We start from the raw sequence: 57,671 nt of genomic DNA, 5'->3' as shown, positions 1-57,671 counted from the left end.
TTCAGGAAGAAGGCATTGTGTGCGTATTGCACTATGATCCCATAGTAACTAACGACCCCAATCTTGATGATTTGCATAACTGGATTGCACGGCGCGTGCGCTCTATTGATCCACGTCTTACCATTCATGACCTGCGCTGCGTCCCTGGTCCCACGCACACCAACATTATTTTTGACTGTGTGCGCCCCCTTAATTTGCCTATGACCGATGAAGAGCTCAAACAGGCAATTGCCCAGATGGTCATGAAGCGCTATCCACAAGCCATGTGCAAAATTACTATCGATCAAAACTTCTTGAGCATCGAAGTATAGAACCTAAAAACGCAGGAAGGATTGGGATGTCTTACCGCTCTACCACGCAGCTTGACAAAGCTGTTGTGCGCCGTACGCTCTGGCGTTTTTGGTGCGTGACTAAACTTAAACCAGGTGCTGCCGCCTTAGCAGTCTTTACTTCTATTGCGTATGTAGTGCTTCTTACCTACATAAATACTTGGGTCATGAGCCTTATTGTAGACCGCGTCCAGGCATCTTTTGTTCCCGCCAACCGCGTGTGGCAAGTATTTGGTGGCTACATACTAGCCCTACTTGCCGTTAATGCTGTAGGGCAGATTTGTTCCAAACTGCAAGATTACTCGGTATACAAACTGGAAATTAACGGAGACTACCAGCTCTCCCGCCTGTGTTTTGACACACTTTCCAACCAATCCATGACCTTTCATACCATCCGTTTTGGTGGCTCACTTGTATCGCAAACCACACGGTTTATGGGCGGCTATTCCGCCCTGGTTGATGTGGTGGTGTACTCACTTATTCCTACGCTTGCCTCAGTTGTTTGCACGGTTGTTATGCTAGCTCCTGTGGTCCCCTCTTTTGTAGTGTTACTAGCCATCATGCTCGTGCTTTATGTGATTGTTGCCACCCGTATGTACCAGCGCATTGTCCCTCTATCTGTGGAGACCTCCGCAGCGCAAAACAAACTTTCTGGCGTCCTTTCTGATGCAGTAACCAACATTTTGGCTGTTAAAACATGTGGCCGAGAAGACTTTGAAAAACAGCTCTTTAACGACGCAGATACCCAGGCTATGACCGCTGCCAATCGCTCCATGCGCGCCATGATGCAACGCGGCTTTACCACGAGTGGTCTTATTACCATCATCATGCTTGTTACATCTATTTTTGTAGCCGGCGGCAACGCATGGTTTGGCATTTCCGCTGGTACACTGGTTATGATTTTTACCTACACCTACCAGTTGTCCATGCGTTTTAACTACATCAATTCCATGATGCAACGAATTAACCGCGCCATCGGTGACGCCGCAGAAATGACCAAAATCTTGGATGAGCCTCGCTTAGTGGAAGACGATCCTGACGCACAACCTCTTGTTGTTACCAACGGCACCATTGATTTTGATCATCTGGGCTTTGCCTACATAGATGCCGCTCAAAACGATAAGGTCTTTGAAGATTTAAACCTACACATTCCTGCTGGTCAACGCGTTGGTTTAGTTGGCCACTCTGGCTCTGGCAAAACCACGCTTACCAAGCTTTTGCTGCGCTTGTCTGATGTCCAAGATGGACACATCTACATTGATGGTCAGGATATTAGCCATGCCACACAGCAAAGTTTGCGCAGACAAGTGGCATACGTACCGCAAGAGGCGTTGCTGTTTCATCGCTCCATTAAAGAGAATATTGCCTATGGCCGTCCCGACGCGTCTGACGAGCAAATCTATGAGGCCGCACGTCAGGCAAATGCACTCGAGTTTATTAACCATCTTCCTGCGGGTATGGAAACCATGGTTGGTGAACGTGGGGTTAAATTGTCTGGCGGTCAGCGCCAGCGCATTGCCATTGCGCGCGCCATTTTAACTGATGCCCCCATCTTAGTGTTGGATGAGGCAACCTCTGCTCTTGACTCAGAAAGTGAAGCCTTGGTACAGAGCGCGCTGGTAAACCTCATGAAAGGCCGTACTGCCATTGTGGTTGCCCACCGTCTGTCTACCGTTGCGTCTTTAGACCGCATTGTGGTTTTATCTGACGGCAAGATTGTTGAAGATGGCACGCATGCACAGCTTGCAGAGGCTGGCGGCGAATATTCCAAGCTGTGGAACCGCCAAACCGGCGCATTTTTGGATAGTGCCGAGGGTTAATTGCGATTAATCAGTAACAAGCACTTGCCTAAAACCAATACCGCAATTCTCCAGCACGCGGCGCGCAATCAAATTATCGGTTGTACCGTTGTATTTATCGGATGAGTACACGACCTCGCCAATACCTGCCTGAGCCAACATCTTGGCGCACTCATGACAAGGGAACAGCGTTACGTACACCGTAGCGCCCTGCATGTCCTTAAGGTTGCCACGATAATTCAAGATGGCATTTGCCTCAGCATGAATCACATAGCTATGTTTATCGTCCAAAGGATCGCTCGAATCACCCCAAGGAAACTCATCATCAGAGATTGCAGAAGGGGTGCCGTTGTAGCCCACCGACAAAATGCGATGATGCTTGTCAGCAATGCAAGCACCAACCTGCGTGCGCGGATCTTTGGAGCGCATGGCCGCTGCCAGAGCAACCCTCATAAAGAACTCGTCCCAGCTAATAACATCATTGCGCTTATCTGGCATATGACTCCCCTATACTCTTCCAGCTAGCCTTTGCAAACCCGCCTTGTCTACAATCCTAATCCCACTTTGACCCACGCGCTCAACCAGCCCAAGATCACACAATTCACCAACCTTGCGGCTTGCCGTCTCACGACGCATACCGCACGCAGCACCCAAATCATCCACCGTTAGCTCAATGGACTCTGATTGTAAACGCGCCGACCGCTCCAACAAAAACGCTGCCAATCGTACCAGCGGATTCTTTTGAGCAAGCATAGCATTTCGCTCGTTTGCCTGACGCAACTTTACACTCATCGCCTGCAAAATCGCCAACGCTACAAAAGGCTGATGCTCCACCAAATCCAGCACCTGTTGTCGAGAAACCCGTCTATACTCCACGTCATCCAGCGCTTGCGCAGTATAGGGATATGCTGCCCCATCTACCAGCAACGCCATACCAATGGTTTCTCCAGCGCTCACCACATCACGCACCAACTCGCGTCCGTCGGGCAGCACAGACACCAAGCGCAAGCGCCCCGAGTCTACCAGCCACAACGTGTCGCAAGCCTCTCCGACATGAAACAGATTTTGTCCACGTTCCAGAGTGCCTGCCGTTGCCTGAGCAAACAACAGCTGACGGGCTGCATTCCTCTCTACCCTTGACGCACTTGATACGCTTGATACGCTTGGTTTTTCCATCTTGCAGCTCCACGTTCATAGCATCTCTGCACGTTTGCCATACTCATCCCTATACCCATCCTCACGTGTAAATCTATACATAAAGCTATGCGCAAATCCCGTGTGATTGGGCATAGTTCTGCATTTGGGTATAAACTACCTGCAACGTTATGCGATTAGCATAAGAAGAGCTTAAAAAAAATTATTGACATCTCTTCTCATTGTCCTAGTATGAAATTGGTTTTCGATTTCATATTGAAAACGAGAAAGGTTCCTGCTATGCCTCAGCGCGGCTCTTATAAAACTCGTCAGCGAGAAGACATTCTCGCTTGCCTGAGCAATAACACTCAGCGCTACCTCACGGTAGACGGTGTGCATGAGGCCCTCCGTGCGGCTGGCAGCGAAATTGGTCGTACCACGGTGTATCGCAATTTGGAGCATCTGGTTGCCAAGCACGAGCTCCTTAAGGCCATCTCTCCTCGAGGTGAAGCACTCTATCGCCTCTCCCCCGAGCAAAATGCAGCTCAGCTCGTTTGTTTGGAGTGCGGCAAGGCATTTCCCCTTGCTTGCAACATGGTGGATGACTTTACCTCGCACATCAAGGCTCACCATGGCTTTGAGGTAGATTCGCACAAAACCGTTTTATATGGTACTTGTCCTGATTGCCTTTCTCACCACACCAATCACTAGGATTTGGAGAAGAGCATGCACAAGAACATGACGCGCGCTGATTTTTTGCGTTTGAGCGGAGCTACGGCATTGGTAGTTGCCCCTGCCTTACTAGGACTTTCGGGCTGCAATAAGCCTACTGCCACCAATGGTGCTGCCAGCGGCTCTAAGCTGCAGGTACTTGCAAGCTTTTATCCCATGGCAGACTTTGCTCAAAAAATTGGTGGCGATAAAATCGAGGTTAAGACACTCGTCCCCACTGGTACCGAGCCCCATGATTGGGAACCTTCCACTTCTGACATGGTTCGCTTTACCGATGCCAAACTGCTCGTGTATAACGGAGCTGGTATGGAGCACTGGGTAGATGACACCCTCAAGAGCCTAGGCAGTAACGCTCCAGAAGCGCTGGCTGCATCCGATGGCATTACTCTGCTCGAAGCCGCCAAAACAGACCCCGAACATGAGCATGAAAAAGAGCATGATCATAAGGAAGAAGAACATGATCATGACCATGGCGCCTATGACCCTCATGTTTGGCTTGACCCGCAAAACGCCAAGGCAGAGATGAAAAACATCATGAATAGCCTGGTTAAACTTGACTCCGCCAACAAGGATACTTACACTGCCAACTTTGCTAAATGGGAAGCTGAATGTGACAAGCTAGATGCCGAGTTTGCTGAGCAGCTTAAAACCACTTCTCAGAAAACTGTTGTGGTTTCTCATGCCGCTTTTGGGTACCTTTGTAACAGGTACGGTCTGACCCAGTACTCCATTGGAGATATTGATGCTGAAGCTGAGCCCGATGCAAAGCGCATGGCAGAGATTGCGGATTACGTTAAAAAGAACAAGGTAACCACTATCTTTAGTGAAGAACTGGTAAGCCCCAAAGTAGCTAAGGCAATTGCCGAGGAAGCTGGCGCAAAAATGGAGGAATTCAACCCACTCGAGGGCTTGAGTGATGATGAAATTGCTGCTGGCGAAGATTACTTCTCGGTCATGCGCTCTAATCTCAAGAAGCTGGTAGGTGCTCTTTCGTGATAAACGACCCGCGCGGTGAATATAGTACTCTTGCCGCGCCGCCCTTATCGCTTACTCAGGTAAGTGTGCGTTTGGGCAAAAAACAAATAGTGTCCAACGTATCTCTCACGCTCAACTGGGGAGATACGTTGGTTTTGCTTGGAGCCAATGGCGCAGGTAAATCTACGCTCATAAAAACTGCCATTGGTGAGCTTATTCCTCAAAAAGGAACCGCAGAGCTTTTTGGCATTGATGCTTCACGCTTTGAAAACTGGGGACGCGTTGGCTATGTTCAACAACTACCACCCACCAGTGCCCTTCGCTTTCCTGCTACTTCTTTAGAGCTTGTGCAAGCAAGTTGTACAAAAATACGCGGCAGTAAGGCTCGTCGTACCCGTGCGTATGAGGCGTTGGAACAGGTAGGTATGCAGGACTTTGCCCATCAAATCATTGGTAGTCTCTCGGGAGGGCAATTGCAGCGTGTACGACTGGCAGCATCTATGGCCTCTTTGCCTGATCTTCTTATTTTAGACGAGCCAACTACCGGCATTGACCAGCAAAGTACCCATGACTTCTTTGAACTCATTGACAGCATTAAACAGCAGCGTGCGCTGTCAATCTTGCTGGTAACGCATGATCAAGATGCCATTAACCTTGCTGGTGGCAGTTGCATGATGCTAGAAGGCGGTTGTCTGCATGCGTCCACGTCTTCTTGTAGTAAGCAGGAGGTCTAAATGTTAGCGTACGCATTTATGCAGCGTAGCCTTATCATTGGCCTGCTGCTGGGCATTGCGCTACCACTTATTGGCGTAACGGTAGTACTGCGCAGACTTTCCATGGTAGGTGACGCACTGTCTCATACTTCCCTTGCGGGTGTAGCCGCTGGCCTTATTGGTGGCGTTAATCCCGTATTTGGTGCGGCAGCCGCCTGTTTAGCTGGTGCGTTTTGCGTTGAAGCTATTCGCAGCCGCTTTAAGGAGCAATCCGAACTTGCTGTTGCTGTGGTACTTGCTGCTGGCATTGGTTTGGCTGGCGTGCTATCTGGCTTTGTCCCGAATGCTGCAAACTTTAGTGCTTTCTTATTTGGCAGCATTCTCACGGTATCTAACGAAGAAACCTTGTTTGTGCTTGGCATTACGGTAGTTGCAGTAGTCTTTTGTATTACTGCACGTCGCTCACTGTTTTTGCTTGCCTATGATGAAACTCAAGCACGCATTTCTGGCGTCAACTTACCCGTCATGAATGCTGCCTTTGTAGCGGTAACTGCACTAGTAGTTGCCGTAGCTTCACGCACGGTTGGCTCACTCATGGTCTCATCAATGATGGTAATTCCTGTTGCCTGCGCACTCCAATTAGCAAAAAGCTGGAAGATTACCTGCATAGTTGCTTGTAGCGTAGGAGTTGTTTCCACCCTTGTTGGCCTTACCATTTCTTTCTACCTTGGCCTTAAACCAGGCGGCACCATTGTGCTGCTTTCTGTAGCACTTCTCGTTATTATTTTTGCACTTCGCTCACTGGCTCAGAGGGTTTCCTGCCAAGACTAATGCCTTGACTTACCTACATTTCCACGTAGCCCTTTTGCACCAGCACGGGCTATACGCCAGTACGATTTACATGCCTAAGCGGGCTACACGCCTGCACAGATTACGCAATGCTAGTTACCGTATAACCCGCTTGCTCAACAGCCTTAATAAGCTTATCGTCAGATACCAACAAGCCTGCATCAAGCGTTGCAGTTTTGCTATCAAGTGAAACAACAACGTTCTTTACGCCACGCACGCCCTCAAGCGCCTCGGTAACGTGAGCAGCACAGTGTTGGCACATCATGCCGTCAATAGAAAGTGTCTTACGCGCCATAGGAGTGTTTCCTTTCTCTTGTGCCTCATACGAGGCAATAGTACTAACTTCATTGATTGGACGTGCAGAAGCTGCGTCTCCTGCATCGGCTTCAGGCGCTGTGGTTTCTGTCTGAGCTACATCCGTCGCGCTACTGGGCTTCCAACCAAACAAGCGTAAGGCATTAGATACCACAAACACGGACGAGAAACCCATGGCCAAAGCGCCAATCATGGGATTAAGCGTAATGCCAAAGGGGACCAAGACGCCCATAGCCACTGGAATACAAATAACGTTATAAAACAGCGCCCAGAATAGATTCTGATGAATGTCAGCTACCGTGGCACGTGATAGCTCAATGGCCGTTGCCACATCTGCAGGGTTGGAATGCATGAGCACTACATCAGCAGAACTTATCGCAATATCTGTACCAGCACCAAGAGCAATGCCCACATCTGCGCGCGCTAAAGCTGGAGCATCATTGATTCCGTCGCCCACCATAGCAACTGTTTTACCAGATGCCTGAAGTTCTCGAATCGTATGTTCCTTTTGATCAGGAAGTACGCCCGCAATAACTTCGTCTATGCCAACTGCCCGTGCTACCACACGCGCCGTCTTTTCTTGATCGCCCGTAAGCATAATCGTGCGAAGTCCTAATGCATGCAGCTGATCCACAGCCTGAACAGACTGCGGCTTTAGAGCATCGCTCACAACAATCATGCCCAAAGCACGATTCTCTACGCCAAAGAACAAAGGCGTAGCGCCCTGCTCCATGCTTGCATCGGCATAAGCAAGCAGCTCTGTAATAGCAATGTTATGTGCTTGCATATGACCTGCATTGCCTGCAAATACGCTCTTGCCTCCTATAGAAGCACTCAGACCTGCACCCGCTACTTGAGTAAAATCTTCCACGGCATCCATATGCTGTACGCTGGTGCTCATGTTTGTATCGCTGGCAAGCTCAGCGAGTTTCTCGGTAGCATATGTAACAAGGGCTTTTGCCAAAGGATGTTCAGATTTAGACTCAATGGCCAGCGCATAGCTTAAAAGCTCAGACTCATCCACTCCCTGAGCAGGAATGACAGAGACAACACTGGGCTTGCCTTCCGTAATCGTGCCTGTTTTATCAAACACAACGGTATCTAACGTGCCTGCAGTTTCTAGCACTTCTGCACCCTTAATAAGGATGCCAAACTTGGCGCCACGACCCGTGCCCACCATAACCGCAGTTGGTGTAGCTAACCCCAACGCACACGGACAAGAGATTACAAGCACCGACACAGCATGGTTAAGCGCCACCGCCCCTTCTCCAGGAGCAAAGATAAACAGCCATGCTACAAAGGTAAGTGCTGCTATAGCCATAACTGTAGGCACAAACACGCCGGCAATACTGTCTGCTACCCGTTGAATAGGCGCCTTGGTGTTGGTTGCCTCATCTACCAAACGGATAATACCTGCAAGAGCAGTGTTTTCTCCAACTGCATCGGCACGCATAGTAAACCAACCAGTCTGAGAAACCGTAGCACCAACCACATGCTCGCCCACTTGCTTGCTTACCGGAAGAGGCTCACCCGTAATGGCAGACTCATCCAACACGCCCGAGCCCTCAAGAATAGTGCCATCTACCGGCACAGACTCTCCTGCACGCACAACAACTACATCGCCCACAACTACCTGGTTGGTAGGCACAACAACCTCTGCACCATCACGCACAACCGTTGCAGTCTTGGGCGCCAAATCCATAAGAGAAGACAGAGCGTTTGTAGTCTTGCCTTTAGCGCGTGCCTCAAAAAACTTTCCCAAGGTAATGAGTGTCAAAATCATAGCTGCAGAATCAAAGTACAACTCATGTGCCACATGAGCCACCAGATGAGTCTGGCCAAATCCATACGCCCACATAATTTGGAACAAGCCTGCCAAGCTATAGCCATATGACGCAGCGGAACCCAACGCAATCAGTGCATCCATATTGGGAGCTAAGTAAAACAAAGACTTAAAGCCCGTTACAAAGTATTCGCGATTAACAAAAAGTATGGGCGTAGCAAGCACAAGCTCTAACAACGCACGAACTCCCATGCCTTGCATAGTGTCTAAAGCAAACGGTAACGGCCAACCAAACATAGGGCCCATAGCCACATAAAACAAAGGTATCGAGAAAACCATTGACCAGATAAGCTGTGTGCGCTTATGGTCAATAGCCTTTTGTGCATTTACAGCAGGATCAACCGTTGCAGCTGCTGCCGTGCTTGTACCAACCCCGAAGCCAGCATCGGCTCCCAGATCCTGGCGCACAGTGCGAGGCGTTGCACCATACCCGGCCTTATCGATAGCTTGTACAATGTTGTGAATTGTTTGAGCGCTGCCGTCATAGCTGACTTCCATCGAGTTTTTGAGCAGGTTAACCTGCGCGCTAAGCACACCGTCAACCGCCTGAGCAACACGTTGCACACGCGCCTGACATGCAGCGCAAGTCATACCCTCAATATCAAATACCTCAACTGCCGCTTGGGCCTGAAGCTCATTTTGCTTACCCATAGTACGTCCTTACGAGAACTTCTTAAGCAGGTCCACCACTTCAGAGACAACTTCCGTGTTACCTTGCTGAATTTCCTCAACCACACAGCTTTGCAGATGGTCCTCTAACAACATGCGCGACACCGCTTTGACGGCACTTTGCGCTGCCGCCAACTGCACGAGGACATCACCACAATAACGACCTTCATCAATCATCTGCTTAACACCATTAAGCTGGCCAATCGCACGATTAAGACGCGTTGTTGCATCCTTTACCAGCTGCTCTGAACGCGGCGTATGTTTTAAGTGACGCGTGGGGCATTCTGCCATGTCTGTTCCTTCCATATACCCCTTGGGGGTTTATTAGCTTGACACTACTATACCCCATGGTGGTATGTCTAAACAAGAAAGTACGCGGATACTGTGTGCACCAATATGTGCACCGATACATATAAATTAACGAGGAAACCGCACCTCAAACACCGTGCCTTGAGGAACGTTATCTTCCACACGGATTTCTGCACCATGCAGCTGAGCAATATGCTTAACAATTGCCAAACCAAGGCCAGTACCGCCTGTATCGCGAGAAGAACTTGTATCCACACGATAAAAGCGCTCAAACACTTTTTCGCGCAATGCACAAGGTATGCCCACACCCGTATCTGACACAACCAGACAAGCGTGCTGGTCATCATTGGTATGTGCGCGTACCACTACCCTTCCGCCATCAACGTTATAGCGCACAGCATTCTCTATAAGATTGAGGACAAGTTCGGAAATCAGTCGTGCATTGCCGGTAATAACCACGTCCTCAGTAAGCACAGCTTCATCAGATATGTCTACCACAAGCGTGACATTACGACGCTCTGCCTCGACTTTTACGCGCTGAGCAGTCTCGTTAGCAATACGCGCAAGTGAAACCGATTCAGAAAAATCAATAGCCATAACACTTGAATCTTCCAAATGTGAAAGCGCCAACAAATCATCAACAATCTCACGCATATGAACAGCTTCTGCATGAATCAAGCGAGCAAATTGCGGAACATCTTCTGGAAGTGCCAATCCACCTGCAATGAGCTCGGCATACCCCGAAATAACGGTAAGAGGTGTTTTAAGCTCATGAGAAGCATTTGAGGTAAAGCGACGGCGATCCGCGTCCTTCTCGGAAAGACGAATTTGCTGGTCTTCTATACGACCCAAAAGAGGACGGAGTTCTTTTGGTACCTGCGCTGTGTTGGGATGATCAAGATCAATAGCATCAAGTTTGTGTACAAAACCACGTGCCACCATGCGCCCCGCAATAACCGAGACGATGCTTGCACCTACCAAAACAGCCACCAAAAACGGAAGTATGGTAAAAAACACACCCCAAATATTGGATTGTGCAATACCCACGCGCAATACCATGCCATTATCCAAAAGCACAGCTCGATAGATGCTCTCCTCACTAAGCGTATCTGAGCGGCGAGCGCTGGAACCCTGCCCCGTTACCATGGCATGTTTTACTTCTGGTCTATCTGCATGGTTCTTAAGCGTAGACGCGTTAGCAAAGTTGTCGTAGACAACGGCTCCATCATGTTCAATAAGCGTTACGCGTACATACGCAGGTGCAATCTTGAGTTGGTTTTTAATAACGGTAACATCATCACCGTCAGAACCATTCACTGCTGATGCCAGCGCCTCTGTGCGCATGAGTACTTCTGCATCGGTCTGAGAATCAATAAAAGAATATGCCGTATACGACAGTATGACAGCAGCTAAGAGCACAATAACAGTCACAACAACCGCAATGCTTAAGGCAATGGTGCGAGCAATGCTTTTCTCTTGAGACACACCCACAAACATTACCGTCCCTGCACCCTATAGCCAACGCCATGGACAGTCTCTATGCACTCAGCAGCCGCCTGATCAATATCAGCAATCTTTTTGCGAAGCGTCAAAATATGAGCATCAACCGTGCGCGTCTCATACCCATCACGATACCCCCACACATGCTCAAGCATCTGCGTGCGCGTCAGTACAAACCCACGTTTTTCCAAAAGATAGCGTAAAAGCTCAAACTCCTTATGGGTAAGACGTACTTCTTTGCCCGCAACACAAACTTTATACCGACCTGGATCAAGTGTGATGCTGCCCACCTCTAACAGCTGAGCTTCATGCTGTTCTTGCGCTGGCACAGGCTCGTCTGTTATTAGCGTCGCACTTGGCTGCACCTGGATATCTTTGCGTGTTTGTGCATGACGACGCGCGCGCTCGTCTCGGCGCAATAACGCACCCACACGGGAAACAAGCTCCATCATGCCAAAAGGCTTCGTAAGATAATCATCTGCACCAGCATCAAGCCCTTTGACCTTATCGTACTCAGTGCTTTTTGCCGTAAGCATCATCACGGGAATATCTTGAGTAGCTTGATTTGCGCGCAACTGGGTAAGAACATGCACGCCATCCTCTTCAGGAAGCATGACATCTAACAGAATAAGATCGGGAACGGTAGTTTTAAGCGCTGCATAGAGCTCTGCCGCGCGAGAAAACCCACGAGCCTCATACCCAGTACGCTCAAGCGCATAGAGCGCGAGGTCACGAATGTGTGAGTCATCTTCAAGATAGAAAATCATGAGGTATGTTCCTATCAGATGCGTTCCGTCTTATAAATCCCTTCTAATTTATATTCTAGCCAGTTACAAATATTTTTTGAATGGTCACCAATGCGTTCAAAATATTTTGCAATCATGAGTGCGTCAACAAGCATGGGAACAGGCCCTTCTTGATGACGGATTTCTGCAACAATCTTCTCGCGAACGCTGTTAAAAGAGGTGTTAACGTCTTTATCGCGCTCTATAACCAAACGAGCCTGTGCCCCATCATTTTTGGAATATGCTTCCATTGCTGCATGCACCATATGCTGAGCACGACGACCAAGCGCCACCATACTGTCTTGTAAGCCCTGTTTAGGAGCCCATGAACCCGCCATGAGTATCTCGGCAATATTAGCAGCCTGATCTCCAATGCGTTCCATATCACCAGCAATTTTAAGAACAGCAGAAACGTGGCGCAAATCCGTTGCAACAGGTTGTTGCATCAAAAGCAGCTTAAGACACAACGACTCAATCTCACGCTCTTGATGATCTATGTCATCATCACCTTCAATAACGCACTCAAGGATTGCTTCATGGGGATTTTCCAGCATATCAACACTTTGCGTAACAGCATCTTCAATAGAAGTTCCCATGACAAGCGTTTGTGCATCAAGCATCTGAAGTTGCGCATTAAACCTATTTCTCATGTCTTATCCAAACCTTCCAGAAATGTAATCTTCGGTACGTGTATCTTGCGGATGACTAAACAACGTATGCGTGCCAGAAAACTCAACCATAGTGCCCAGCAGGAAAAACGCACATATATCTGAAATGCGTGCTGCTTGTTGCATGTTGTGGGTAACCATCACAACGGTATAGTCGCGCTTAAGCTCTTGGCTCAAATCCTCAATCTTGCCCGTAGAAATTGGGTCCAAAGCGCTTGTTGCCTCATCTAAAAGTAACACTTCAGGCTCAACAGCCAGTGCACGCGCAATGCATAAACGCTGTTGTTGTCCACCAGAAAGACCAAGGGCACTCTTGTGTAAACGATCTTTAAGCTCATCCCAAATAGCCGCTTTCTTGAGGGATTTCTCGACAATTTCTTCGAGCTGTGGGCGATTGCGAATACCATGGGTTCGAGGACCATACGCAACGTTATCAAAGACACTCATGGGAAACGGATTGGGCTTTTGGAAAACCATGCCTACGCGCCGACGAAGCAGATTCACATCACAGCTACGTGCGTATATATCTGTATTGTCAAGCATAACAGTGCCTTCAATGCGACACCCCTCAACCAGATCATTCATGCGGTTGAACGTCCTGAGCAACGTTGATTTACCACAGCCCGAAGGCCCAATAAAGGCCGTAATCTTATGAGCAGGAATGGACAGAGAAATGTCATGCAGCGCATGAAACGTCCCGTAGTACAAATTGAGATTCTGAACACCAATTTTTTGAGTCAGCCCCAATGAAGGAGCTTTTTCTTGCTGAGTTATGACTTGCATTGTTGTTATGCTGTCGTGCAGCAGATATACCTGGTACACCCGCTTAAAGCACGACTCCTCCTTCTCTTAAAAGCTGTATACCATGTATGTCTTACTTGTTGTTCTGTGCCATTTTCTGAGCTACAAAAGATGCCAAGCCATTTACCAAAAGTGCAAGTACCAGCAAAATTACTGCCGTTGCATACGCTGCATCAAGGTGCATGCCTTCGCTTGACGTGACATACATATGAACCGCCATCGTGCGCGCAGACCCAAACACATCCAAAGGAACCTGCGCAATTGTGCCTGCTGTAAAAATCAATGCTGCAGACTCACCAATAATGCGGCCAATAGAGAGGATGACGCCTCCCAAAATACCTGCCATAGCACTGGGCAACACGACCGAGAAAACCGTGCGAAGACGCCCAGCACCAAGTCCAAAACTGCCCTCACGATACGAATCATCAACGGCAAGCAAGGCTTCTTCTGTTGTACGCATAATGGTTGGTAGAACCATGATAGAAAGCGTCATACAACCAGAAAGCAATGAAAGACCCCACCGTAAGAAGGTAACAAAAAACAGCATGCCAAACAGCCCATATACAATCGAAGGGATGCCGGTAAGCGTTTGCGCTGCAATACGTACCACACGAACAAAGGTATTGCCGCGAGCGGTGTACTCAACCAAAAAGATTGCAGCCATAATGCCTAAGGGAACCGCAATGGCAAGCGTGAGCAACACCGCGAGTAACGTATTAATAAGCGCGGGAACCATCGAGGTATTCTCGGAGGTATATGTCCACGCAAACATACCCGCGTTAATGCTGGGAATGCCCTTAAGAAGGATGTATCCCACAATAGTTACAATGGTAAGCCCACAAAAAAGTGCTGCCATCCGAACAAGAACTCCAAGCACTCGTGAAGAGATTTTTCGGCGCGGCGCGGTGCCGCTATAGATCCCACTCATGCAGCACTCCTTGTCTTAAGGGCAGTAACAACCAAATTGATAAGCAAGACAAAAACAAACAAAACAACGGCAGTGGCGATAAGTGCATCGCGATGCACATCTGCCGCATAGCCCATTTCTAAAACAACATTTGCAGTAAGCGTGCGAACACCGCGCACCATGCTTGTTGGAATAACAGGCTGATTACCTGCAACCATTACGACTGCCATGGTCTCACCAATAACGCGACCTATGCCAAGCGTAATGGCAGCCAACACACCTGAAGAAGCGGCGGGCATAATAGTGCAAAACACTGCGTGCTCATGATCTGCGCCCAGCGCGCGTGCTCCCTCGTAGTAACTGTTTGGGACCGAGTCCATGGCAGTCTTTGAAACCGAAACGATTGTGGGCAAAATCATGATTCCCAAAACAATACTGGCAGTAAGAAGACTCATTCCCTGAACATGGAAACTTGCGCGAATAAGAGGAACAAGCACCATCAAGCCAAAAAATCCAAAGACAACAGAAGGAATCCCTGCAAGCAAATCAATGCCGTGCGCAAGTACTTTGGACATACGAGGCTTTGCAAATCTAGAAAGATATGCGGCGGTAAGAATGCCTAAAGGCACACCAATAAGCAGCGCGCCAAACGTTACATACACACTTCCCAAAACCATAGGAAAGATACCGTAGAGCTCTGATGAAGGTCTCCAAATCCTGCCAAGTAAAAACTTGGCAGGACCAATGGTGCTCAAAGCAGGTGCGCCACCCGCAAAGAGAAACACGCAGATTAAAATGACCGCACAGATTGAAACGGCTGCAGCTAGGGCAAACAATGCTTTTGCAATACGTTCCCAAGCCGTGTTTGCTTTTGAAAGGTGGCGCATACTTGTTATGCCACCTCCGACCAATCAGATACTTCACCCAAATAGATGGAGCGAATCTGATTGGAGGTAAGTTTGGTATGAGCATTATCTTTGTTGATAATTATTGCAATGCCATCTATAGCAATACTGGTTGCAGAAACACCCTTTGCTTTCTCGGAATCCTTAAGCTCACGAGAAGCCATACCAAGGTCGCATACGCCATCAAGCGCACCCTGAATACCCGTAGACGAATCGGATTGCTGGACTTCAACAGATACTTGAGGATTGAGTTTTTGATATGCCTCTGCAAGTTTTTCCATAACGGGAGTCACAGAAGAGGAGCCCGCCACAACAATCTTGCCGCTGGCCTGTGTTGCGGTATATGCCTGGGGCTTGTCTACAGCGCACACATACCCGTTATTCTCAACAATCTTTTGTCCATCAGAAGAAAGAATAAAGGCAAGAAAATCTTTTGCATTGTCACTTAGCTGAGCACCAGTAACAACATTGAAGGGACGTGCCACTTTATAGGAGCCATCTTTAACGGTGGCGGCAGAAGGCTCTACTCCATCAACCGTAACAGCCTTGACGGTATCATTCAAAGCACCAAGAGAAATGTAACCAATAGAGGCCTTATCGCCAGCAACGGTAGTCATAACCGTTGCTGTAGAGTTACTGACCACAGCACTTGCGGTAGTGGCGTCATTGCCCTGCTTATCCTCAATGTTAAGCAGCTCGGTAAAGGCACCACGAGTACCAGAACCATCCTCGCGAGAAATAACAGAAATTGCACCAGATACCCCTGATGAAGCACTACTAGAAGGCGCCTGAGAAGAACAAGCACTTAACCCAACAAGAGCTACCACACAACTAATGACGGTCACAACACAGAACAATCCACGTAACCTTGCAGCGCCTTGCATGAGCTTTTTTACCATATGCGAACCACTCCTTTTGTTGGTATGTTGAACGATACGAACGCTCAACTAAAACAATAGAAGTAGCATGTCAAACGCAAGTTTTTAAAATGTCAAATATTTGTAAAGCTCAGCACAACAAGAAAAACAAACAGCGTATTAGTGAGGAAAAATAGCAAGGACACAGTTTATAAGGCCAAGAACCACAAAGATAACTGAGGTCAGCTTACTGCTCTTTTTGGGGTTGATTATAAGCTCCGTTACACCAAACGTAATAAAACACATGCCCAGCGTCATTTGCTGCATGCGGTAGTTATACATCTTCAAACCTATGGAAGCTATGTTGTAGCCAATCAAAATAAGAAGGCATGACAGCTCAATTGCCGTACCTACAGGATGCGCATAAAAACGAGCCTTTAGTTTATTCATACCGACACCACCACAGAGAATATCGCTTGCCCTATTACCAGAACGCCCAACACAATGCCCAAGATGCACTTCAGTTTGCCCAAAGTATCCAACTGTGCAAAAGCAAAGCGTATATCGTTTACGCTATAGGCAATAAAGAATGTTCCTACAAGCATTTGCAGTACCTGCGCAGGCAAGCCCTTAAATTGATAACGAGCCAAACACCAAGCAAGCACAAGCACCACACCAATCCCTATGGTTATGCGCTTGTAGCTCAGTTTTCGCGCATACTCCTCGCGAAACCTTTGATCTTGAACAGCCTTCTTCATGCCCCATCCTCTATGCCTTACAAAACCACACCAAATCGTGCATCTAACCAGTGGTTCTAATCATAAAGGATTGACTTGCTTTACACATCACCCATCGCCTCTCGAGAAGCCCAGCGGAGGCAGCACTGGATTATCGGCACAAAAAACCGAGGTGACACGTATTGTGCAACCTCGGCACCAGCATCCCAACGCTCACAAGCGGCTGGTTATAAGAGAAACGTATTGGTTGATAAGCCCTTAACGAACCACTCGTACGCGAGTGCCGTCATCTGCGGGTTTATCATCAGGAGCAGCAGCAATGCCACCAAATACCATTTGTGCAACAAGCGTAAAATCCTCAGGGACATCAAACATCTCTGCAAGCGTACTATCAATAACAGGGTTGTAATGCTGAAGATTGGCTCCAATGCCCTTCTCGGCAAAAGCAGACCAAACGTTAGACTGCAGCATACCGTTTGCTTGGTTGGCCCAGATGGGGAAATTTGCTGCATACGAAACAAACTGCTCTTGGAGCGCATGTACCTTGTTTTGGTTAATGTAAAACAATACGGTGCCAGCACCGGCTTTAAAACCATCGATTTTCTCGCGAGAAACCTTGCCGCCAAATGCGTCATATATGGCATCCCACAGCTCATCGTGCTTCTTGCCCATAACAACAATGGCGTGGGCGCTCTTCATATTAAAGGCGTCGGGAGTAAGTTCAGTCGCACGCTTAACAATGTCCACTACTTCCTCATCAGAAAGAGGAAGATGCTTGTTGAGTGCATAAACAGAACGGCGTTTCTCAAGAGCATCAAACAAAGACATACTCAAATCCTTCCTTGTATGGCCGGGAGTTCTTCACTCTCGACAGGTGCCTTTTACACTTGGTTTTCTTATCCCCGTCAAAATTGGTTGTATACAATCTTTTTATGGAGTACAAAAAATCCCGTTTTGAAATACCTGTTGTGGGAAGAACAGTTGTAGCTTACGTTTGCACAACGCGCACTCCGCGCGTTTTATAAGAAAGAAGGTTTGTCATGAGCTTTAAGAAAGTAACAGTGGCAGGCGGCGGTGTTCTAGGCAGCCAGATTGCATTCCAGACCGCATTTAAGGGCTTTGATACCACGGTATGGCTCCGCTCTGAGGACTCCATTACGCGTGCTCGCCCCAAGTTTGATCGTCTTCGTGACATCTATCTGGGCATCCTTGAAGACGCAAAAACAAACATCCACGCTGCTTGGCCTGCAAGCTGGGGAGAAAAGCCCGATGCAGCAGGCATTGATGCTCTTAAGGAACAGGTGCTCACGGCATACAACAACCTTACACTCACTACCAGCTATGAAGAAGCAGCAGATGTAGACTTTGTTATTGAATCCATTGCAGAAGATCCCGCACAAAAAACTGCTTTTTACCAAGAGCTTGCAAAGCATCTTCCCGAGCGTACGGTTGTAGCAACCAACTCCTCCACCATGCTCCCCAGCACTTTTGCCAAGGCTACGGGCCGTCCTGAGAAATACCTCGCCTTGCACTTTGCTAATGAGATTTGGGCTCATAACACCGCTGAGGTTATGGGTCATGCCGGCACTGACCAAACGTATTACGACCTGGTCGTAGAGTTTGCTCAGCAAATTGGTATGGTTCCCCTACTTCTTCATAAGGAACAGCCTGGCTATATCCTCAATTCCATGCTTGTCCCCTTTATTAACTCCAGTCTTGCACTTTGGGCCAATGACGTCTCTGACCCCGAAACTATCGATAAAACCTGGATGCTTGGCACAGGTGCCCCGGCAGGCCCCTTCCGCATTCTTGACATTGTTGGCCTCACTACGGCATACAACATCAATGCCATGCAACCCGATGCTTCTAACCCTAACTCAATACATGCAAAGATTGCCGCAAAGCTTAAGGCTAAGATTGACGCTGGCGAGCTGGGCATTAACGCAGGCAAAGGCTTTTACGACTACAGTAAGTAAGTAGCAAAACCATGCAGTGGGTAACTGCAGCAGGTAGCATAAGAGAGTCTTTCTAAACAAGGCTCAAAAATTGGACTGGAAACTTGTGTTTCCAGTCCATTGTGTTTTTAGGCTTATGTCTAGACTTATGCTTAAGCTTATGGGTAATTTGGTTGCCAGCGCAGGCGTATTATCTATGCCCTTTAACCCTTTTTACCTGCAGCAACACTATACATCCAGCATAATACAAACGTTACAATCGAAGGTATAAGCCATGCAAGGCTTACATCCGCAAGAGGCAGCACATCAAATGGAATCCAAACTTTTGGAGCAAATCCATTTCTTATTGCAATGGATGTACTGATAACAATACATACTGCCACAGTCAACCGCCAAGCAAATGCTGTTGAAGGCTTACTACCACCAGCAAGCCCCAACACCATCAAAATAATGGTTACGGGATATAAGGCAGAAAGGACAGGTACGGAATACGCCAGAATTGCGGTAAGCCCAAAATTTGCAAACACCACAGAACTTAAAACGATGCAAAGCGCAATCTGTTTATAGTTCAGGTGCGCCCCAAGCTCTGTTGTAACAAAATACTCAGAAATAGAACTGACTAAGCCAACACATACATTAAGGCAAGCAATCAAGAAAATTGCAGCAACAAGCGCTGATCCCGCAACACCATACTGAATATTAGCAGCCAAAGCAATGATAGATGCACCGTTTACGGTAGCTCCAACCAAAGGGCCAACCGTCACGCCAATATAGCTCATGCCAAGATACACTACTGCCATGACTGCACCAGCAATCACACCAGAACGAATTACCTGACCAGAAATATCCCGAGGATTTTCCAGCCCTAATGACTGAATATTCATGGCAACAACTACGCCAAAGGCAAGCGTTGCCAACATATCCATCGTTTCATAACCACGAATAAAACCAGTGACTGCAGGATTTGAACTATAGGCAGCTATCTGGGTTGCTTCTGGAGCGGCAGGCGGAAACATAAGTGTTTTGCCAACCAGCATAGTAATGAGGATGATAAGTGCTGGACCAGAAAACATACCCATGAGCTTATTAAGCTTAGTTGGATGCAATGCCAACACAAAAGCTGTGGTAAAAAAGACAAGCGTAAAGAGCAGCTGAACAAGTGCTACCCTCTCCTGCGAGATGCCCAGCAAAGGCAGAAGCATCTGAAACGATGTAGAAGCTGTACGAGGAATTGCTAAAAAAGGGCCAATGGCTAGGTAGACAAGCGCCATGAATACCTTTGAGAACAGCGGATGAATCAAGTTGCCCAACTCTGTGGCAGTACCAATCTTTGCGACGGCTGCAATGGTCAAAATAGGTAGTCCGACCGCAGAGACAATAAAACCAACCATGGCAGGCGCCACTGCGGTACCAGCCTGGGCGCCAACCATGGGAGCAAGAATAAGATTGCCAGCGCCAAAAAGCATCGAGAAAAGTGTAATGCCCACGATAATAGAATGTTTTGCACTCAGACGCGTGGCGGTTTGTTCTTGCATAAGCATCCCTTGTTCGCTGAATAATAATTATCCTACGTTAGCAAAAAACAGCGTATATAGTGGCGACATATGCGATTTTTTGAGTACGGTTTTTGTAACGCATTTCGTAACGTACGTACTCAGCGGCAAAAAATGGCAAGTAAGCTAGCTGGATTTATGTAAGCCATCCCGATGTTCCTGCACCATCTGCCTAAGCTGCAGGATAGAAAAAGAGACCCAGCACACACGCTGAGTCTCTCGCAACAAACTGTAATATGAGCGCTACACGCTACTGCGCTCGTAGGGCAGCCTTATGGCACATCAAGGCATGAGGCATTACACACAACGTGGGCAGCACTCACAGACGTTAGTCAACAACCTTGTTGCCATTCTTAACATACTGGCTGCGTTTAAAGAGCAAGAACAGCAGACCACCAACAACGGTACCAGCAAGGATTGCTACTACCCACATCAGACCGCCTTCAACAACAGGCAGTACCAAGAAGCCACCATGAGGCGCTGGATCGTGTACGCCAAAGAAGATGGTAAGAATAGCACCAATGGAAGAACCAAGCATCATGATGGGCATAACAGGCCAAATATTCTTGGTCATAAAGGGAATTGCGCCCTCGGTAATATGAGTACAACCCAAGATGAAGTTAACCAGACCAGCGTCATGATCCTCCTGAGTAAAGTACTTCTTACCAAGAAGTACCGCAAAGGTGGTAATCAGTGGAGGAACAATGCAAGCAGCAGAAACTGCAGCCATAAAGTTGGTACCAAAATTGTAGGTAGAAGTGCCTACACCAGCAGCCAATGCCTCAGTAAGCATTGCGGTACCAGTTACGTAAGCAGCCTTGTTAACAGGGCCACCCATATCAAATGCGCACATGCAGCCAATAGCAAGACCCAATACGATAGGACCAGAAGCAGAAAGACCCTTAAGGAAGTCCATCATTGCAGTGTTAATTGCTGCCATAGGGCCAGAAATGCCAAGCATTACCAAACCAACAATGAATGCAGAGCACAAAGGATACAAGAACATTGCCTTAAGACCATTGAGGTTCTCGGGAAGCTTAGCAAAGACCTTCTCCAAAAGAAGAATGGTATAGCCAGCCAAGAAACCACCAATGATGCCACCCAAGAAACCAAAGCCTACACCAGCGCCGCCAGCGTCAATAAGGCCAGTCTCGGGTGATACGGGAAGGCCCTGAATTGCAATCATACCGGCAAGAAAACCAGGTACAAGAGCAGGGCGCTTACCAATGGACTCTGCAATATACGCAGAAAGCACAGGAACCATAAGGCCCATGCAAATGCCGCCAATGGTTTTGAGCAATGCAGCAAAGGCATTGTAATCCGTAGCGGTAGAGCTAAACGAAGTAATGCCCCAGAGGAATGAAATTGCGGTCAAAACACCACCAGCAACAACAAATACCAACATGTGGCTTACACCATTCATGAGGTGCTTATAAATCTGGTGACCTAGCGACTCCTTTGCAGGAGCAGCAGTTTTGGAATCAGAGTTTGCAACCTCATCGGTCATCTCGCCAGAAGCCTGGGCGGACAAAGCTTGCTCGATAAGTGCCTCGGCGTCCTCTTTCTTGATTGCCTTGCTAACGCCTACGGAAACCAGAGGCTTACCCGCAAAACGCTCAGCATTGACGTCCTTATCGGCAGCGATAACAACAGCCTTGGCAGCCTTAATCTCGGCTGGAGTGACCTCGTTCTCGATACCTACCTGACCGTGAGTCTCTACCTTAATGGTAAGGCCCTTAGCAGCTGCAGCATCCTCCAGCGCCTTCTTGGCCATAAAGGTGTGTGCAATGCCTGTTGGACAACCGGTAGCTGCGATAATGTCGTAGACCTGTGTGTCTTCAGCCATGTGCAACCCCCTCCCTTCTTGTGTGCCTTTTAGCACATCCCCCTTGCGCTTACGCGCGATTACCCTGCTTTATCTGTGAAACCTCAATGCAGGCGGACAACTTGTCCACCAAAGCAAAGTCTCCCAAACCTGCACTCATGGCAACATTAGCACCCGTTGCCATAGCACGGGATAAAGCGCTCTTAACCTTACTACGGTTTTCCATCCAAACTGATAAGAAACTTGCAAGAGTTGCATCACCCGCACAAGCCGTAGAAAGCACAGAAACCTTGGCAGCGGTAGCGTGATACACCTGCTGCCCATCGTAAAAATACGCACCGTTGCCGCCGAGCGTGAGCAAAATGTTTTGCGCGCCACGCTCATGCAGCATCTGCAATGCCGCAATACTATCCTGCTCGGAATGCACATCCACGCCAAAAATATCAGCCACTTCTTCATCATTGGGTTTAATGAGCAGCGGATTACGCTCTAGTAAATGGGCCAAGCACGGATGAGAAATATCCAACACAAACTGCGCACCCTTAGCCTGAACCACATCAATAAGCTCGTCGTAATAGCCGGGATCCATCTGAGGAGACAGACTGCCAGAAATAACAAGACAGTCCAAATCTTCCAAACTATCGATAAGATCAAGCATCTGTAGCTGTGCCTCACGACTTACTGGTGCACCAGCATTTACCTGCTTGTATTCCTTATCGCCTACGGTAAGGAATACATTAAGACGCGTAATGCCGTCAATCCAAATGGGTTTGACAGGACAAATCTTGGAAGCGCCTTCCACAATATAGTTGCCGGTAAAGCCTCCAAAAAATCCCAAAATGTGGGATTTCACGCCATAGTGCGCCAGCGTAAAAGACACGTTCAGGCCTTTGCCATTAGGCGTATACACGGCATCGCGCGTGCGATTGACCTTATCAGGGCTCAAATCATCGCTGGTAATGTTCATGTCTACTGCAGGATTGGTTGTAAGGGTGTAAATCATTACCTACTCCCCATGCTGCTTATGCGCGATTAGTAGAACCAAGGTTGTCCATATGGTCTTCAACAACCTTTTGAATGTTTGCCATGCCAAGCGTTGCAGGCTTCTTGGGATCAAAACAATCTGGATGAGCAGCCATATATTCCATAAAGCCAGCCATGAATGCCTGACGTAGCTCCGTTGCATAATTAACCTTGCAGATACCATTTTGAATAGCTTCTGCTACCTGATCATCTGGCACGCCGGAGGTTCCGTGCAAAACCAGAGGAATATCCAAGCGAGAACGAATCTCCTTAAGAACACTTTGTTCAATGTGAGGAGTGCCCTTGTAAACACCATGAGCCGTACCTACACCGACCGCCAAAGACGTACAGGCGGTACGGTCTACAAACTCCACTGCCTCATCTGGATCTGTATAGGGATTCTCTCCTTCTACCGCAGGGCCGTCATCCTCCTTACCGCCAACCTTGCCCAACTCTGCCTCTACTGGTAAACCGATTGCCTGTGCAACCTTAGTCACTGAAACAGTAAGCGCAATGTTGTCCTCAAAGCTAACGTGAGAACCGTCAATCATGACGGAGGTATAACCTGCACGGATTGCTTGCATGCAACGATCAAACCCATCACCATGATCAAGATGCAAAGCTACTGGTACGCTTGCATTTTGAGCAGCCGTACAAACCATAGAAGCAAAATAATCCAAGCCCGCATACTTAAGCGTACCAGGCGTGGTTTGCATAATTACTGGTGACTTTTTAGCCTCAGCAGCACGAATGACGGCCAGTACAAACTCGAGGTTCTCTACATTAAAAGCGCCAACTGCATAGTGATGTGTTTGCGCATCCAACAACATTTCTTTTGTGCTTACAAGCATTACAAAATGTCCTTTCCCTCTGTTTCTGCTGGTTTTGCCAACCCGGTACTTAAAGGGCGCTCAGATAAGCACCTCTTCACAAATGAGCTTCAAATCACGCAACCAAGCAGAATTTGCTTTACGACAAAAACTTGCTTTTAAAGCTTGTCTTTAGTCATAAAGCAACGTCTTGTTAGGTGTATTCTACGCGCCTGTTGCCTGTAATGTTTTTTGTGTCGCTATTTTGTTTATCTGCAAGAACTATAAGACGCAGTCCTTTTTATGATGCTTATCTTGCTTTCTGTTTATGTTTTGTTTTGATTACCCTTCTATTGCAATAAAAGCAAGAAAAAACAAGTCAAACTGTTATCATTAATGTGCGATGATGCTTCACAGTTCCCACACATTTTGCACACATATGTGCATCACGCAACTTCGGAGATGCTTATGACAACCAAAAACATCACAGTTATGGACTCCACCCCTGCCACGCAATCTGAGGATGCAATTGCAGGCTTTGTAGAAGCGCGCCGTGCACGCATCATGAGCCTACTTAACCGTGAAGGCTCAGTTCAGGTAAACCAGCTTGCAGAGCTATTTGGTGTTTCCCGCGTAACCATACGTACTGACTTAGATGCTTTAGGCAGAAATGGTCGTCTACGCCGCACCCATGGCGGCGCGCTTGCTCTTACTCATACCGTTACCGTTTCTCTGCAAGACCAGCGCGTCAACCTTAACGCAGAAGGAAAGCGCGCTCTTGCTGTAGCTGCATCTCAATTAGTTCCCAACAATACTTCTATTTTGGTAGATTCTGGCACCACGGCAGTAGAATTTGTAAAAGCATTAGCCGAGAAAACAGGTATTACGCTTATTACAAATGACTTTACGATTGCAGATTTGGTAGATCGTTCCATACCCTCCATAGATGTTATTGTTTTAGGTGGCAAATTACGCAAAGGTCACCGTTACTCTAGTGGCTGGCTCTCCTTGCAAATGCTTGAGTCGCTCCACCCCGACATGGCATTTGTATGTCCCACAGCTTACGCACCCCAGCATGGACTTACGACCAACAATCAAGAAATGGCAGAACTGAAACGTGCTTTCATGCATTGTGCCGAGAAAACCTGCGTTCTTATGGACTCAAGTAAACTTGGAGCGCAGGGTCTTATCAAGTTTGCCAACCTAAACGACGCGGATCTTGTTGTATGCGAAGCAGACTCAAAGACATTGCTTACAGAAGCACTGGAGGGCAGCACTACACAGCTTATTGTTGTACCAAGGTAAAAAGTTTTGACACGCATTTAGCAATTTGGCAGTCATAATCCCTTGCTTGTCAAAGCCTTTTGATAGAAACAACGCAAGTCTCAAGATAACGTGATAGACGAAAGGAGGTCGTTGTGGAAGTAGGAAAGAATATCAAGCACTATAGAAATGCCTTGTCACTATCACAGGATGATTTAGCCGACAAAGTATATGTTTCCCGGCAAACCATTTCCAATTGGGAAAACGATAAAAGCTATCCAGATATTCATAGCTTAATGCTTCTATGCACTATTTTCGGTATATCACTCGATCAACTTATTAAAGGGGACTTGACTGCCATGAAAGAACACATCAATGAGCTCGATCAAAAAAAGTATAGTCATATATCAACTCTTTTTATTCTATTATTCGTCCTCGCTATAATTACACCCTTTCCGCTCCTTCATTATTTGGGAATTTTTGGAGGAATTACCTGGGGTGTTCTGATGCTCGTTTTGATTATCGTTACGTATGTCGTTGAAAAATATAAGAAGCGCTTTGATATGCAAACATATCGTGAAATCTTAGCTTTTACAGAAGGAAGACATCTCAATGAGCTCGAGAAGGCACAAGAAAAAGGAAAGAGACCTTATCAAAAAATACTGTATGCACTTGTAACGGCCATCATTACCGCACTAATCAACATGGCACTGTACTTCATTCTGAGGTAAAAAACAAAACCACCCCTATACGGGGTGGTTTTAGCTTCCTAGCTTAGTTTTTGCAAGCTACGCAGAGTTTCTCGATAGCCTATTCATCGTGCGTGGAAGCAAACAAGCTACTCGTAGGAGCAACAGGACTCATCAAAACTTTGCCCGTACCACGGAAGACATTAACCAAGCCCTCTTGGTTAATAGCAGAACCAAGCAGGCTCTTGCTCGAACGTTCCACGGTAAATTGCAAACCAGCAGACCACATAACAGCCATGTTGCCGTCAATTTTAAGGGTGTCATTGTTGAGCTCAATCTCTATGAGCTCGCTCATAGGTACATTGGACTCTAGCGCTACAACGCCACTACCCGAAAGTGACAGGTTAAACAGCCCCTCGCCACCCGCAAGTGCAGAGGAAAAATTGGAACGCGCTACAACGGAGTGCTGCACACTGCCGTCACAAGCCAAGAACATGCCATCTTCAATAACCATGCCACCAGGCCAGCTATTTACTTCCTGCAGAATAATATATTTGTACGTAGGCTCAAGAACAACCTTACCCACACCAGCATACTCAGGCTTAATAGCAGACTCATTGGTCACAGCGCCGCGCAAAGCCTTGCCAAAGAAATCTCCCGCACCCTTAATGCCGGTTTGACACTCTATATTACCAGCGGTCCATTGCATAGCGCCTGCTTGCAACACAGCTGGCGTGGAACCATCCAAATCAATAATGACCTGGCGACGGCGTACATCCATCTTGGACATAAAATACTCGGTTACGACGTTATCTGGTGCAACCGAACGGTCACGAATGTACTCAAGCACACTAAAGCGACCAAGCTTGGCTACCACACTGCGCTCATCGTTCTCAAGACGAGAAACGCTAAAAGACGAAGCTCCACCAGAGTTAGGTGAAGCACCACCGGTAACGCCATCAAAAAATGCCATGGTTCCTCCATTCAACTGCGCAAACACAGATGCTGCGCCTCAGCTAATTGTACAGTAAGTCAAAAAATTTGTAACTGTTTTATAAATGATATTGCAGAATAGTTAACTTATGTTAACTTATTAGACGCAAAAGCTAATTTGGTTTCCAATTTCAAATTAAAGATTGCCCCAAGAAACTGAGAAACCAGTTGAAAACCAAAGGAGGTACCGTGCATAAAGGTATTACTAAACTTCTTCTAGCTGCCTTTGTGGCCGTTCTGATTGTCATGCCCCTGTCCGCATGCAACAAGAACAACAGTAATGCACCTACGCCCGCAGCTAGCTCAGACGCCAAAAAGACGGTCTATACCACGTTCTTCCCTGTGTACGACCTTACCAAGCGCATTGTTGGCGACAAGATGGATGTCAAGATGATCATTAAGGGCAACCAAGAGCCCCATGACTTTGAGCTCCAAGCGGCTGACATGGCAAGCATCACCAAAGCGGACCTCATTGTATACAATGGTGCCGGCATGGAGTCTTTTATCAATGACCTCAAGACATCCGCTAAAAATGACGATAAGTTCTTGGATCTTTCCCAAGGTCTTACCCTACTGCAAAACAAGGATGCTGTTACGGGCGACCACTCCAGCGTTAACCCTCACACCTGGCTATCCATTAAGAATGCCCTGGTAGAGCTTGATACTTTGTATAAAAAGGTCGTTGCCATTGATCCTCAAAACGCAGACTATTACAAGCAAAACTTCGAGAAAGCTACCGCACAATTCAAGGAGCTTGACAAAAAGTTTGAAGAGACCCTGTCTAAGGTGTCTCAGTCCGAGAAATACTTTGTAGTTTCCCATGCTGCCTTTAACTATCTTGCTCATGACTACGGCCTGAAGCAAGTTGCTGTCACGGGCATCTCCCCCGAGGATGAGCCCTCTGCAGCACAGCTTGCAACCATTGCTGACTTCGTGAAACAGCACAAGATTAGCACCATCTTCTTTGAGGGCAAGGCTACCCCTAAGGTTGCAGAGACTCTCGCAAAGAACACAGGCACCAAGACGGCAACCTTGTACACCATGGAAAGCTTAACGGAAGAAGAGCAGCAAATGGGCTACCTCAAGCTCATGGAACACAACCTTAATGAGCTGGTGAAATCCTTCAGTGAATAAGGTTTTAGACATAACAAACCTGTGTTTTGCCTATGAGGATGAACCTGTACTTACGGGCGTAACGCTCCACGTAGAGCACTCTCAGTTTGTGGCGCTTGTTGGAGAAAACGGCGCGGGCAAGTCCACGCTTATGAATCTGATTTTGGGCAAGCTTAAACCCAGCGCTGGAGAAATCCGCCTGTTTGGTGATGAGCGCACCATCAATAATCATTACGATGACATCGCCTATGTCTCTCAATATTCCGTTTTGGGATATAAGGATTTTCCTACAACTATTGAAGAGGTCGTCCGCGTTCACCTCAAGCACCTCAAAAAGAAGGTGCGCGTGGACGAACTTCTTGCAACAGTCCGTCTAGAAGCACATATACACAAAAAGCTCAGTCAGCTTTCTGGTGGTCAGTTGCAGCGCGTTGGGTTGCTTCTTGCTCTCATCAAAGATGCCAAGCTCATCTTGCTGGATGAGCCCACCTCGGGCATAGATAAAAAGTTTTCTGCAGAGCTATACCAGATTTTGCGCAAGCTCTGTGACCAAGGCAAAACCGTGGTTATCATCACACATCATTTGTCTGAAGCGCGTGGGTTTGTCGATAAAACCATGTGTCTGGAAGATGGTTGCTGCTGTGAGCTGGAACACACTCAATGGCATGCAGACCTGCAACAGGTTGCAACCGCACGCACTACTGCAAGCACACAGGCCATGAGCGAAGGTGAGCGCTGATGTTTGAGTACGAGTTTATGCAGCGCGCCTTTGTCGTAGGTACTATTTTGGCTGTCATTTTGCCGTGCATTGGCTTGCCTATTTTGCTCAAGCGCCTGTCCATGATGGGAGACACCCTCTCCCATGCCTCTTTGGCAGGTGTTGCCGTTGGTCTGTGCTTTGGCTTTAATCCACTCTTGGGGTCGGTTGTTGCTTGTATTGTTGCTGGTCTTTCCATTGAGGTGCTCAGTTCCAAACTCAAGTCTTACCAGGAGATTTCCACGGTTATTGTACTGGCAGCCTCTATTGGTTTAGCAGGTATTTTTACCAGTCTTGCTGGCAATAGCAACTCCATTAGTTCGTATTTGTTTGGTTCTATTGTAACCATTGGAGACTTAGAGTTTTACCTGGTAATTACCGTTGCAGTAGTAGTTATTGTTACCTATAAGCTGCTGTACAACCGCCTGTATCTCAGCGTATTTGACATACAGTCTGCACCGCTGCTCGGCATCAACACCAAGCTCTTGAGCTTTGTATTTTCTTTTTTGGTTGCCATCACCATTTCCATCGCAGCTAAAACTATTGGTTCGCTAATCGTTTCGTCTCTTTTGGTTGTGCCGGTCATCAGCGCCATGCAGTTTAGCAAGACCTACCGAAGCACTTTGGGCATTTCCATGCTCTTATCGATAGGCGCTGTATATGCGGGCCTGTGTATCTCGTATTACTACAACCTCCGCCCCGGTGCAGTCATTGTGCTGCTCTCGGTAGGCATTTTGATTGTCTCGCTCGCATTCAAACGTAAGTAAGAAATAAGAAGTAAGTACCACAGTTCTTGTAACACCACTCTGTTCACTACCACGAAGGCCTCTACAGAGAAGACAAAGGAGTTTGCATGATTAAGAAGACTGGAGCAGTTGTAGCTGGCTTGCTCGTTGTGTCTTTGGGTGTTGGCGGCTTTACGCTAGCAAATCAACCCAAACAGCAAGCAACTACCCATACATCTGCCGCTGTTACAACCACCCCCTTTACGCAAAAGCAAGGTGGTTATGCTGCAGATAACACAACGCAGGTTTTGATTGATGCACCTGCCGTATCCTCCGATGAAATCGTAAAGATTATTAAGCACGGTGACCACTGGCACGTCTTTACTAAAGACGGTCGCGAAATTATTACCTACTCCGATCCTACCAAGGCAGGTAGCGCTGCCAACCTTAAGAACACCGCCCATGTACTAGGTGGTGACTCACTCAAGCGCATTGACCCCAACACCGTCGTACGCCTGCTAAAACATGGTAACCATTGGCATATTATTACTGCAGGTGGCGCAGAGTACATAAGCTACGAAGACCCTCGCCCCTACTATCCAAACGCAGCTGTGGGCACCTATGTGGGCAACCATGGTGATTCTCACAACCACAGCCATGGTAAGAGCCACGGCACCACACACCAGGCTGGTCATCAGACCAATCAGGGTGGCACTTCTCAACAGGGTGGTAGCCTTCCCAACAATCCTGGTCTACACATAGTACGTGTAGTAAATCTTGATGAGCTCCGTCGTATACCTATTACCAAGATTTTGCGCCATGCCGATCACTGGCATTGCTACACCGCCGACAACACCGAGTACATCACCAAAGATGACCCCGCCAGTGCGTTTCCTCATATAGTAATTGGTGAGTATCAGGGTGACCACGGTGACCACGGCAATCATGACAAGCCGCAGCATCCTCAAGGCCCTATCCAGCAAGATCCCAATGATCCCAAGCGTGTTGTTGGCATTGAGCACCATGATGACCACTGGCACCTGCGTCATGCAGATGGTACTGAGTCCATTACCAGGGATGATCCTTCTGGTCTGTATCCAGACATTAAGATTGAAGAGTATGACCCCAATCATGGTCACGTCTTTGATCCCCTCAAGGATGGCGAGAAGTTCTCTTACGATGATGTAGCACCCAAGCTGGCCGTAGACGTTAAGACTATTACCTATGGCAACCTGGTTCACTCCGTTCGCTTTGACCGCGACCGCGATGCTTTTGTTATCCCCCACTATGATCACTACCACTACGTCACCTTGCAGACCATTATTCAGTGCTGCAAGGACAGCCACTTTGCCAAGTCTTTTGGTAACGCTTCCGCACGTGACGTTGTAGCCACCATTAAGTACCTTATTGAGCACCCCGAAGCACGTCCTAAGGGTGAGAATGGCTGGGGTTCTGATTCTGATATAGAAAAGAACCCTAATACAGACCCGCACGACCATGACCACAATGACGATGATGACTCCACAGATTCCGATGCCAACACCAAGCGTGCAACACGCATCGTTGCAGAAGCCAATAATATGTGGGTGGTGTACTACGAAGATGGTTCCAACGAAGCATTCTCTTACGACCCCTCTTACAAGTGGCCTCGCATAAAGGTGGAGAAAGCTCAGTCCACCAAGCCCAATGGCAACATGAGCCAAGAAGAAATTATTGCTAAATGGTCCAAGATTTATGGCATGACGCGCGATGAGTTTGAAGACGCTTTCCTTAATCTTCCCTATACGACTCTTGAGGAAGTCCAGTTCAACATGGATGGCACCGTCATCGTTCATGGCAAGAAGTATCAGTTTAAGCCAGTAGCTAAGGCTGAGGAGCCAAAGACCGAAAAGGTCGAGAAAACCGAGGCTACAGCACCTACGCCTGAAAAGTCAGAAACGTCTGAAAAACCAGCAGCAGAAAAACCTAAGGTAGAGTCTGTAAAACCTGAGACCGAGAAGACTAACTCTGAGAAATCAGTAGATAAAGCGTCTACAGAAACAGAAGCAACCACCACAGAAGAGTAGCTTTTTAAAATAAGCTTTCTTACAAGAAACCGTATGTTTTACCGGCAACCTCAGCGACTCGAGGCTGCCGGTTTTTTGTTTGATTGTAAGACCTGCGTTTTAGCAAAAGGACTAAGTGGTGAGTTATTTTGACGTGTGATGTGCGCGTACAAGAGCTACATACCTGATAAGTACCGCCAAAGCAAACACCGGCGCAAACAACACTATGCCCGCCAACACACCAGCAAGAAAAAGGTTGTCCAACTCCCAAAGAGTAATCACAAGTGTTCCACCAATAAGAAGAGCAAACCACATCAAGACATACATACAAAGAGGCTTCAGGACATTCTTGGTAAAAGAAACCTTTCCCGTATGCGTAGCCGTATCTTGATGCCGCACGTGAGCAGGTGTGACCTGAGCTTTATGTTGCTGTGCTTGTTGCCTCTGTAAGAGCTCTTCTATTTCTTGTGCCTGGGCACGAGCCTGGATGCTTTGTGGATCTTGTAATTGGCGTGCTCGCGCAATAAGTAAAGTACGTGCTTTAAGAAAATCAATTTCATCTGCAAAGGCATTATCATGCCTATCTTGCACAAGCAGGGCATCAAGGCTTACATCAATATTGGTGGACTGCGCTTTGCAGTCCACCTCATCTATATATGGTAAGCCCTTAGTATCCATAGCTCCTCAATCAGTTGGCATGCCCTGATTATATATGACGTAAAAGACTAGAGGAGATTCTCGGTCCATTCTGTTTCTTTAAAGCCCACTAAAACAGTATCACCATCAACAATAAGGGGCCTTTTTACCAACATGCCATCGGAAGCCAACAGCTCATACTGCTCATCTTCAGACAGAGTTGGAAGCTTATCTTTAAGACCTAGGGACTTGTAAAGAAGCCCACTCGTGTTGAAAAACTTTTTAAGAGGTAGCCCACTCTTTGTGTGCCACTCCTTCAGCTCAGCTACACAAGGATTTTGCTCTTTAATATGCCTATCCTCGTAAACAATATGATGCTCATCGAGCCACTTCTTTGCGCGCTTACAGGTAGTGCATTTTGGATATTCCAAAAAGAGCATGTCGTATCCTCTTTCTTGTTGTACTGCCTAGTCCCTTGGCATAACGGCTTCATAGCCAGAATGGAAAAACTTTACCAATACGTGCATAGAAGCAAGACCCTTTTGGAAATCAGGCTCAAGTCTAAACACCGTAAACAAAGCATTGAAGTACGAGATGGCAAAGACCTGCGATAGTGCAGGAGATACCTCATCTGCATTGATATTCTCGGCAGAAGAAGACTGCTTAGCCACAGCCTTACGCTTGGAATTGAGATGGGCTAACGTGGATTTATCCTCAAGGTCAACGAGTTTGGTAATAAAGTTTTGCCAACTCGTCCCCTCGGGACTTTCCATCAAAAGCAAAAGCGCGTCACGATTGTCATACATTACCTGAGCAAACTGTTTAATAAAGACTTGCTCAAGATTGTACATAGTATCGAGCGTCTGATCTTTTTTGGGTAGCTCCGTAAATTGCTTATACGCAGCTTCATAGTGCGAGATTAAGCTCGTAGCAACAGGAGTAACAATCGCATCAAAAAGCTCTTTTTTACCAGGAAAATATCCGTAAATTGCCCCGGTAGTTAGTCCTGCGCTTGCGGCAATAGCACGCATGGAAGACTTCTCGTACCCATTGGTAGAAAACTCGCGCAATGCCGTTTGAATTATGTGCTCGCGCGAAGCAACACCCTTAGTGGTAAGTGGAGTCTTTGAAGCCGTATTGGCTACATGCTGGCGTGACAAAACAATCCCCTCCTTGGTCTCTTACGCATACGTATACCCCAATTCGTCATATGAGAGCACGTTCATATATACAGGAATTATACGAGAGCAGGTGCGTAGTAAAAACGCACCTGCAAAAAAACCAATTCTTCCTGAAATTATTTTTTAGAAAGTTTCCAGCCAACAGTTTGATTACGAATCTGTATGAAGTCCGCGTACAAACCACCCTGCTCCATAAGCTGAGCATGAGTGCCTCTTTGAACGATTTTGCCCTGATCCATAACAAGAATCTGGTCAGCATGAGTCACCGTCTTAAGACGATGGGCAATCATAATGACAGTTTTTGAATGCGTAAGCTCTGCCACCGCACGCTGGAGGTCAAGTTCATTTTCTGGGTCTACATTGGCAGTTGCTTCATCCAAGACCACAATAGGTGCATCTTTAAGAATGGCGCGGGCAATAGATAAACGCTGGCGCTCACCACCAGAAAGCGTAGCACCATTCTCTCCTAAGCGCGTGTTGTAACCCTCAGGCAATGCCTGAATAAACTCATCACAGCACGCTCGACGCGCAGCATCCACTACCTGCTCATGTGTAGCGTGAGGACTACCAAACTTAATGTTGTTCTCGATAGTATCATCAAAGAGAAAAACGCCTTGGAAGACGGTAGAGAAATTGCTCAGAAGCGCATCGACTTGATAGTCTTTTACATTGGTATCACCTAGCATAATTGTTCCGGAATCTACATCCCAAAAACGTTCGATAAGGCGCGCTATAGTAGTTTTACCTGAGCCCGATGGTCCTACAATGGCACAGGAAGTACCCGCAGGAATGCTAAAGCTTACATCATCAATAACACGGGTAGACCCATACCCAAAACTCACATGATCTGCAGTAATATCCAATGATGTAGCTAAAGTTTTGCCAGCACCATCTCCCATGGGCTGAGTTGCCAGCGTCTGATCAACACGCGACATAGCCACCTCAAGCGTGCGTAAAATACTAGAGTAGGCACCAGACATTTCCAGGCGGCTAAACATCATAAATGAGCCAACAATCATAGTAAGCGCTACGCCACCTGGCATGGATCCTTGTAGATACAACAGACAAGAAAGCAGACACATGGCCACGCTTGCCGCCTTAGAAACAACCGTCTGCAAAACGGCAAAACGCATGCAGGCAAGTTCAAACGCAACGTTTTCCCGCTCGCAAGTAGCAATAGCCTCAGTCAAGCGACCTTCCGCGCTGTCCAGAAGAGAAAATGCACGAACAACACCTATACCCTGTACATATTCCAGCACGGCACTCACAATGTTTTCTTGTGCAGCGGTATGACGGTCTGCCGTAGCACGAACATAGCGCTGAAGCAATTCCATACTGCCACAGAATAAACCAATGGTAAGAAGCGTAAGAAGGCCGAGGTGCCAATCGAGAATAAACATCATGATACAAATCATGACGCTAAAGGTCAGGCCACCTAATACCACCTGGTATAACATGCCGCCAAAAATCTGCACGGTATCCAGTGTGTTAGTCATAATACCCGTAATATTACCGAGGTTTTTCTCGTTAAAGAAACCCATGGGAAGGTGGCGCATATGATCGCCCACGATAGCTCGTTTTTGCCCAGCCATACCAAAGTTTGCGGCACAAAAGTTCTGACTTGCTAGGTGTGCAGTAATAAATGATCCAGCAATACACACCAACATGACAGCCAATGCCTTAAGTGCGGTGTGCGTACCCACTGTCTTTTGCGTGAGGTCGGTAAAGACAATCCAAAGCGCTGTCATTTGAAGCGATTCAAACATCGAATGCAAAAAGGTAAAGAGAAGACCAAGGCGCAACTGATGTTGATGCGTATGACCAAACGTAAAGTATTTAAACAAGATTGAAAGCATGCCCTGACCTCCCTAGGAAATGGTATCTTGTGCCATATCACGAGCACCCATATGAGCCTCGTACATGCTGGCATAGAGCTTGCAGGTTTGCATAAGCTGGTCATGCGTGCCTTGCGCTTCAATGACACCCTTATTGACCACCACGATTTTATCGGCATCTTGAATGGTAGATAACCTGTGAGCAATAACAATAAGCGTTTTACCTGCAACAAGTTTTGCCACGGCGGACTCTACTTCTGCCTCAGACTCAGGATCTGCATAGGCAGTTGCCTCATCCAAAATAACAATAGGCGCATCTTTAAGCATGGCGCGCGCAATGGCTACACGCTGTCGCTCACCACCAGAAAGATGTCCACCCGAACTACCAACTATCGTTTGGTATCCCTGAGGCAGTGATTGAATAAAGGCATGACAACCCGATGCTTGAGCACAAGCAATAACCTGCTCATCGGTAGCATTCAGATTGCCCATACGAATATTGTTCATAATGGTGTCATCAAACAAAAAGCTGTTTTGATCAACATAAGCAATAGACCGTGCGAGCTGGTCTGCCGTCATATTAGTGAGTGCAGTATTACCAATTTTTACTACACCTGACGTTGGATCCCAAAAGCCGGCAATCAAACGAGCAAGTGTGGATTTACCCGAGCCAGATGGACCTACTAAAGCGGTAACTTGTTTCTCGGCAATGTCTAAGTCAATACCATGGATAACCTCACGCTCGGAATATCCAAAGTGCACATCATGCAAAGAAATGCTAAACGTATTAAGAGGCGCTGGCATCTTCGCGCGAATTTGATCAGGCTGATCAAGCACTTCTGTGATTTGCTCGACCGTTGTACCAATTTGAGCAAGGGAATCTGTAAAACTCATAGCAGCGTACAGTGGTGGGAAGATACCTACTGATAAAACCGATGCCATAACCAACGTGGACGCGTCCACCGCCCCACTTGCCATAAGCAAGCAACCTACAGGAAGTACTGTAGTAAGAGTAGCAGGGCAAATGGAAAGGGCGCCATCAGCCCAAATTTGACAATGAGCCATCCAATCTATGTAGGCATGAGCGGACGCATAGACGGCCTTAGAGAACTTATCGTAGGAACTGGCGGATTGACCAAACGCCTTGATAACTTCAATACCAGAGACGAATTCTACCGCGGTATCATTCATGGTTTTGCCTGCAGTAACAGTGCGTCCATACCATTTTGCATAGTCATAGGTCATGCCATTCATGCACACCATACCAAGCACAATAGGTACTAAAGCAGCAAGGGCCAGCCTCCAATCAAGTACAAACAGATAGATGATAACCGCAAGAGAAACCACCACATTGGAAGTAAGTTCAGGAACGGCATGCGCAAGCATGGTTTCTATGCTATCGATCTTCTCGACCATAAGAGATTTAAGCGTGCCAGAAGGCGTATCCAATACGTAACCCATAGGAACATGTACAAGCTTTTGTGCAAGTCGCTCACGGATGCGCGAGATTGTAGCAAAGGTTGCAAGGTGCGAGATTATCGTAGAAGCAAAGTGAAACACCAGGTAAAACGCATAGCCAAGAGCTGCAATACCAAGCCAATGAAGGAAGAATGCCACCTGTGTGGTGCCTGACACGATACCCGAGATGATATTGCCCGCAGCAATATATGGAACCATGGTTCCTGCAACGCCAATAATGGCAAGAGCTGCCGATAGAGCATACAATCCTTTTTTACCAGACCAAGTAAGGAGCAATGGTATGGGCGAAGGCTTGGCAGCAGGCTGCTGGGTCTGAGCCTGCTGCGCGACCGTATGATCTTGCGCCATAATTTCCCTTTCGTCATAGAGTTAGCCAATACTTACTATCGTTATTCTTTAATATATAACTCTGTAATAATATTGCAAGTTAGAAAGGGATAATTTTTTTAAATGGATGAATCTATAGAGCTAAGACGACACATAAAACGGCAAATCAGGTGATTAATAGGGCAAAAAATTATGTAGTTGAAGCAGTAAACTTCTTTACCACTATATGAATCAAAGGATATAAAACACCAGCTACAGCCCATATAGCCCACGTACGATTCCAGGCATCTGTACTAAAGCTCGCAATCAAATATACTGCAACCACACTAAGCCAATACACAGGGGCTAGCCAAGAAATGCGTGCTTTGGCGAGCTTCTCGTGAGGGTTATATTCCTCTTCTTGAAGCAACTTGCTAAAGCTATTTGCCACCATAGTAGATTTTACAAACAAAAAGACAGCCGAAGCAATCAAAAGAAGCATTACAGAAACAGAGAAATCAACACCCAAGTAATCAACCATATATACGTGCCAAAATAGAGGGATGGCACTTACAATACAAAGTACTACCCCAATGGTTATGCACATGTGATGCACGGTATGAGTTGCTTCTTGTTTACGGCGTACAACAGCCTCTACCCCATATTGCAAGCTGAGCACCTCTTTAGAAAGGTATTCAAAACGTGACAGCTTAGCATTTTGCATAATACACAATCCAGTACCTGCAGCAACCATACATAACAGCACGGTGAGACCAAGTGTGGTTGCATGAATATCATCTACATAATTAAATTGACTCAGTACATGTAAGGTAAGCAGCACCACAGGGCTTGCTACACATAAAAATACGCCAAGAGCCATCAATCCCGATGCCTGTTTGACAGCTTCTAAAAACTCCTGCGCCTCGTCAAGAGTAACAAAACGTACTGGCTTAGTATCCGATGCCATATCCAAAGCATCTACAACAGCACGAGTAGATGGGACATCTGCCTGGGCAGAGATGCCCTCGTGCTCAACGCCATTGGAAATTACCGACGCAACTGGTTCTTCCAACTCATCACGAAGCAAGTAATCTGTAGATACCCCAAACAGCGTAGCCAGTGCCATAATTTTTTGAATATCGGGAATTGAAGTACTGGACTCCCATTTGCTTACTGATTGACGAGAAACGCCTAGTTTTTGTGCAAGCTCTTCCTGCGACCAGCCCATGCGCTTACGCAAGCTCATTATTTTCTCGCCCAAAATCATAGCAGCTCCTTTGTTTGCTTCTATTTTATCGAATGAGAAGACCATACCTATTTGAGCAGTTACACACTACCAACTCGTGTTGGAATATTGTCAACCAATGGTTGCAAGAGGCTTTGAACTGGACATATATACGTTATTTGCAATACGTAAATCTGCCAAATTGAAATAAAATGAGAAAATTAGTTTTCTAATATGAGGGGATATGCCTGTGAAACTTGCAATTATTGGTGGAGGCGCAGCAGGATTTTTCTTGGCAATCAATGCTAAAGAGAAGTGCCCAGATCTTGACGTTACCATCTTTGAACAGCACAACAACGTGCTTTTAAAGCTGGGAGTCTCTGGTGGTGGACGCTGCAACTGCACCAATACCTTTGCGCAGGTAACTAATCTTAAACAGGTATACCCCCGAGGAGCTATGCTTCTTAAAAAACTCTTTAAGCAGTTTGGACCACAGGATGTTTACGCTTGGCTTGAAGCTCATGGCGTGCCCCTTATGATACAACCAGATCAACGAGTGTTCCCAAAGGCTCAGGACAGCCATGCTCTTATCGATTGTTTTACGCAAACCGCACAGCAACTTGGCGTACAACTTCTTTTGGGTCAACACATCAATGACCCCAAAAAACTCCTGCGTCACTATGGCGGAACATTTGATTTTGTTGCAGTAACGACTGGCGGCACGCCCAATAAAAATGGGTGTGTCCCCAGTTTATTTAGCTTTACCATCGCAGATGCAGCATTGCATGAACTTGCCGGTACAACCGTTTTGCAAGCACTTCTTAGCCTTCCAAAAACCAAGTTTGCAGCATCTGGGGCGGTGCTCATTACCCATAAGGGATTGAGTGGTCCTGCAACGCTAACGCTCTCAAGTTATGCAGCTCGTTATTTGGCAGAATGCAACTATCAAACCTCTCTGCACGTCAATTGGACGGGCGAGAAAAACATGGAGCTTGTACGCGGCGAGCTTACAAAAGTGCTACAACGCAATGCTCGTAAGCACATACATAACGTTCATCCTTTTGGATTACCTACCCGACTTTGGGTGCATCTACTAGAACGCTCGCATAACAGCACAAGCGACAAACGTTGTGACGAGCTCTCTAAAAAAGATATCAATCATCTTGTACAGATGCTAACTGCCTGCACCTATCAAATCTCTGGACGTTCAAGCTACAAAGAAGAGTTTGTTACCTGTGGTGGCATAGCCTTAGATGCCATAAACTCAACAACGTTGGAATCAAAAGAGACTCCTGGGTTGTTTTATGCAGGTGAGGTATTGGATATAGATGGCATTACCGGCGGCTTTAACTTTACCGCTGCGTGGACAACGGCCTATGCTGTAGCAGAAGCCTTACGCAAACGCTTATAGCTTACTAACCTTACAAAAGAGAAAGTCTTACACAGCTAACGCCTCCGCTAGAATAAAAACACAGCAACTGAAAGGCTTACCTGTGAACCTGCAAACCCACATAACCATCTCTGTTCTTACAACACTTCCGCTGCTGGTCACAGCAACACTCTTTATCATGCAGTGGCGCGAAGAGCGCCGAACACTGTGGATCTCCATTAAGTTCTTTGCCTGTTTGATAAGCATGGGGATTTTATTTTTAGGCATTATGATGCAGCTCCCAGAAGGCTCAGATATAGCATTCCTTGGACTTGTCGTATTTGCCTTAGTGGCAATGAGCCTTTCTTTATCACCCCTCATCATTATCTTTACTGCCTTTACTACAGGTATCCAGCTGATTCGTAAAGAAGGCTTTCGTCCACGTAACCTACTTTCTCTTGGTGCAAGCGTCCTGTCCATTGTGTACCTTGTGGTATGGCCTCTTATAACCCCGAGCAAAAATCCCAGTGAAAACCTTGCAGCTTGGCTCTCTACGTTTGTATACACGCTTTTCTCGGCCACATTGGTTCTTATATCGCTCTTACTTATTTTGTATGTCGTAGCAAGTTGGATTAATCTTATCCCGCTGCAGCGCAAACGCTATACCCACATTATTGTGTTGGGTGCAGGACTTATTGGAGGTCGCACCGTAACGCCACTGTTGGCAAAACGTGTAGATGCTGGCATTGCGGCGTGGCGTAAAAACCCAGGTAGCAAACTTATTATGTCTGGCGGGCAAGGACCTGATGAGCTTGTCCCTGAAGCTCAGGCAATGTTTGAATATGCCCTACAAAAAGGTGTTCCTGTGCAGGCGCTTATTCAGGAGCGTAATTCACGCAACACTCAGGAAAACCTTGCATACTCATTTGGTCTCATCAGTGACAATGACGAGTCTATTGCCGGCGCATATGACATTGCAAACGCCAGCACTTCTCCCGCAAATGTGCTGGTAGTTTCTGACAATTACCACGTGTATCGTGCCTTGCTTTTAGCTAAAAATATGGGATTGCAATGCGATGGTCGTGGCTCAAAAACACGGTTGTACTTTTACATTAACGCCATGGTCCGCGAGTTTGTAGCATTCCTTGTTATTTGGCAACACTCGCTTATTAAAACACTCAAAATACTATGGGGCTTTATCCTTCTTTGTTTTTTACCATTTCTTATAACGATTTTTGCCAAAATGGCTGCTCACGTGCTGTAAACATCAACTGCGTATACACTGCGCACCCGATTATGCCCCCGTAAAATAGCTTTGCTTGTGGTCTGGTTACAGACCTTATTGCAAACGGTAGCGCGAGCCTCGTCAACGTTTTTTGAAATATTTTGCATTGTCATGTATAGAGCGTGGTTCTCTGGCAACATAATAACTAGTAACGATTATCGTTATTGATAAGAGGATGCTATGAGAACGAGTAAACAGCGTGAAGCAATTCGCACCTATATGAAAGATTGCCATAACCACCCTACGGCAGATCAAGTGTATCTGGCACTTCGTAAGGAGTTCCCCAACATTAGTTTGGGTACGGTGTATCGCAATTTGATGCAGCTAGTAGAGTTGGGTGAGTTATTGCAGGTAAACACGGGTGATAATGTCTCTAGGTTTGATTGCCTTACCACCCAACACGCTCATTTTAGGTGCACACAATGCGGAAAGGTCTTTGATGTAGAGGCGCCAGAGCTCACTCAAATGCCCTTCTCTGCCAACGCGGCAAAGATTGGGCACGTGCACAGCTTTTCTTTGTACTATACGGGGCTGTGTTCAGATTGCCTCAGCAATTCATCCGCAACAGACACCAGTGCATCTCACGCACATGCTCGTTCGTCTGCATCTTCAAGTCAATAAGCGTCGTCCCATTTCCAAGGAGGAAATCATGCTTAACGATAAACTCAATGTTTTGTTGTCCAACTTTGTCGTAGAGGCCCATAAGCTTCAAAACGCTCACTGGTATGTAAAGGGTTCTTCATTCTTTAATTCACATGCACAGCTAGAAACCCTGTATACCCAAACCTTTGACCAGATTGATGGAATTGCAGAGCTCATCCTACAAAATGCTGGTAAGCCTTTTGGTTCTCTTAAGAAATTTGTTGCTGCTTCTACGCTTGAAGAGCACTCCGACGATTTTAAATCTACCGAGAATACCTTTGAATCCGCAAAGCGTGACTTTGAAGCGTTGCGTGAATTGGTCATCCAAATTAAAAAGGATGCGGACGCTGAGGACAACTTCCTCATTTCTGCAGCAATGGACGAGCAAAATGCGGCGCTCTCCAAGATTATTTGGATGATTGGTCAATCTCAAATGTAAGACAAAATACGTACATATACGTCAGACGCACTACATGCAGCTGTAGGCTTAATTGCCTACAGCTGTAATATGTACGCGCACTCCACGCGAGCCAAATATTGCTGCTAAAGCAAACAAAATGCCCAATACCACGCCAATCATGCCGCCCGAAGATGCGTCCAGCACATAACTTGCGCAAATACCCAGCACGGTTGCGAGTGCTGCAATTGCAGGAGACAGCCAAAGCATCTTCCAGAAATTATCGGTAAGCATACGAGCTGTAGCGCCCGGAGTAACCAGCATGGCAACGGAAAGAATAATACCCACTGCCTGCAAAGATACCACCACAGTAATGGCCAGAGCCACTAACAATATACAGCTCAACACACGCGGAGACTTACCCAATGCCTGAGCGTGCATAGGATCAAATGTAAACAGAGCAAGGTCTCGACGTAAGGCAACAACTGCCACTAAAACAATACTGCCCAGTACCAATACTTGCCACATGTCTGAAGGTGTTACACCCAATAGATTGCCAAACAAAATGTGTGAAAGACTCGTCTGACTAGGAACCTTAGAAATAAGTACGGTTCCAAACGAGAAAAGCGTGGTAAATACAATACCCATAGACGTGTCAGAGCTAATGACATTACTTTGACGCACGAGGCCAATAAGTGCCACTGCAATAAGCGCAGCTACGACTGCACCTACCGCATAAGGAAGTTGCAGTATGTAAGAAATAACAACGCCTGGCAATATCGCATGAGAAATTGCATCGCCCATGAGTGACCAACCAACATGAATAACAAAACAGCTAATTACACCACACACCAGTGCGGTTGCTATGCCTGTAATAAGTGCTCGCTGCATAAAGGCAAAGCCCAAAATCTCCAAAAAAGAACCCAGATTGGGATCAAACGGAAATTCAAGAGGCATCTACATCACCAACTTTTGAGCTTTGGATTCATCCACATCAAACGCCTGAGCCACACGTGCAGGCTGCATGGCCTCACAAGATGAGCCATGGTACACAAGCGTTCGATTAAGCAAAATAACCTGGTCAAAGGACTCGGTTACCATGTGCAAATCATGTACGGCGCATAGTACGGTTACCCCTTGATGTGCCATATCTTGTATAAGCGAGATAAGCGCAGCCTCAGAGGTTTTATCGACACCTGCAAAGGGCTCATCCAACAACATAAATTGCGCCTGCTGGGCTAGACCACGTGCCACAAACACGCGTTTTGCTTGCCCACCAGACAATGCAGAGATTGGTCGATTAACAAACTCACTCATGCCCACACGCTCCAGCGCAAGGTCTACCGCCATTTTGTCTGCCTTAGATGGACGAGCAAACAAGCCTAAGGTGCCATAGCGCCCCATCATGACTACGTCACTTACACGCAAGGGAAGGTCTTCTGCCATAGCATCGCGCTGAGCAACATAACCAACAAGTCCCTGCTTGCGGGCCTGGCTGGAGTCCAAGCCCGCAAAACGTATGGAACCAGCCTGAGGTCGTAGCATACCCATGAGCGCCTTAAGAAGTGTGGACTTACCAGCGCCATTTGCGCCCACCAAAGCACACAAACTGCCTGGCTCCAAGACAAAGCTCACGTTGCTAATAGCCGGTGTGGGTGTGTGGGGATAACTCACAGTCAGCCCAGAGACCTCAAGCGTATTCATAAGGGTTTCTCGCCTACCTTATTTCTTCTGGCCTGCTAAGCCTTCTACGATGACACGAGCATCGTGACGTAGCAGCTCAAGATAGCTAGGAACTACGCCATTCTTCTCGGACAAGGAGTCTACGTACAAGGCGTGAGCGTCGTCGGAGTTAAGCTTGGCGCCTGTCTCGTCTGCTACCTGCTGCATAGCCTTGGGATTAACGGTAGTCTCACAAAATACTGTAGGAACAGACTTCTCTTTAACTTGCTTAATAACGTTAGCAATCTGCTGAGGAGTTCCCTCATCCTCTGCATTCACTGGCCACAGGTATACCTCATTAAGGCCTGCATCACGACAAAGATATGAGAAAGCACCTTCGCAAGAAACGAGAGTACGGTGACCCTCAGGCAAGCCAGCAAGACCAGCCTTCATTTCTTCGCCTACTTGACGGATTTGAGCCTTGTACTTCTCACCATTTGCCTTGTAATCCTGTGCATGAGCAGGATCAAGGTCGCTAAAAGCAGCCACAATGTTGTCTACGTAAATCTCTGCATTCTTGGGAGACATCCATGCATGAGGGTTTGCCTTACCAGCATACTCGCCCTCAGCGATGTTCATGACCTCAACGCCCTTGGAAAGATTGGCGCGTTTGGCAGTGGAATCAGCCATGAACTTTTCAAACCAGCGCTCGAGACCAAGGCCATTTTCCAACACTAAACTTGCACCCTGAGCACGCTTGATATCATCAGGAGTGGGCTCATAGTCATGAATCTCTGCACCAGGCTTAGTAATGCACTGAACATCCAAGTGATCTCCAGCAACATTTTTTGCCATGTCCTGTAATACGGTAAACGTGGTTAGTACGATAGGCTTTTTGTCGGAAGTTGCTGCACCATTGGTAGTTTTAGGTTTTGCCCCCGAACAACCAGATAGCAACAGCACCGTCATAAAAGCCACGACGATTGCCGTGAAGGCTGGTAAAGCTGCTCGTAATAGCATACGTGCAGCAGGCACGGCAGAAGCATCGCAGCTTGAAGCATGTGTATGGGTCATAATTTCTCACTTCCCTCTTGTTGAGTCCTTCTATGTTCCTCGCTTTTCTTAAGAGCGTGTAAAGGCTTAGGTTTACAATCCTTTGTCGGTATTTTTAATAGGTACCGCACGCTTTATTGCCCTATCGCTCTATAAGTTAGCTAAGGTTTACTTTTTACTAGTGAGCATCATACTGCAATAAGTTAGCTTTGGCAAACTTTTATTTTGCACAGAGGATTTGGCGGGATGATGACTACATCCAATGACCGTACCACGTGTATAAACAATCATATTCACATTAAAACAGGGCTCAGGAAAGTTCGGACGTGACTGAGAAAACTTTTTTAAAATGAATATTGACCCCCACCTAACGTCAGACCTTATAACAATAGTGAAAGGAGGCGCAGATGTATCACGTCAAAGAAGCAGCGCAGCTTGTGCACGTATCGGTCCGGACATTGCACTACTACGACCATATTGGTCTGCTCGTTCCTCATAAGGCAGCCAATGGATACCGCTACTACACCGATGAGGATCTTGATACCTTACAAACCATCTTATACTTCAAGTATTTGGGATTTCCTCTTACTACAATTGGTGAACTTCTAGCACAATCCAAGGATAATCGTCTGCCTTTGCTTGAGCAGCAACTTGCTCTGCTCGAGTCTCAACGAGCACAACTTGACGTGCTTACGACAACGCTTCGTAAAACTATTCAGGCTCAAAAGGAGGATATATCCATGACAGCACAAGATAAATTCAAAGGCTTTACCTGGGATGATGGTAAAAAGTATGAATCAGAAGCACGCAAATTGTACGGCAATGACGCTATTGATGAGGCGTTAAACCGACAACAGGGACAGGAAGAACAGGCCACCGCAGACTTTAACCGTGTATTCCAGCAACTTGCATCCAATAAAGATGCTGGCCTGGCTCCTGAAGCACCAGAGAACCAAGCGCTTGCAAAAGACCTTTTAGATGCTATTCGTCGTTATGGCTTTGATTGTAGCGTTGAGGTATTTGGTCATATTGGCGCTGGATACTCAGCAAATCCCGAGTTCCATAAAAACATTGACCAATTTGGAGAAGGAACCGCAGCTTATAGCAGTAATGTTATTAAAGTATTTGTCGAGAAAAACAAGTAGCAGTTACCAGCGTTATACACCTACAAAAATGAAGAGAAGCTCATTCAATAACTTACCGTGAATGAGTTTCTCTTTCCTTTTACACGCAAAAGCCACTTCTATTCTTCATTTGCACTTTCTATACCCAAAAGAAACTGGGAGCGAAAGTATCCTCTCATATTTTTCCTACTATGCAGCTTCCTAAAGGGTATACCAATATCAGGTGGTGAAATATTTTTATTACTTGGAGGTTTTTATAAAAGTAGGTATTGTCCAAAAAGCAAACAAATCTTGTAAGTTGTAAGCGACGTATTAGATAAGTAACGTATTCGCATTTTCACCAGCAGACCAACGACTCTCTTACGTGCAAAGAGAATCCCCAAAATAACCTGCAATCTAAGCCTCGGCAGCATCAAGCCAAGCGCTCGCTTTTTCATTTTGAATCTTACAAAGAAGGGAGAGGAGAACATCTATGATTAGCTACAGAAATGTATCCTTAACCTGTCAAGAAAATACTACGATTTTAAATAATCTAACCTTTGACATTCAAGAGGGCGAATTCTTCGTATTAGTTGGTCCTAGTGGTAGCGGTAAGACAACAACACTCAAGCTCATTAACCGCCTGATTGAGCAGACGGACGGTGACATTCTTTTTCAGGGGAAGCATCTCAAGGATTTTAATATACGAGAATTGCGTCTAGAAACAGGATATGTATTGCAACAGATTGCTCTCTTTCCAAATATGACAGTTGCAGAAAATATTGCCCTCATTCCCGAGATGAAAGGGTTTAATAAGGCAGATACCTTAGCCAAGACCAAAGAACTCTTAACCAAAGTAGATTTGGAGCCAAGCCAATATCTGAACCGTTTACCCAAAGATTTATCAGGTGGTGAATGCCAGCGTATTGGAATCCTGCGTGCCATCATTGCCAATCCCAAAGTTCTGCTCATGGATGAGCCTTTTTCGGCTCTGGATCCAATTAGTAAGACACAGCTACAGGATTTGATTAAGGAATTGCATGAAGAATTTGGTATGACCACCGTCTTCGTTACCCATGATATGAATGAGGCGGTCAAATTGGCAGACCGGATTTGTCTTATGAAAGATGGGCAGATTGTCCAACTGGGAAGCCCTGACGAATTAAAAAATCAACCAGCCAATGAATTCGTTAGCCAGTTTATGCAAGTCAAAGGAGGCGTCAGATGAACTTACTCGCTACATTTTTAGGACGCCAAGACGAATGGATTACTGCTCTCTTTGAACATCTGCGCATCTCATTATTAGCACTGATCATTGCTATAGCTATTGCGGTTCCTGTGGGTTTATTCTTATCCAATAAAAAACGGCTAACTGAGTTGAGCCTACAAATCACGGGAATTTTTCAAACCATTCCATCCTTAGCACTTTTAGGCCTTTTCATTCCCTTTATGGGCATTGGTGCCCTGCCTGCAGTTGTAGCTTTAGTTATTTATGCAGTTTTCCCTATCCTGCAGGCCACTCTGACAGGTTTAAACGAAATCGATCCTTATCTGGAAGAAGCAGCCACCGCATTTGGAATGACTAAGTGGGAAAAGCTTAAAAAATTTGAACTCGCGTTGGCTATGCCCATTCTTATGTCAGGCGTGCGGACAGCAGCCATTATGATTATTGGAACGGCCACCCTAGCTGCTCTGGTAGGAGCTGGCGGACTTGGTTCCTTTATCCTTTTGGGTATTGATCGCAATGATTCAGCTCTCATTATAATTGGAGCAGTGTCATCAGCTGTCCTTGCTGTACTTTTTAGCTACGGCATCAAGTTTTTGCAAAATAAGAAACCTAAAATCATTTTGGCAGCCCTACTCATTGCCTTGCTTGCTGTAGGCTCTAGCTATGTACCAATTTTCAAACCTCAAGCTCAGCAGATTGTTATTGCAGGCAAACTAGGTGCCGAGCCCGAAATCCTTATTAACATGTATAAGCTCTTAATTGAAGACCAGACAGACATTAAGGTAAAAGTTAAACCAAACTTTGGTAAAACTAGCTTTCTATACGAAGCACTTAAATCGGGCTCAATTGACATCTATCCTGAGTTCTCTGGCACCATTACAACCACGCTTTTAAAAAATCCACCAGCGGATTTATCAAATGATCCTCAAATGGTTTACACCTATGCCAAAGAAGAAATCTTAAAACAAGACGGGTTAGTCTATTTGAAGCCAACTGAATTCCAAGATACCTATGCGATTGCTACCACAAAAGAATATGCTCAAGCCCACGGACTCGAGAAGATTTCTGATTTATCAAAGGTACAATCTACCGCCACAGCTGGCTTTACATTAGAGTTTAACGATCGTGAAGATGGCAATAAGGGTTTGCAAAAACTCTATGACCTTGATCTCAATGCTAAGACCATGGAGCCTGCCTTGCGTTATGAAGCCATCAAAAACGATAATGTGCAAATTATTGACGCCTTCTCAACAGACAGCAAAGTCATTACGTATAACCTTAAAATTTTGAAGGACGATAAACAACTCTTCCCGCCTTATCAAGGTGCTCCGCTCATATCCCAAAAAACGTTGGAAAAGTATCCGGAAATAGAGAAGGCGCTCAACAAGTTAGCTGGCAAGATTACCACCGAAGAGATGACTCAGATGAACTATGCCGTTGCTATGGAGGGCCAATCAGCTGAACAAGTAGCACGTGAGTATTTGCAAAAGGAACATCTAATAAAATAAGAGAAAAATTGAGTTTTGTTTTTTCAGGCTGTAGTACTGTTATTTTTAAGGTATACATCCGTTACGTGTACCCGTATACTAAGAAACACTGTATTTTAGTATGTAGTACTGATAGCTCTCTACTCGCAAAGGAACGAGCAATGAAGCAACTATCAAAGTATTTGTTGCGCGTAACCATGTGTACGGCACTCCTTTTGGCTGCCTTACCCATAGTTGCCCATGCAGCAAATCAAACAGCACCTACCAGCCTGCCCTATAACGTAACGTTTAAAACAGCATCTGGTGATGTACCGATAACCTTTACCAACTCAGATGATGCCATCTCTGACTCAAACAACAGAGGCATTGGCTGGGAAAGCGGTGGCGCATTTGACAAAAAGTACTTCATAGGCTGGAGTCCTTCAGCCAACTATGAAAGTACTGATGGCGCCAAGCTGTACTATGGCCATGAAAGAGTCCCAGTACTCATTCAGGATGGCGTAACAGAACTTTATCCTGTTTTCATAAGTAGGATTTCTGTACCAAGCTACCTCAATAAAAATGTCAGTTACATTAATTTAAACAAAACAGATCAAGACACAGTGCCAAACTCAACAATCAATACCAACCTTGATACCGACCCCAGCGACCATGACATTAACCTGTACTTTGATGAGTCTAAGAGCGCATACAATCTTTCCCTCGAGTCCAGTTTTGACATGAACAAGATTTTGGCTCATTGGCTATACACTGGTAACGGCGCGTCTATCATGACCAATACTCAGTCTGATCAAGGCAGCGCGGCAAAGAAAGCTAAGTACACGCATGTTGATTTAAACATCACCATCCCAGAAGAAGTTGACGTCCCTGAAGAGCTTAGCCTTACCTTTAGTGGTTATTACTTCCAGCCCTATATGGCACTGGATACCATCTCAAGGGATAAGTTTGATATTGCAGAGGTAAACGGTGCTGAGAAGTGGAATATTACCGAGTTGGTAAGTAAAACAGACCCTTCAACAACGTTTACCGTTAAGAATCCCAATAAGTCTAGAAACATCACCGTAAGGACAATCCTTAGAACCAATGGTTACTATGGTGGAAAACAAATCTTAAGTGCAACTGCACGTGATGTTGAAAATGAAACTATGCGTCTTGTCGCCAACTCCCAGTTGACCATTTCCAAAGACAAGGCTTTAAAGTTACTTAACAATTCTCAAAAGGTAACTATCACGGGGCGCATAGATGGCTATGTTAAGCTGCCGAAGTACTCCATCATTGACCTGTCACAGAGCATTCCAGCTATCGAGGCAAAGCTGCCTGTTTCTCTTTCCTTCAGTGCTGTTCCCGTAAAATTTGATAAAAATAGCGCTCGTCTTGGAGACACAGGTGAGCAAAATCTTGGTATCGCTCAGGTTGCTTACAAGGGTTCTTTAAAAGATGATTCACTCAATTCTGGAACAAAGCCCACAAGCACAGTAACGGGAGACACTATCGCGGACACACCAAGTTCGTTTACCGCCTCTGGTCTTACCCATGAGTTTAAAGAGTGGAACACTAAGCCAGATGGAACAGGTGATCCCTTTACCGAGAATACCATTGTTACTAAGCCACTTACTGTGTATGCCATTTACACAGCAAAGGCTCCAGTTATGAATAAAGCACCTCAGCTGACAGTGACTGATAAAACCATCACACAGGGTGAGGAGTTTGATGTAAAGAACCTCGTTGTATCTGCTACAGATGCAGAGGATGGGGATCTAAAGAATGCCGTTCAAATTATCGATGATGGCGGATTTAATAAGGACGTTGTAGGCGAGTATACGATTACGTTTAAGGTGACCGATACAAAGGGCGCAAGCGCAACCAAGACGGCAAAGGTTACCGTATTGGCAAAGACAGCTCCTCAGCCCAATACACCTAACAACCCAACTCCTGACACCAAAAAGCCCACCCCTCCTTCAAAGACAACAGTTGCACCTGCAAAAACAGCTATTCCTGCAACAGGTGATGCCACCAACACAGGATTGTATGTTGCATTGCTTGCTCTCTCTCTTGCAGGATCTATGGGAGCACGTCATTACAGGAACAACCTCACAAAGTAGGCTGTAACTAAGCTTGCACATTATGCGCTTAAGCTCACAGAGGTTTTACCTAGGCGTACCAATAAGGCCAGTAGATTAAGTCTACTGGCCTTTGCTTTGTTATATGTTGTGATGTAACTGTAACCTACAATATATGCTCTATAATGCCTGTTCTACCGTTTACTCATACACCACATGCAAACCTAATACAGCTTTGCTCCTGCAGGAATAGTATCATCCACCATAAGTACGTTAAGGCCTTCCTCACCATCAACTTCGTAAATGGCAGAAATAATCATGCCACAGGAATCAATACCCATCATACGGCGTGGTGGCAGGTTAACAATGGCAATAAGGGTCTTCCCTACCAGCTCTTCAGGCTCATAATTAGCGTGAATACCAGAGAGAATGATGCGATCTGTACCCGAGCCATCATCCAATACAAACTTGAGCAACTTCTTAGATTTAGGAACTGCCGAACATGCTTTAACCTTAACAACACGAAAATCGGACTTGCTAAAGGTATCAAAGTCCACTTCCTCTTCTGATAGAGGCTCAACTACAATATGAGGTATGGCAGGCTCTAAAGAGTCGGTTGATATTGTTTGCTCAAATGGCTTCTCGGTAGGCTCTTTAGTAGACAGAGGAGTCTCTTCACACATACTAGTCCCTCTTTCATAAGCGGATGGTACTACGGTGTAATATTGCATCTTTATTATCTCAGTTCTGTTTATAGCATGACAAGCATACAAGGACCAAGCCTTATAAAACGATACCCACCAAAAGGTGAGTGTCGAGTATAAGGTGTATCTGTTGTTATAGACTTTTGCTAGCACAAGGTCCTTGCTGCAGTATGCCTCGTCATAGCAGCGCGCTGTACTATTGGTTAGGCCTTAAGGGCGTTCCAAGTAAATTCCAGCATGGTATCCGCATACTTTGACATGTCTTTGACCTCGTTTTTTGCGGCATTCGTTACCAGCATTTCTATGGGCGCATAAATGATAGGCATATACAATGCTTGGGGAACATCCTTGATGAAACCAGCCGCCTTCCCTTCTGCCAAAAACGCAACAAGGAAGTTAACCAAACCTTGGCGAGAATCCTTACTTTCAGGCGAAATATAATACGCGCTACTGTTGTACTTAAGGAATAGAATCATATTCTTCTTGGTAACACTAAACTCAAAAAGCCGCTTGTAATACAGGTCAAAACGCTCTTTAAAGCTTAAGTCCGCCTGATCATCCTCACGCCTAATATATGCAATGGCATCAGCAAATACAGTGCGATAAATCGCGTTAACTAAAGACTCCTTGTTCTCAAAGTAGTTGTATACCGTGCCCACGCCAATATGAGCAGCCTTGGCAATCATGGGGATAGTCATGCCGTCATACTGGCGTGTTACAAACAGATCAAGCGTTGCTTGGATAATTTTTTGCTCGATATCCTTCATGCGTATCACTTCTGTTGGGGGGTTACAGCTCTTCGCGCTTCTCTGCAAGCTTATACCCAAGATACAGCAAGCCACTAAACGTTACAAACATGCAGCTTGTGTAGATAAGTGCGCTCGTTAGGTGCGCGCTCAACGTACTGCCAAACAGGCAGTAATTGAGCCCCTTCATGATATAGGTAAGCGGCATAAGCTTATTCAAGAACTCGTATATGCCATTAGTGGTTTCTATGGGGAAGGTTCCACCAGATACCGATAGCTGCACAATAAAGAAGAGAAGCACAACAAACTTACCCACGTTACCCAGCACCAATGTGCAGCAAGCAATAAACATGACATACGCCAATGCCGTAAGCACAAGCAGCGTGTACAGCGGCAAGAGTTGTGCTACAGGAATATGTAAGAAAGCTTGGAGCGCAACACCTGTAATAAGTGCGGTAAGCACGGCATGCATGGCAAGAAGTCCAAACTTACGCTTAAATACGTCAATTGCCGTAGGTACGGTAAGAGCAGCTTCCTGAGCATCTGCACCACTAAGCGCACTCGCACCAAAGCTTGCACTCAGGCCAGTCCCCACCAGCGGATATACCAACATAAGCGCTAAAGCAGCCAGATACAATCCTAATGGCACTTGGTAGGTAAGAGAGCTTACGCCAAACACATCTGCCTTACTGGTATCTTTGGTAAGCTCAATGGGGTTACTCAATAGCTCAGCTGCTGCAGGAGAAACCTGAGACTGCTCCAGTTGCTGTTTACCATTGGCAAGACCTGTATGCAGTCGCGTCAGGCCATCAACCACCTTACCATTGCCGTCTAGCAACTTCAGAGAACCGTCGTGCAGCTTAACGGTACCATCCTGCATGGTACCAATACCTGCAATAAGTTTGCCAAAAAACTCTGACTGGAAGCGATGAGCGCCAGCATCAAGCTTTACCACACCACCCTGAAGCAACGTTCCACCAGCTGTAAGCTTATTGCTGCCCGCTGCTAACTTGCCCAAACCAGCATCGAGTTTAGTTACGCCATCGTAATAACGAGAAAAACCATTGGTGAGCGTTTGTCCGCCATTGTTTAGTTGAGCAATACTATCTGCCAGCTTATTAATTGAGGCACGTGAGTCACGTGTTGCACCAATGAGCTGATTAATACCACCATCGAGCTGCGTATACTTACTATTAAGTTCAGTAAGTCCAGCATGAAGTTTGTTGGCACCCTCATACAGACCACCATCAAGCCCAGCACGAATCTTAGACATGCCATCTATGAGCTTGTTGACTCTCTCTTTAGCAGCCTCTGCCTTCTCTTTAATCTTCTTGCTAATCAAGCGCTGAGCCGTGCCTAAGGTTGTAGTCAGATTTTCCTCTTGTACTTCATAAATGGCATTAAGGATTTCCTGCTGCTCAGCTTTATCAAGCTTGGCAAAAGCCTTTGTGGAAGCCAACTTACTTGCATAGTTACTGTTAAGGCTTCTAGATTCCGCCTTGATCTCGCGCACAATTTTCATTTGCTCAGAAAATGAAAGTGAAACACTACTTCCTTGAGCCGCCTTTTTAGCTTCTTGTAGTTCTGCGGCAGAGGGAACTCCAGCGTTCATTTGACCAAGAGCACTCGCAATTTTTGCAGAGCCATCTGCCAGCTGCCCCAATGAATCAGACACACGGGCACTTCCACCTTTAAGCGCGGTAAGCTTGGCATCATTTTGAGGATTGTTTGCCTTGCGAGTTGCCTCTTGCAGTGCCGCATCCGTTAGACTCAATCCGCCCGACAACTTACCCAAGCCCTCAGACAGTTTTGCACCGTTTGCTGCAAGTTGCTCAGCACCATTTTTTGCCGTAGCAATACCAGCATTAAGCTGGGATTGTCCAGCGTTAAACTCGCCCAACTTTGCATTGAGCGTACCAAGTCCACCAGTAAGCTGCCCAAACTGACCATAGGCAAAACCAACTTTATTACGCATGGTTTTCTCGCCAGCCGCTAATTTATCCAAGCCGCCACTGAGCTTTTCCAAACCGGCTCCCATGGCTTGGCTGCCCTCAAGCAACTTGCCCGAACCGTCTACTGCGGTGCCAAGTTTATCTTTAAAGCCAGTAAGCTTTTCAAAAATAACCTCTAGATACTTTTGCGTAATCTCAGTATTTAAACGAGATGCAATGGTCTTTGCACCAGTAGAGGTAATCAAATCCGCCACATAGTCCCTGCTCTGATTGGTTAGATACCTAATGTCCAGCTTCTTTTGACTATCGAGAAGCCCTATGGAACGCGCAGAGAAATCTTTAGGGATAAACAGCGCCATGTAGTACTTCTCATTTTTAACACCATCTTGCGCTTCCTTTGCGCTCACAAATTCCCACTTAAAGCTCTTGCTTTGCTTGAGCTTAGCAGCAAGCTCAGAACCAATATTTACCTGCTTATCCCCTTGCATTGCACCAGCGTCTTCCGTTACAAAAGCAACGGGCAGGCGCTCTACACGACCATAGGGATCCCAAACGGAAAGCGCAAACAACGCCGAGTATATAAATGGAATAAAAAGCACTGCTATGAGTGAAATCACCAGCATGTGCTTGCCTTTTAGTTTGTTAAAACTCACATCTCCTCCTGCGTTTTAGGCTACCTATTTGCATATTCATTCGCTTTGGACTTCAGTGCTGAGCACGTGCTACCTGATGTCTTGTACTTACTAGCCAATGTTTGTTGACTCCTGTTTGTTGCCCAATGCCCAGTGTGAATGAATATTCATTCACTACAGTATAGAAATGCTTTCCGTCTTGTCGAGAAAAACTTCTTTCTTTTTTATTGAGTCCTCAACATCTCCAAATTGGAGCTACATGATTGAACCTGTATGAAATCCCAGGAAAAGTTTTTCGCACTACAAGCGTGACCTCACAATATATCTTCCAAAAGCGGTATTGTTAGAAGCATTCCCAGTGCACACGTAAACATAGCAATCAAAAAGAAGAGACTTCGTCCCGTTCTTTTGCGCGCATTAAAGAGAGCTAATATGGGAGGAAGCGCTATCATCTTTGCCATAATTGGTGAGCCACCATTGTGGATAGAATCAAAAGCAATATAACCAAATATGCCAATACAGATTACGTATACCGCAAGTTCCCCTCTCGTAAGAGGCTCTGTACGAGTCGCATCATTTACTGGTTCATCTATTATTTTTTGCCCATTTGCGTTGAGCTTTTGAGAAAACGCCCAGAGCCCCCAAAGGATGAGAGCAAATATAACCCACATACCTATGATAATTCCAAGCAATACTAAACGGCTGGCCATATCACTCCAAGATTTGTGGCGGTTCTTTGCCTTCTTTGCCCCTTGCTTTATACCCTGCTTTATATATCACTGTAACAATACTAGATAGCGTACCAATATATATCTGAAAACGGACACTTCTTGAGTGCTTTTCTCGCAACTGATTATTCCCTTACCTCTGGCTTACTCAAACCCTGCATTCATTTGAAGCACGTATACATTTTGACGCAGTACCTGAGCTACATCTTCACCGATACTACCAGCAGCTTGCAGCTCTCCAATCTTTTCTAACTCTACAGACAATGCCCCCGCAGTAATCATGGCAAGGTACTCATGAGAAAGTCGATACTGTTCGCTCAGTACACATTGCTTGGCGTCAAACAGCTTCCCTGCATCAGCACCTGGCTGTTCACCAGTATATCCAACACGCTTTTGTAACGTTTCCTCAATACTGCGATGCTCGTCAATTAATATGCGAGCTGCTTTAACAACATCTTCGCTGCCATGCGCCATAACACCCTCAAGGTAGGCAATAGCTACACGCTCAAGCTCAAGAGCAAACAGACAAGTTTGATAGTACATGAGCTCGAGCTTCTCGTCAGACACTTTATGTGGATTCAAAGCTGCATAGAGCATGCGCAGTCTCATGGAAAGACCGCCGCCTCGTAAGCCCACATGAGTCCCCTTGTTGTAATAACCCACTGATCCACGAATATTTTTTAGCAGCGCATAATAGGGCGCTGCTGCTTTACCCGACACATGCGAAAGTATTTCTTTTTCCAGCTCATCAGAACGTTGCCGCTGCACCATAAGCGTGTTCCGAATGAGCATAGTCATGGCATCGCTATATTCCGCTATCTCCAACTGCGTTTTAATCAAACGCGCGCGATACCCACCCAACACCGCACGAGTTGCAGGCTCATACTCTGGATGAGTGCCTTGAGCAATTTTTGACTCTAACTCTGCAATGGTATTTTTTAGCACCATGACCTCAAAGCGCCTAATGACTTCTTCACTTACTCCTGTTTCTTGGGATGGCGATAAACGCGTCAACAGTACATCCGCACTAATAAGCGTGCAAAGAATAACTCCAGCTGTAACAAGGATGATAAATCCACGCTCAGGAAACGCACTGCCGTCTTCTACAGTAAGTGGAATAGTAAAGATAATAGACAAGGTTACTGCACCTTTTGGCCCAGCAATAGTAGTTACCAAAGCTTCTTTGATGGTTGGTGCCATGTGAGCAATTCCACGCAAACCTGTTTCTGGGTTGCGATGTATGAGCTCCATTGCTAACACCCACACAAAGCGCGCAAGCATTACTAGTAGCGTAACTGCCAAGGTAATGCCCATAAAATGCAAAAGACCAGAGCCACCGGTAAGCGTAGGCGACAAAGCCTGTGGAAGTTGCATACCCAACAGCACAAAAATAACGCCGTTAATTACATACACGATAATTTCCCAAAAACCATTGGAAAGCAAGTTATGTTTAGCCTGCGCCGTAGTAGTAAGACGCGGTGTATGCCGAGCCATAACCAGACCAGCAGCCACCACGGCAAGAATGCCACTTACATGGAGTTCCTCAGCGAGAAGAAATACCAGAAAGGGAGTAAATACCTCGTAAAGCACGTGCACTACGTTGTTTTCAAATCCACGACGGCGCAGCAGGGTAACGCCCAAGAATGCCACAAAGCCTGCTGCCATACCAAACGCAATGCCGCCAAAGAACAGTACTGCAAACCTCATGCCAGCGTTAACAAGAGAGAAGGTGCCTGTTACAGCAGCTGCAATAGCAAATTGGAAACATACAACTCCCGACGCATCATTAATGAGTGATTCGCCTAAGAGCAGCACCTTCTGACGCTTGGTTAGATTGACTGTTGAGCCAAGCGCGCTAACAGCGGCAGCATCCGTAGGACCAAGAGCTGCCGCACAGGCAAACGCTGCAGCAAGTGGAATTGAAGGTACCAGCATAGTAAGTACAAAACCCACAATGAGCACGGTAATGCCCACCAAACCAATTGCCAAAGAAAGAATGGAAGGAAGGTTAGTCCACAGCTCATGCTTGCTTGACTCGCGCGCTTCATTAAAAAGCAGTGGAGCGATGAAGAGTACTAAAAAGAGCTCTGAATCTATGCGAACATTGGCTACACGAGGTATGAGTAATGCAGCTAGCAGTCCTACCGTAATCTGAACAAGTGGCAACGACACATGACGTATGAGCTGTTCTGCAAGAGAAGCAAGAATAACGCCAGCAAGCAATACAAGAACAAGTTCAAACGATTCCATAGAGACACCCCAGGTGCGTTTGTTGTGGGCTGTGAAGAGACACAACAACACCAAACGACGCCGCCTTTGCCTCTTTTGATTGCATACCTGCAGCATACCATGTGAAGGGTGATACATGTTGAACTACGCATACA

Annotated in this window: 54 protein-coding genes (1 of these 54 running past the window's edge); 21 read left to right on the top strand and 33 right to left on the bottom strand. The window is 46.4% G+C overall.

Annotation, left to right across the window (positions count from 1 at the left end):
* Positions 1 to 311 carry the final stretch of a cation diffusion facilitator family transporter gene (locus SPD80_RS00500; RefSeq protein WP_320606048.1) on the top strand. 865 nt of this gene lie to the left of the window's left edge, so the window shows 311 of its 1,176 coding nt (coding positions 866-1,176); its start codon lies beyond the left edge, outside the window; its stop codon occupies positions 309 to 311.
* 26 nt (positions 312 to 337) lie between these two features.
* Positions 338 to 2,149, top strand: a complete 1,812-nt coding sequence (locus SPD80_RS00495; protein WP_320827944.1) for an ABC transporter ATP-binding protein — start codon at positions 338 to 340, stop codon at positions 2,147 to 2,149.
* 6 nt (positions 2,150 to 2,155) lie between these two features.
* On the opposite strand, the gene SPD80_RS00490 is transcribed toward SPD80_RS00495, so the two are convergent.
* Together SPD80_RS00490 and SPD80_RS00485 are read right to left on the bottom strand one after the other, a co-directional pair.
* A complete protein-coding gene (locus SPD80_RS00490; protein WP_320827942.1) occupies positions 2,156 to 2,626 on the bottom strand; it encodes a dCMP deaminase family protein in 471 nt (156 codons plus the stop codon).
* A gap of 9 nt (positions 2,627 to 2,635) precedes the next feature.
* Positions 2,636 to 3,304 carry a Crp/Fnr family transcriptional regulator gene (locus tag SPD80_RS00485; protein ID WP_320827939.1) on the bottom strand — a complete coding sequence of 223 codons (669 nt, stop codon included), beginning with the start codon at positions 3,302 to 3,304 and terminating at the stop codon, positions 2,636 to 2,638.
* A 258-nt stretch (positions 3,305 to 3,562) separates the two neighbouring features.
* On the opposite strand from SPD80_RS00485, the gene SPD80_RS00480 reads away from it, so the two are divergent.
* From SPD80_RS00480 to SPD80_RS00465, 4 genes are read left to right on the top strand one after another with little or no spacing between them, the layout of a single operon-like run.
* Positions 3,563 to 3,973, top strand: a complete 411-nt coding sequence (locus SPD80_RS00480) for a transcriptional repressor (RefSeq protein WP_320606052.1) — start codon at positions 3,563 to 3,565, stop codon at positions 3,971 to 3,973.
* 15 nt (positions 3,974 to 3,988) lie between these two features.
* Positions 3,989 to 4,990 carry a metal ABC transporter substrate-binding protein gene (locus SPD80_RS00475; protein ID WP_320606053.1) on the top strand — a complete coding sequence of 334 codons (1,002 nt, stop codon included), beginning with the start codon at positions 3,989 to 3,991 and terminating at the stop codon, positions 4,988 to 4,990.
* Entirely contained in the window at positions 4,987 to 5,703 is a 717-nt protein-coding gene (locus SPD80_RS00470) for a metal ABC transporter ATP-binding protein (RefSeq protein WP_320827937.1), read from the top strand. Before SPD80_RS00475 ends, SPD80_RS00470 begins: the two co-directional genes overlap by 4 nt.
* Positions 5,704 to 6,513 (top strand): metal ABC transporter permease, encoded by an 810-nt coding sequence (locus tag SPD80_RS00465; RefSeq protein WP_320606055.1) that lies wholly within the window; start codon positions 5,704 to 5,706, stop codon positions 6,511 to 6,513.
* Between the two features lie 100 nt (positions 6,514 to 6,613).
* Here the strand turns inward: SPD80_RS00465 and SPD80_RS00460 are convergent, their stop codons facing one another.
* The 12 genes from SPD80_RS00460 to SPD80_RS00405 form a co-directional block, all read right to left on the bottom strand.
* Entirely contained in the window at positions 6,614 to 9,340 is a 2,727-nt protein-coding gene (locus tag SPD80_RS00460; RefSeq protein WP_320827935.1) for a heavy metal translocating P-type ATPase, read from the bottom strand.
* A 9-nt stretch (positions 9,341 to 9,349) separates the two neighbouring features.
* A complete protein-coding gene (locus tag SPD80_RS00455; protein WP_320606057.1) occupies positions 9,350 to 9,649 on the bottom strand; it encodes a metal-sensing transcriptional repressor in 300 nt (99 codons plus the stop codon).
* 126 nt (positions 9,650 to 9,775) lie between these two features.
* A complete protein-coding gene (locus SPD80_RS00450; RefSeq protein ID WP_320827933.1) occupies positions 9,776 to 11,152 on the bottom strand; it encodes an ATP-binding protein in 1,377 nt (458 codons plus the stop codon).
* An 11-nt stretch (positions 11,153 to 11,163) separates the two neighbouring features.
* Positions 11,164 to 11,934 carry a response regulator transcription factor gene (locus SPD80_RS00445; protein ID WP_320606059.1) on the bottom strand — a complete coding sequence of 257 codons (771 nt, stop codon included), beginning with the start codon at positions 11,932 to 11,934 and terminating at the stop codon, positions 11,164 to 11,166.
* Between the two features lie 14 nt (positions 11,935 to 11,948).
* A complete protein-coding gene (phoU, locus tag SPD80_RS00440; protein WP_320827931.1) occupies positions 11,949 to 12,602 on the bottom strand; it encodes a phosphate signaling complex protein PhoU in 654 nt (217 codons plus the stop codon).
* Between the two features lie 3 nt (positions 12,603 to 12,605).
* Entirely contained in the window at positions 12,606 to 13,403 is a 798-nt protein-coding gene (gene pstB / locus SPD80_RS00435) for a phosphate ABC transporter ATP-binding protein PstB (RefSeq protein WP_320827929.1), read from the bottom strand.
* 91 nt (positions 13,404 to 13,494) lie between these two features.
* Positions 13,495 to 14,349 carry a phosphate ABC transporter permease PstA gene (gene pstA / locus SPD80_RS00430; protein WP_320606062.1) on the bottom strand — a complete coding sequence of 285 codons (855 nt, stop codon included), beginning with the start codon at positions 14,347 to 14,349 and terminating at the stop codon, positions 13,495 to 13,497.
* Entirely contained in the window at positions 14,346 to 15,215 is an 870-nt protein-coding gene (gene pstC / locus SPD80_RS00425) for a phosphate ABC transporter permease subunit PstC (protein ID WP_320606063.1), read from the bottom strand. Before pstC ends, pstA begins: the two co-directional genes overlap by 4 nt.
* A gap of 5 nt (positions 15,216 to 15,220) precedes the next feature.
* Positions 15,221 to 16,132 (bottom strand): substrate-binding domain-containing protein, encoded by a 912-nt coding sequence (locus SPD80_RS00420; protein ID WP_320606064.1) that lies wholly within the window; start codon positions 16,130 to 16,132, stop codon positions 15,221 to 15,223.
* Positions 16,133 to 16,270: 138 nt separating this feature from the next.
* Positions 16,271 to 16,540 carry a hypothetical protein gene (locus tag SPD80_RS00415; protein WP_320606065.1) on the bottom strand — a complete coding sequence of 90 codons (270 nt, stop codon included), beginning with the start codon at positions 16,538 to 16,540 and terminating at the stop codon, positions 16,271 to 16,273.
* Positions 16,537 to 16,848: a hypothetical protein gene (locus tag SPD80_RS00410; RefSeq protein ID WP_320606066.1), complete on the bottom strand. Its 312-nt coding sequence runs from the start codon at positions 16,846 to 16,848 to the stop codon at positions 16,537 to 16,539. The genes SPD80_RS00415 and SPD80_RS00410 overlap by 4 nt, the downstream gene beginning before the upstream one ends.
* 237 nt (positions 16,849 to 17,085) lie before the next feature.
* Positions 17,086 to 17,655 carry a nitroreductase family protein gene (locus SPD80_RS00405; RefSeq protein WP_320606067.1) on the bottom strand — a complete coding sequence of 190 codons (570 nt, stop codon included), beginning with the start codon at positions 17,653 to 17,655 and terminating at the stop codon, positions 17,086 to 17,088.
* Positions 17,656 to 17,867: 212 nt separating this feature from the next.
* On the opposite strand from SPD80_RS00405, the gene SPD80_RS00400 reads away from it, so the two are divergent.
* Positions 17,868 to 18,803: a 3-hydroxyacyl-CoA dehydrogenase gene (locus tag SPD80_RS00400; protein WP_320827926.1), complete on the top strand. Its 936-nt coding sequence runs from the start codon at positions 17,868 to 17,870 to the stop codon at positions 18,801 to 18,803.
* A 182-nt stretch (positions 18,804 to 18,985) separates the two neighbouring features.
* Here SPD80_RS00400 and brnQ read toward each other — a convergent pair whose 3' ends face one another.
* From brnQ to SPD80_RS00380, 4 genes are all read right to left on the bottom strand, one after another.
* Complete coding sequence (brnQ, locus tag SPD80_RS00395) at positions 18,986 to 20,317, bottom strand: branched-chain amino acid transport system II carrier protein (RefSeq protein WP_320827924.1); 1,332 nt, start codon at positions 20,315 to 20,317, stop codon at positions 18,986 to 18,988.
* Between the two features lie 346 nt (positions 20,318 to 20,663).
* Complete coding sequence (locus SPD80_RS00390) at positions 20,664 to 22,181, bottom strand: fructose-specific PTS transporter subunit EIIC (protein WP_320827922.1); 1,518 nt, start codon at positions 22,179 to 22,181, stop codon at positions 20,664 to 20,666.
* 49 nt (positions 22,182 to 22,230) lie between these two features.
* Entirely contained in the window at positions 22,231 to 23,163 is a 933-nt protein-coding gene (locus SPD80_RS00385; RefSeq protein ID WP_320606109.1) for a 1-phosphofructokinase family hexose kinase, read from the bottom strand.
* A gap of 19 nt (positions 23,164 to 23,182) precedes the next feature.
* Positions 23,183 to 24,034: a class II fructose-bisphosphate aldolase gene (locus SPD80_RS00380; RefSeq protein WP_320827920.1), complete on the bottom strand. Its 852-nt coding sequence runs from the start codon at positions 24,032 to 24,034 to the stop codon at positions 23,183 to 23,185.
* A gap of 426 nt (positions 24,035 to 24,460) precedes the next feature.
* Here SPD80_RS00380 and SPD80_RS00375 point away from each other — a divergent pair, with 426 nt between their 5' ends.
* Together SPD80_RS00375 and SPD80_RS00370 are read left to right on the top strand one after the other, a co-directional pair.
* Entirely contained in the window at positions 24,461 to 25,297 is an 837-nt protein-coding gene (locus SPD80_RS00375; RefSeq protein WP_320606111.1) for a DeoR/GlpR family DNA-binding transcription regulator, read from the top strand.
* A gap of 113 nt (positions 25,298 to 25,410) precedes the next feature.
* Positions 25,411 to 25,986, top strand: a complete 576-nt coding sequence (locus SPD80_RS00370) for a helix-turn-helix transcriptional regulator (protein WP_320606112.1) — start codon at positions 25,411 to 25,413, stop codon at positions 25,984 to 25,986.
* A gap of 79 nt (positions 25,987 to 26,065) precedes the next feature.
* Here SPD80_RS00370 and SPD80_RS00365 read toward each other — a convergent pair whose 3' ends face one another.
* Positions 26,066 to 26,917 (bottom strand): AIM24 family protein, encoded by an 852-nt coding sequence (locus SPD80_RS00365; protein WP_320606113.1) that lies wholly within the window; start codon positions 26,915 to 26,917, stop codon positions 26,066 to 26,068.
* Positions 26,918 to 27,126: 209 nt separating this feature from the next.
* Here SPD80_RS00365 and SPD80_RS00360 point away from each other — a divergent pair, with 209 nt between their 5' ends.
* The 4 genes from SPD80_RS00360 (at position 27,127) to SPD80_RS00345 (ending at position 31,598) form a co-directional block, all read left to right on the top strand.
* The gene (locus tag SPD80_RS00360; protein WP_320606114.1) at positions 27,127 to 28,071 is read left to right on the top strand and encodes a metal ABC transporter solute-binding protein, Zn/Mn family; all 945 of its coding nucleotides are present in this window, start codon (positions 27,127 to 27,129) and stop codon (positions 28,069 to 28,071) included.
* Positions 28,064 to 28,789, top strand: a complete 726-nt coding sequence (locus tag SPD80_RS00355) for a metal ABC transporter ATP-binding protein (RefSeq protein WP_320606115.1) — start codon at positions 28,064 to 28,066, stop codon at positions 28,787 to 28,789. Before SPD80_RS00360 ends, SPD80_RS00355 begins: the two co-directional genes overlap by 8 nt.
* Positions 28,789 to 29,574 (top strand): metal ABC transporter permease, encoded by a 786-nt coding sequence (locus SPD80_RS00350; protein WP_320606116.1) that lies wholly within the window; start codon positions 28,789 to 28,791, stop codon positions 29,572 to 29,574. The genes SPD80_RS00355 and SPD80_RS00350 overlap by 1 nt, the downstream gene beginning before the upstream one ends.
* 86 nt (positions 29,575 to 29,660) lie before the next feature.
* Positions 29,661 to 31,598 carry a hypothetical protein gene (locus SPD80_RS00345; RefSeq protein WP_320606117.1) on the top strand — a complete coding sequence of 646 codons (1,938 nt, stop codon included), beginning with the start codon at positions 29,661 to 29,663 and terminating at the stop codon, positions 31,596 to 31,598.
* A 123-nt stretch (positions 31,599 to 31,721) separates the two neighbouring features.
* On the opposite strand, the gene SPD80_RS00340 is transcribed toward SPD80_RS00345, so the two are convergent.
* From SPD80_RS00340 to SPD80_RS00315, 6 genes are all read right to left on the bottom strand, one after another.
* Positions 31,722 to 32,255 carry a hypothetical protein gene (locus SPD80_RS00340; protein WP_320606118.1) on the bottom strand — a complete coding sequence of 178 codons (534 nt, stop codon included), beginning with the start codon at positions 32,253 to 32,255 and terminating at the stop codon, positions 31,722 to 31,724.
* A 47-nt stretch (positions 32,256 to 32,302) separates the two neighbouring features.
* Positions 32,303 to 32,653, bottom strand: coding sequence for an arsenate reductase family protein (locus SPD80_RS00335; protein ID WP_320606119.1), 351 nt, complete (start codon positions 32,651 to 32,653; stop codon positions 32,303 to 32,305).
* Between the two features lie 27 nt (positions 32,654 to 32,680).
* Positions 32,681 to 33,373 carry a helix-turn-helix domain-containing protein gene (locus tag SPD80_RS00330; RefSeq protein ID WP_320827916.1) on the bottom strand — a complete coding sequence of 231 codons (693 nt, stop codon included), beginning with the start codon at positions 33,371 to 33,373 and terminating at the stop codon, positions 32,681 to 32,683.
* Positions 33,374 to 33,510: 137 nt separating this feature from the next.
* Complete coding sequence (locus tag SPD80_RS00325; protein ID WP_320827914.1) at positions 33,511 to 35,250, bottom strand: ABC transporter ATP-binding protein; 1,740 nt, start codon at positions 35,248 to 35,250, stop codon at positions 33,511 to 33,513.
* 12 nt (positions 35,251 to 35,262) lie between these two features.
* A complete protein-coding gene (locus SPD80_RS00320; RefSeq protein WP_320606201.1) occupies positions 35,263 to 37,056 on the bottom strand; it encodes an ABC transporter ATP-binding protein in 1,794 nt (597 codons plus the stop codon).
* A 169-nt stretch (positions 37,057 to 37,225) separates the two neighbouring features.
* Positions 37,226 to 38,281, bottom strand: coding sequence for a helix-turn-helix transcriptional regulator (locus SPD80_RS00315; RefSeq protein WP_320827912.1), 1,056 nt, complete (start codon positions 38,279 to 38,281; stop codon positions 37,226 to 37,228).
* Positions 38,282 to 38,489: 208 nt separating this feature from the next.
* Here SPD80_RS00315 and SPD80_RS00310 point away from each other — a divergent pair, with 208 nt between their 5' ends.
* The 4 genes from SPD80_RS00310 to SPD80_RS00295 all read left to right on the top strand — a co-directional run bounded on the left by SPD80_RS00310 (position 38,490) and on the right by SPD80_RS00295 (position 41,974).
* Complete coding sequence (locus SPD80_RS00310; protein WP_320827910.1) at positions 38,490 to 39,650, top strand: aminoacetone oxidase family FAD-binding enzyme; 1,161 nt, start codon at positions 38,490 to 38,492, stop codon at positions 39,648 to 39,650.
* Positions 39,651 to 39,732: 82 nt separating this feature from the next.
* A complete protein-coding gene (locus tag SPD80_RS00305; RefSeq protein WP_320605650.1) occupies positions 39,733 to 40,872 on the top strand; it encodes a YdcF family protein in 1,140 nt (379 codons plus the stop codon).
* A 201-nt stretch (positions 40,873 to 41,073) separates the two neighbouring features.
* Positions 41,074 to 41,514, top strand: coding sequence for a transcriptional repressor (locus SPD80_RS00300; RefSeq protein WP_320605648.1), 441 nt, complete (start codon positions 41,074 to 41,076; stop codon positions 41,512 to 41,514).
* Between the two features lie 28 nt (positions 41,515 to 41,542).
* Complete coding sequence (locus SPD80_RS00295) at positions 41,543 to 41,974, top strand: DNA starvation/stationary phase protection protein (RefSeq protein ID WP_320827907.1); 432 nt, start codon at positions 41,543 to 41,545, stop codon at positions 41,972 to 41,974.
* Between the two features lie 48 nt (positions 41,975 to 42,022).
* Here SPD80_RS00295 and SPD80_RS00290 read toward each other — a convergent pair whose 3' ends face one another.
* The 3 genes from SPD80_RS00290 to SPD80_RS00280 are packed head-to-tail and all read right to left on the bottom strand — an operon-like array spanning position 42,023 to position 44,668.
* Positions 42,023 to 42,889 carry a metal ABC transporter permease gene (locus SPD80_RS00290; protein ID WP_320605644.1) on the bottom strand — a complete coding sequence of 289 codons (867 nt, stop codon included), beginning with the start codon at positions 42,887 to 42,889 and terminating at the stop codon, positions 42,023 to 42,025.
* A complete protein-coding gene (locus tag SPD80_RS00285) occupies positions 42,890 to 43,636 on the bottom strand; it encodes a metal ABC transporter ATP-binding protein (protein WP_320605642.1) in 747 nt (248 codons plus the stop codon). It abuts the gene before it with no gap.
* An 18-nt stretch (positions 43,637 to 43,654) separates the two neighbouring features.
* Positions 43,655 to 44,668, bottom strand: coding sequence for a metal ABC transporter substrate-binding protein (locus SPD80_RS00280; RefSeq protein ID WP_320827905.1), 1,014 nt, complete (start codon positions 44,666 to 44,668; stop codon positions 43,655 to 43,657).
* 386 nt (positions 44,669 to 45,054) lie between these two features.
* Here SPD80_RS00280 and SPD80_RS00275 point away from each other — a divergent pair, with 386 nt between their 5' ends.
* The 4 genes from SPD80_RS00275 to SPD80_RS00260 all read left to right on the top strand — a co-directional run bounded on the left by SPD80_RS00275 (position 45,055) and on the right by SPD80_RS00260 (position 50,567).
* The gene (locus tag SPD80_RS00275) at positions 45,055 to 45,792 is read left to right on the top strand and encodes a MerR family transcriptional regulator (RefSeq protein WP_320605638.1); all 738 of its coding nucleotides are present in this window, start codon (positions 45,055 to 45,057) and stop codon (positions 45,790 to 45,792) included.
* Positions 45,793 to 46,243: 451 nt separating this feature from the next.
* Positions 46,244 to 46,978 carry an ABC transporter ATP-binding protein gene (locus SPD80_RS00270; protein ID WP_320605636.1) on the top strand — a complete coding sequence of 245 codons (735 nt, stop codon included), beginning with the start codon at positions 46,244 to 46,246 and terminating at the stop codon, positions 46,976 to 46,978.
* Positions 46,975 to 48,486 (top strand): ABC transporter permease/substrate-binding protein, encoded by a 1,512-nt coding sequence (locus tag SPD80_RS00265; protein WP_320605634.1) that lies wholly within the window; start codon positions 46,975 to 46,977, stop codon positions 48,484 to 48,486. The genes SPD80_RS00270 and SPD80_RS00265 overlap by 4 nt, the downstream gene beginning before the upstream one ends.
* Positions 48,487 to 48,626: 140 nt before the next feature.
* Entirely contained in the window at positions 48,627 to 50,567 is a 1,941-nt protein-coding gene (locus SPD80_RS00260; RefSeq protein WP_320827902.1) for an immunoglobulin-like domain-containing protein, read from the top strand.
* A 182-nt stretch (positions 50,568 to 50,749) separates the two neighbouring features.
* Here the strand turns inward: SPD80_RS00260 and SPD80_RS00255 are convergent, their stop codons facing one another.
* The 5 genes from SPD80_RS00255 to SPD80_RS00235 all read right to left on the bottom strand — a co-directional run bounded on the left by SPD80_RS00255 (position 50,750) and on the right by SPD80_RS00235 (position 57,537).
* Complete coding sequence (locus SPD80_RS00255) at positions 50,750 to 51,208, bottom strand: methionyl-tRNA formyltransferase (RefSeq protein ID WP_320827901.1); 459 nt, start codon at positions 51,206 to 51,208, stop codon at positions 50,750 to 50,752.
* Positions 51,209 to 51,432: 224 nt separating this feature from the next.
* Complete coding sequence (locus SPD80_RS00250; protein ID WP_320827900.1) at positions 51,433 to 51,996, bottom strand: TetR/AcrR family transcriptional regulator; 564 nt, start codon at positions 51,994 to 51,996, stop codon at positions 51,433 to 51,435.
* Between the two features lie 22 nt (positions 51,997 to 52,018).
* Positions 52,019 to 54,580 carry a YhgE/Pip domain-containing protein gene (locus SPD80_RS00245; RefSeq protein WP_320827899.1) on the bottom strand — a complete coding sequence of 854 codons (2,562 nt, stop codon included), beginning with the start codon at positions 54,578 to 54,580 and terminating at the stop codon, positions 52,019 to 52,021.
* 293 nt (positions 54,581 to 54,873) lie between these two features.
* Positions 54,874 to 55,269, bottom strand: coding sequence for a hypothetical protein (locus SPD80_RS00240; protein WP_320827898.1), 396 nt, complete (start codon positions 55,267 to 55,269; stop codon positions 54,874 to 54,876).
* Positions 55,270 to 55,431: 162 nt separating this feature from the next.
* Complete coding sequence (locus tag SPD80_RS00235) at positions 55,432 to 57,537, bottom strand: Na+/H+ antiporter (RefSeq protein WP_320827897.1); 2,106 nt, start codon at positions 57,535 to 57,537, stop codon at positions 55,432 to 55,434.
* Between the last annotated feature and the right edge of the window lie 134 nt (positions 57,538 to 57,671).

The sequence above is a fragment of the Atopobium sp. genome (genome assembly GCF_034113385.1).
Classification (GTDB): Bacteria; Actinomycetota; Coriobacteriia; order Coriobacteriales; family Atopobiaceae; genus Atopobium.
This window is presented reverse-complemented; position numbering and strand designations above follow the sequence as displayed.

Bases quoted from the DNA above. Each gene is read 5' to 3' on its own strand.
- SPD80_RS00250 (WP_320827900.1), bottom strand. From the start codon at position 51,996: ATGAAGGATATCGAGCAAAAAATTATCCAAGCAACGCTTGATCTGTTT.
- SPD80_RS00460 (WP_320827935.1), bottom strand. From the start codon at position 9,340: ATGGGTAAGCAAAATGAGCTTCAGGCCCAAGCGGCAGTTGAGGTATTT.
- SPD80_RS00385 (WP_320606109.1), bottom strand. From the start codon at position 23,163: ATGATTTACACCCTTACAACCAATCCTGCAGTAGACATGAACATTACC.
- SPD80_RS00325 (WP_320827914.1), bottom strand. From the start codon at position 35,250: ATGCTTTCAATCTTGTTTAAATACTTTACGTTTGGTCATACGCATCAA.
- SPD80_RS00455 (WP_320606057.1), bottom strand. From the start codon at position 9,649: ATGGCAGAATGCCCCACGCGTCACTTAAAACATACGCCGCGTTCAGAG.
- SPD80_RS00380 (WP_320827920.1), bottom strand. From the start codon at position 24,034: ATGCTTGTAAGCACAAAAGAAATGTTGTTGGATGCGCAAACACATCAC.
- SPD80_RS00485 (WP_320827939.1), bottom strand. From the start codon at position 3,304: ATGGAAAAACCAAGCGTATCAAGCGTATCAAGTGCGTCAAGGGTAGAG.
- SPD80_RS00280 (WP_320827905.1), bottom strand. From the start codon at position 44,668: ATGACCCATACACATGCTTCAAGCTGCGATGCTTCTGCCGTGCCTGCT.
- SPD80_RS00415 (WP_320606065.1), bottom strand. From the start codon at position 16,540: ATGAATAAACTAAAGGCTCGTTTTTATGCGCATCCTGTAGGTACGGCA.
- phoU (WP_320827931.1), bottom strand. From the start codon at position 12,602: ATGAGAAATAGGTTTAATGCGCAACTTCAGATGCTTGATGCACAAACG.
- SPD80_RS00350 (WP_320606116.1), top strand. From the start codon at position 28,789: ATGTTTGAGTACGAGTTTATGCAGCGCGCCTTTGTCGTAGGTACTATT.
- brnQ (WP_320827924.1), bottom strand. From the start codon at position 20,317: ATGCAAGAACAAACCGCCACGCGTCTGAGTGCAAAACATTCTATTATC.
- SPD80_RS00300 (WP_320605648.1), top strand. From the start codon at position 41,074: ATGAGAACGAGTAAACAGCGTGAAGCAATTCGCACCTATATGAAAGAT.
- SPD80_RS00340 (WP_320606118.1), bottom strand. From the start codon at position 32,255: ATGGATACTAAGGGCTTACCATATATAGATGAGGTGGACTGCAAAGCG.
- SPD80_RS00420 (WP_320606064.1), bottom strand. From the start codon at position 16,132: ATGGTAAAAAAGCTCATGCAAGGCGCTGCAAGGTTACGTGGATTGTTC.
- SPD80_RS00475 (WP_320606053.1), top strand. From the start codon at position 3,989: ATGCACAAGAACATGACGCGCGCTGATTTTTTGCGTTTGAGCGGAGCT.
- SPD80_RS00320 (WP_320606201.1), bottom strand. From the start codon at position 37,056: ATGGCGCAAGATCATACGGTCGCGCAGCAGGCTCAGACCCAGCAGCCT.
- SPD80_RS00285 (WP_320605642.1), bottom strand. From the start codon at position 43,636: ATGAATACGCTTGAGGTCTCTGGGCTGACTGTGAGTTATCCCCACACA.
- SPD80_RS00235 (WP_320827897.1), bottom strand. From the start codon at position 57,537: ATGGAATCGTTTGAACTTGTTCTTGTATTGCTTGCTGGCGTTATTCTT.
- SPD80_RS00265 (WP_320605634.1), top strand. From the start codon at position 46,975: ATGAACTTACTCGCTACATTTTTAGGACGCCAAGACGAATGGATTACT.
- SPD80_RS00490 (WP_320827942.1), bottom strand. From the start codon at position 2,626: ATGCCAGATAAGCGCAATGATGTTATTAGCTGGGACGAGTTCTTTATG.
- SPD80_RS00480 (WP_320606052.1), top strand. From the start codon at position 3,563: ATGCCTCAGCGCGGCTCTTATAAAACTCGTCAGCGAGAAGACATTCTC.
- SPD80_RS00345 (WP_320606117.1), top strand. From the start codon at position 29,661: ATGATTAAGAAGACTGGAGCAGTTGTAGCTGGCTTGCTCGTTGTGTCT.
- SPD80_RS00315 (WP_320827912.1), bottom strand. From the start codon at position 38,281: ATGATTTTGGGCGAGAAAATAATGAGCTTGCGTAAGCGCATGGGCTGG.
- SPD80_RS00375 (WP_320606111.1), top strand. From the start codon at position 24,461: ATGACAACCAAAAACATCACAGTTATGGACTCCACCCCTGCCACGCAA.
- SPD80_RS00270 (WP_320605636.1), top strand. From the start codon at position 46,244: ATGATTAGCTACAGAAATGTATCCTTAACCTGTCAAGAAAATACTACG.
- SPD80_RS00495 (WP_320827944.1), top strand. From the start codon at position 338: ATGTCTTACCGCTCTACCACGCAGCTTGACAAAGCTGTTGTGCGCCGT.
- pstB (WP_320827929.1), bottom strand. From the start codon at position 13,403: ATGCAAGTCATAACTCAGCAAGAAAAAGCTCCTTCATTGGGGCTGACT.
- SPD80_RS00410 (WP_320606066.1), bottom strand. From the start codon at position 16,848: ATGAAGAAGGCTGTTCAAGATCAAAGGTTTCGCGAGGAGTATGCGCGA.
- SPD80_RS00335 (WP_320606119.1), bottom strand. From the start codon at position 32,653: ATGCTCTTTTTGGAATATCCAAAATGCACTACCTGTAAGCGCGCAAAG.
- SPD80_RS00445 (WP_320606059.1), bottom strand. From the start codon at position 11,934: ATGATTTTCTATCTTGAAGATGACTCACACATTCGTGACCTCGCGCTC.
- SPD80_RS00255 (WP_320827901.1), bottom strand. From the start codon at position 51,208: ATGTGTGAAGAGACTCCTCTGTCTACTAAAGAGCCTACCGAGAAGCCA.
- SPD80_RS00275 (WP_320605638.1), top strand. From the start codon at position 45,055: ATGTATCACGTCAAAGAAGCAGCGCAGCTTGTGCACGTATCGGTCCGG.
- pstC (WP_320606063.1), bottom strand. From the start codon at position 15,215: ATGCGCCACCTTTCAAAAGCAAACACGGCTTGGGAACGTATTGCAAAA.
- SPD80_RS00405 (WP_320606067.1), bottom strand. From the start codon at position 17,655: ATGTCTTTGTTTGATGCTCTTGAGAAACGCCGTTCTGTTTATGCACTC.
- SPD80_RS00290 (WP_320605644.1), bottom strand. From the start codon at position 42,889: ATGCCTCTTGAATTTCCGTTTGATCCCAATCTGGGTTCTTTTTTGGAG.
- SPD80_RS00365 (WP_320606113.1), bottom strand. From the start codon at position 26,917: ATGGCATTTTTTGATGGCGTTACCGGTGGTGCTTCACCTAACTCTGGT.
- SPD80_RS00465 (WP_320606055.1), top strand. From the start codon at position 5,704: ATGTTAGCGTACGCATTTATGCAGCGTAGCCTTATCATTGGCCTGCTG.
- SPD80_RS00400 (WP_320827926.1), top strand. From the start codon at position 17,868: ATGAGCTTTAAGAAAGTAACAGTGGCAGGCGGCGGTGTTCTAGGCAGC.
- pstA (WP_320606062.1), bottom strand. From the start codon at position 14,349: ATGAGTGGGATCTATAGCGGCACCGCGCCGCGCCGAAAAATCTCTTCA.
- SPD80_RS00295 (WP_320827907.1), top strand. From the start codon at position 41,543: ATGCTTAACGATAAACTCAATGTTTTGTTGTCCAACTTTGTCGTAGAG.
- SPD80_RS00240 (WP_320827898.1), bottom strand. From the start codon at position 55,269: ATGGCCAGCCGTTTAGTATTGCTTGGAATTATCATAGGTATGTGGGTT.
- SPD80_RS00260 (WP_320827902.1), top strand. From the start codon at position 48,627: ATGAAGCAACTATCAAAGTATTTGTTGCGCGTAACCATGTGTACGGCA.
- SPD80_RS00390 (WP_320827922.1), bottom strand. From the start codon at position 22,181: ATGGCTGAAGACACACAGGTCTACGACATTATCGCAGCTACCGGTTGT.